This is a genomic window from Nocardia testacea NBRC 100365, from assembly GCF_000308775.1.
GTDB lineage: Bacteria > Actinomycetota > Actinomycetes > Mycobacteriales > Mycobacteriaceae > Nocardia > Nocardia testacea.
Genome location: NZ_BAGJ01000171.1, coordinates 1 through 56,498 on the forward strand (window position 1 = coordinate 1; position 56,498 = coordinate 56,498).

A 56,498-nucleotide genomic window follows, 5' to 3' on the forward strand; every position below is an offset into this window, starting at 1 on the left:
CGCGGTGTGTTCAGGAGCTCAGTGCGCCCGCCAGCAGTGGCCAGGAGCGGTGCAGATCGTCTTGCCAGTACCCCCACGAATGCGTGCCGGAAGGACGGAGATCGTAGACGATATCGGTCCGGCCGAGCTCCTGGGTGCGGCGTTGGAGCGCCCGGGTGCAGTAGTCGGCCGCGGCCTCGATTCCGCCGCCGACGAGCAGCTGGTTCCACAGCATCCGCTGGTCACCGTCGAGCCGCGGATCGCCGGCGCTGTCGTATCGCCCGGCCAGCCCGGTGCCGCTGGTGATGTACATCGGGATATCGGGGAGCCGGTGGGCCTGCAGGTAGGGGTCGTGTTCACGCCACCCCGGGCCGTCGCCCGGGCCCCACATGTTCTCGGGGTCGCCGCCGCCCAGACTCACCACCAGGGTCACGAACGCTTGCCCCAGCGGGTCACTGGTCATGGCGCATCCGCTGTAGGCGGCCGCGGCACGGTAGAGGTGAGGGGCGCGGATGGTGAGGTCGAGCACCGAGGTCGCGGCCATCGAGATTCCCGCGATCGCGTTGCGGCCCGTGGTCCCGAAAGCGGAATCGAGTACGGGCGGTAGTTCTTCGGTGAGGAAGGTCGCCCACATGTTCCGGCCGTTGTTGCCCAGTTTCGCGGCCAGGCCGGCGTCCTCCTGCTGCCAGTCGGTGTAGTAGCTGAAGGCCCCTTCCGCGGGGATCACCACATTGACGTGTTCGCCGGCAAAGAAATCGGACACGTCGGTCTGCGCGGACCAGGTCGCGGCGTCTTCGCCACCGCCGGCGCCGTTGAGCAGGTAGAGCGTCGGCGCGGGGGTATCGGTATCGGCCGGGCGCAGCACCTGCAGCGGGATATCACGCCGCATAGCGGGTGAGTACACCGTGACCTCGACCGATCGTCCGGCGCCGGGCGCGAGCGAGACGATATGCGCTTCCGGTGTAGCGGCGGCACGCGGTGCCGCACCGAGGACGAGAACGAACAGTATTGCCAGCAGATATACCGGCGACGTCCTGCTTCGTGGAATCATGAATTCGTACACGTGGCTTTCGAGCACGGGGTCCACCCGTCGCGATCGGGTGGACCCCCTTTTCCGACCGGCGATCTATTTGCCGGGGGCGGGTGTGCCCCCGCTCAGGGTGATCAGCGCGTTGACGATACTCGTGCCGATACCGCCGGCGCTGGCGGTGCCCATGCCCAAGATTTCCATGAGAGATCCCATGTCGTGCTCCTTGCGGTGTTGAATTATCGGAATTCCGAACGGAATTTCGGTAAAAGTGGGTGTATCGTTTGCTGAATCAGGCAACGCTTCCCTGTAGGGAACCGATGAAAACATCGAGGAGGCCGTCACCTGCGACGGCCGAACCGAGTGCCGGAATCAACGCCATGAGCAGATCGCTCAACGAACCCATAGTGAACTCCTCGAGAGGGTTGAGACGTCCTCACGGATACGACTTACGCCGGGAAGGACGGCCACGGCCGCGGTGTCCGGCAGTGACCCAGGCAACATAACAAGCGACCAGTTTTCCCGCAACGAATTCCTCTGAATTCGAGTTACAGAAGGCTGGCAATCAATTGGCAATCACTCGCGATGCGCTGCGAACCCCACCGGGCACCCGACGAGTGATACGCGACGGGGCCGGCCGCCCGGTGAGGGGGTTGCCGAATGCGCGGTGCGGACACGAGGAACCGGCATCGCCGAGCACAGGAGTCCGCGGGTGTCTGGGCCGGATACCCCACCGGAATCACCGACACCGCGCCCTCCTATCGCCCGACCCGGCTCACCCACCGGCTGCGCGCTCCGGCTGCGCGCTCCGGTTGCGGCACGCGAGGCGGATCGGATCACGAGCCCCCGCCGGGTATCGACGGGAACGCCACCCGCACGCGAGGAGGCCCGGCACACCGGCAGACGACGGGATGCCCGGCGCGAAAGCCCATCCACGACGCGGCGGCCGGCCGCACCGGGGAGCGAGAGCCGGGAAACGAAAAGGCGCTGATATGGCGATGGCTCGGACCCTATCGGTCCGAGCCATCGACGTATCAGCGCACTGTGTGCGCGGGGCTCAGGCGAACACCTCGGTGAGATCACCGTAGAGCCGCTGCTCGGTGCACTGGGTGTCCGCGTCGAAGCTGGCGTACACGGCGCCGGGAATATCGAGTTCCTTACCGTTCTTCAGCCAGTAGTGGATGCGGATCTCGAAGGTGACCTCGGCCGTGCCGTCCGCGGCGGTCTGCGGCTCCATCCAGTGGAAGATGGTGTGCCGGATCTTGGTGGTCTGGTCGAGCACGTACTGGATGGACGCGGCGGCGGCTTCCCGGCCGGTCACGGGTTCGGCATTGGCGAAGGTCAGCTTCACGTCGTCGGTCATCAACTGCACGGCGTCGGCCAACCGGCCGGAGTCGATGTGCTCGTAGTAGTCCTCCACGGCCTTCCGGACGGACGTCATCAACGCACTCCTTGCTGAGTTTCCCGAAAAGGGAACGGTTTTCGATTGCTGCGAGCACACAGTAGTGGAAGTTCACGCCCTCCGCCGGGGATCGCGAGGAGCGGTAGTTCACGGTCCGGCAACGGTTTTCGGGGTCGGCGGCGTGGAGTCCGCCAGCCCCTGGGATCACTGCGCCTCGGCCGGTGCCCGCAGCGAGCCGGGTACGGCGGCCCGGATCGCCGCGGCTTCGTGATCCAGCAGGACATCGCCACCCTGCGTGCCGACGATCGGACTGTACGGGTCCGGCTCGTAGGGATCGCCGAGCAGTTCGCGCAGTACCGCCAGCCCGCAGAACGGCACATAGTGCGGGCTGTAACCACCCTCCTGGACGAAGGCGATCCGCCCCGCGCAGAGTTCGGCCGCCACATCGAGTACGCGCCGGGTGAGCTGGGCGAATCCGGCGCTGGTGACCATCTGGCGGGCCAGCGGATCCATCATGCTCGCGTCGAAACCGGAAGCCACGAGGATCAGCTCGGGCCGGAACTCCCGCAATGCCGGCAGTACGACCTGGTCCATCGCGTGTACATAGGCGGCGTCACCGCTTGCCGGCGGGAGCGGGATATTGATCGAGAAGCCCTCGCCCGCGCCCGTGCCCCGTTCCTCCAGGTAGCCGGAATTCGGCGGGAAGCACAGGTGCTGATGCAGCGAAATGGTGAGCACCGACGGATCGCTGTACCAGATCTCCTGGGTGCCGTTGCCGTGGTGCACATCCCAGTCCACCACCGCCACCCGCTCCAGGCCGAGGACGTCCTTGGCGTAGGCGGCGGCTATGGAGATATTGTTGAAAATACAGAACCCCATCCCACCGGCCCGGTACGCATGATGTCCCGGCGGGTTGACCAGCGCATATCCGGTATCGATGGTCCGGGAGACCACCTGATCCACGAGCTGGATCGCACCACCGGCGGACAGCGCCGCGATCTCGTAACCACCGCGGCCGAACGGCGAACAGCCGTCGCCGGCGTCGCCGCCCTTCGGCTGGAGGCTCTCTTCCTTGATCCGGGCCAGATGTTCGGCGGTATGGACGCGGAGGATATCCGCTTCGGTGGCCGGGACGGCCCGCACCGGCTGCAACCGGTCGAGCAACCCGGAGACGGCGACCAGTTCATGGAACCGCCGTTTGGTATCGGGGTGGGCCAGATGGTGACCTATCGGCTGGAGTCCGGTGGTCGCATCGGCGGGGAACAGACTCCCCGAACCGGTGTCGGCCCATCCGTAGACCGTGTTCCAGACATATCCGATTGTCATGGTCGAGCTCCTTGGTGTCCCACTACCCGTTCCCACGGGCGCCGGACGGCAAAACCGCGCGCAATCGATCGACAGCGCCAGCTCATCGAGCCACAACCGGTCTCCGGCCGCAACCGGAACGCGATACCCGCGGCCGCCGGACCCTGCCGCGGGCGGTCCACCCGCGCGACCCGCGAGCACGAATCCGATCGGTACCCACCACTACGCAGTCGAGGCCGGCCGACGACGGCGGCCTGCACGTTCCCATACTCGGGATGATTCGGGACAACCGCGGGCGGCGACGCTGCTATCTTGTGGCTCCTATGCGTCGCGATCAATCGAGAGGGCCGTCTCGGCCGCCGATCCGACATCGACTCCGTAGCAGGCTGTAGACGGTGGGTTCGCTTCCCGCATCCCTACAGGCCGCAGGCCGCGCAATCGACATCGCGTTGCGCGAGGCTGCTCGGAAGAGTCGGGCAACGTATCGCACGACCGGTGTGGGGTTGCGATCCGCGGCCGGTCGGCTACGAGATGTCAATGGCCGGTCGGCACTGAAGATCGGCGCCCTGGCTGCCGCGACCGGCACAGGTCTTGTCGTCCTTCACGGTGATGAGAAGCAGGAGTACGCAGTACCGCCTCGTAAAGGAACCGCCGAGGACGCGAAACGGATCAACAAGTGGTGGAACTCGCTCTCTGCCGCTGAGCAGGAGGAGCTTCTGGACAAGGAACCCGGGCGAATCGGCAATCTGAACGGCATCCCGGTAGCGGTCCGCAGCGAGGCGAACAAACGGGTCATGAATGCCGATATCCAGCGGGTGGAACGAATTGCCGAGGCCGAGGGCGTATCGGCCGAAGCGATCGAGAAGGATCCGGAGAAGTACGGCCTGACAGCCGACGGCATCACGCGCTACCACAACGCGAAGAACGTCAGATCGGGACTGCGGGCCTACGAAGGCCCGAACGAGGCCGACGGCGGCGGGTATCCCACCGCCCCGTACGAGACCTACCTGTACGCGTACCAGCCGCTCGCATTCGGCGGAAAAGGCAGGGCCGCGATCAGTATCGGCAATCCGGACACGGCAGCCAATACTGCGGTGGTCGTGCCGGGGGCGAGCCAGAGCGTGCGAGCCAGCGACGCATCGGACAAGGGCTACTTCGACGTCCAGCGCGACCAAGCACTGAACCTTTATACCCAGTCCAACAGTGCCGACCCGGACAATCCCACGGCGGTGGTCGCCTGGATGGGCTACGACGACCCGGCCGACGGATTGCGGGCGGTGCTGGAGGGCGACCCGACCGCCGAACGCGAGGGCGGCAATCTGCTGGCCGAAGATGTCGATGGACTACGCGCGACACATCAGGGACCCCGTGCCCATCTGACCGCGGTGGGATACTCGGCCGGCGCCATGGTCGTGTCGGACTCAGCGGCAGCGAGTCGATTGCAGGCCGACGATGTTGTGCTGCTCGGGCCGATCAATGCCGATCAGGCGCGGAGTGTATCCGATTTCCACCTGGGTGATCGCGGAAACGTGTACGTCGGGCAAGCGTCCAACGACCTGAATTCCTATGGGGGGCATTTGATTTCGAATGCCGTTTCGGGTGGTTCCAATCCCCTCGACCCTGATTTCGGAGCGACGCGCATCAAAGCGGAAGCACCGGAGACCGCGCTGTACTCCTCGCCGATCGGCTACAGCGGCCAAGCCCACCTGCACTACTTCACCGCCGGCAGTGAGTCGCTGTATGCCACGGCGTTGATCGCGTCCGGTAATGCCGACCGCCTGGGACCCGAGGGAATGAAGGCCGATCGGATCGATGAGCGCCCATTCTGGCCGGACGACGATCCCGAAGCAGACCGGTCGGGCGTGCGAGACGATCACTATCACTCGCCCGAGTAGCCGCGCGCCCGCCTGGACCCGCCGCGAAACCATCCCATCCACACGGAACGACGGATCGGCGCCTGGGCGAACCACCGGGTTCTCGGTCCGTGCCGGTCGTCGCCCCGGCGCGGCCGAACCGCACTGTCTTCGTACGTCCGACAGCGGGGCGGCGGCCGAGTATCTCGGATTTACCGGCCGCCGCCCCGGTAGCTATCGACGAGACGGGCGGCGCAAACTCATCGGTACCGCCAGAATTCTTTCGAAAAGGCCCGGTGGCCGCGCCCGAGCCCCGCGTACAGCGTCGCCGAAGCGGGTATCGCACGTCGCGAAACACCGGACGAGCGTCCTCGGCACGCGGGTATCGGCGAGTAGGCACGGCCTCTTCGGACGCACTCGCCGACCCGACCGGCCTGCCACGGACCGCCCGCGGCTCCCCGTAGGGTCCGGAGTGCTCGATCCGCACGCGTACCACTTCCCACCCGTTCACCGAGAGAGAAGGGGTTACACATGTCGATCCGCACCACCGCCGCCGCTGCGCTCGCCGCATTGGCCGTCCCCACCGCGGTCGCTCTCGCGGCTCCGGCGGCCACGGCCCAGCCCGCCGAGGGAGCCGTGGACCAGCAGGACAGTCAACCGGGACTCTTGGGTCTGCCGGGCCTGGTCGACCTCCTGGCCGGCCTCGGCCTGCAACTCCCGGGAGGCGAGGAAGGCGAGCAGGAACCCGGCGACGACCGACAGCTCCCGGGCGGTATCGACCAACAGGCACCCGGCGACACCGATCAACAGAGCCCCGGCGGCGCCGACCAGCAGACACCCGGCGGCGTCGACCAACAGGCACCCGGCGACACCGATCAACAGGCACCCGGCGGAATCGACCAGCAGCAGGCGCCCGCCATCGATCAGCAGGGCGCCGCGCAGTACTACGGCCCCGCGGCGTAGCGCCGGAAGCGGGATCGGTTCATCAGCCGCCGCCGGGCGGGCGCGGGGCCTCGCCCGGCGGGCAGTACTCGCCCCGACGAACCCGCGCGAGCGTGAACGATATCGACGAGGAAAGGGCCTCGCTCGTCTGTGCATACGGAATACGGGCTCGCCCGTCCGTGCCGCGCCACACCGACTACTCGGCCACGACCGCCGACGAGCCGCGCGCCGGATCAACCGACCGGCGCCGACCTTCCGCGATCAGGTCGGTGAACCCGCTGCCGCACCCGTCGCCAGGTCCGCGCCCCAACGCTCCACGGCCGCATCGAGGTCCAGGCGGCGGGGCCGCATATCCTCGGTATCGGGCCAGTCGGCGCGGGGGACCCGCCACATCACCTCGAACTCGTTGCCGTCCGGATCTTTCGCGTAGAACGATTTGGACATCAGGTGGTCCGAGGCGCCGACCAGCGCGTCCCGGGAGCGCAGGCGGCGCCCGGCCTCGGCGAGTTCGCCGAGGGTGCCCACCTCCCAGGCGAGGTGATAGAGGCCGACGCTGCCGGACTGCGGGCCCAGGGCACGGTCACCGAGCGCGAAGAGCCCCAGGTCGTGGTCGTTCTCGGTATCCGGTGCCCGCAGGAAGGCGGCCCGGCCGGGGATGAGGTGGGCGACGACGAATTGCAGGGTGGCGGTGTAGAAATCGACGGCGCGGTCCACATCGCGGATGTAGAGGACGGCGTGGTTGAGCCTGCGTACGGGCATGGCGGACCCTTCTGTGCTTATCGCCGGAGTCAGAGCGCGGCGACGACGGCGTCGTGCAGGGATGTGGCGGGCCGGCCCAGTAGCCGGGCCAGATCGGGCGTGACGGTGGCGAGCGCGCCCTCGGCGATCCGCGTATCGGCGTCGACGAGTAGTTCGACCAGGAAGCCGGGGAGGCCCGCACCGGTCAGGATTTCAGCGTACTGCGTGGCGGGGAGGTCGGTGTAGGACACGGTTTTACCGGATACGGCCGTGGCTTCGGTAGCGAGATCGGCCAGTGTCCAGGCCGCGTCGCCGGTCAGCTCGTAGGTCCTACCCGCCTGGTTCTCGGGCGCGGTCAGGACGATCGCGGCGGCCTCGGCCAGATCGGCGCGGGTGGCCCCGGCGATGGCGCCCCGGCCGGCGGCGCCGACGAGGGTGCCGCGCTCCACCGCATCGGCGAGAGTGGCGGTGTAGTTCTCGGTGTACCAGCCGTTGCGCAGCAGGACGGTGGGCACGCCGGCAGCGGCGAGCCGGGCCTCGGTGTCGCGGTGGACCCGGGCCAGGGACAGCGGATTGGTATCTGCCCCGACGATCGAGGTGTAGGCCACGAGCCCGACCCCGGCCCGGGCCCCGGCATCCACCACGGCGGCGTGCTGGACGAGCCGGAGGTCGTCGGGACCGTTCGCGGAGACGAACAGCAGCTTATCCGCGTCGGCGAACGCGGGAGCGAGGGTTTCGGGCCGGTCGTAGTCGGCGATGCGCACCGTCACGCCCCGGGCGGCGAGATCGCCCGCCCTGGTCTCGTCGCGGACCGCCACCGCGAGTTGATCGGCCGGTACGCCACGCCGCAGCAGGGCGTCCACCGCGAGGCGGCCGAACTTTCCGGTGGCACCGGTGACGACGAACATGACGAGCTCCTTCTGGATGGCTACACGGATCCGCCCACCAAAGTACACGGTGAAATAGTTAGCGCAAACTATTGGTAAGTGCTCTCCGGTGGTTACCATGGCGGCATGGACGTAGCGGACCACTCCCCCTCGGAAACCTCGACCGCGGCGTTGCCCTTCGATGTCTTCGCCCGGGCGTGCCCGTCGCGGCCGGTGCTCGAGCACCTCACCGGACGGTGGGGCACCCTGGTCCTGGCCGGGCTGGCCGACGGCCCACTCCGCTTCGGTGACCTGCGCCGCCGGATCGACGGCGTGAGCGAGAAAATGCTCGCCCAGACGCTGCAACAGCTGGAACGCGACGGTTTCGTCCACCGCGAGGTACGACGCGCCATCCCACCCCATGTGGAATACAGCCTCACCGGGCTGGGCGCCGAGACCGCGCCGCGGTTGCTCGACCTCATCGGTTTCCTCGAAGCACGCATGCCCGAGGTACTCGAGGCGCAACGACGCCACACCGAGTCGCGCACCGACCCCGCTCCCTGATCGGCGTCACCACGGCGCCACCGCCGGACCGGTCACGGCCGGAAGACCTTGCACCGAGCGGACTGCGGTCTTCGAATGCCCGCCCGTGCGCGGGGCACATACGGTGAAGCACCTTCTGGAGTCGGGCGCGCCGCGCGACACGCTGCCTCGCGGTCCCCGGCCGGACCAGTTCGGGTAGATGGTGCCATCCCCGCAGGCCCCGGCAGGCTGTTCGCAGTACAAACCGGCAGTACCGCGAACCCTCCCGTTTCCGGGCTACCGCAGCGGCGGACTCACGGAGCGACAGACGCGCGCAGCGTTCCTCGTGGCGGAGGCTTCAGGACCGTGGTGATGGCATCCAGCCCCACCGGCTCGGCGATCAGATCCCGCCAGGGCAGGGCATCCACGGTGGCAGTGAGGAATTCGACCGCGCGGGTGAGGTGCCGGGGTTCGTAGTTGTGCACACCGGTGACGGTGAGCCAGCCGCGGACCACGGCTTCGGGGTCGAGGGGCACGCTCGAACACGTACTCACCACCGACGGCATCCGGCTCGGCCTGGAAACCACCCGCCTGCCCGCCCACCGCTATCCCGGGCTGCTCGAAACCTTCGACTACAGGCAGTCGCTGTACGCCGAAATCGCTTCTCGCGGAATCGCTTTCGCCGACGCGGTCGACAGTATCGAGACCACCCTCCCCGACGCCCGCGAGGCGGCCCTGCTCGGCGTGGACACCCGCACCCCGATGTTCCTGCTCAAACGCGTCTCCTACGACCCCGGCCGGGTCCCCATCGAACATCGCCGCTCCCTGTACCGCGGCGACCGGATGACCTTCACCGCCATCCAGACTCCCTGAAAAGCCTCCGCGCGCCATCGATGCACACCGATGAAGCGTTGATAGCTTTCGCGCATGAAATCGAGAAGAGCATGTGGTGGCGCACTGTCACTCGTCGCCCTGATCGCCGGGCTGCTCGTCACGACCCACGCGACGGCAGCGCCGGATATCGAGCCGACCGCCGGTGACCCGATGAAACGCAGCCCGGTACCCGTGATCGCCAACGGATTTCCCGGCGGGAGGTTCGCGCTGCGCAACGAAGAGGCCCGGCTGTGCCTGGCCAGCGAGCCCGGCCGGTACTACGAATTCGACGGCACCTGGCAGCAGCGGGAGCATCCCCGGCGCAACGACCGGGCGAGTGTCACCACCGATCCCGGCCTCACCATGCGCGGCTGCGACGGATCGGTGCGGCAGAGCTGGTTCTTCGACTCCAGCGGCACGAACCCGTTGTTCGGCCCGCACAACCAGCTCGTCAACCTCGTCGCCGAGCAATCGCGCGGATATTTCGCACTCTCCTACGGCAGCACGCCGTTGCGCGGGGGAACCGATGCGCGGCTGGTCGCCGCCGCGTCGACTCTCGCGGTGAAATGGCAGGTCGAGGACGGCTACCTTTTCGAGCAGGGTTATCCGAAGTCGGTCCTCACCTATCTGCCCGATACCGGGGCACTGAAGATGACTCCGCGCGGCGGCCCGTACCAGCGCTGGCGCCTACAGGCGACGCCGTAGCCCGGACTTCCGGAGCTCAGGACCGCAGGCCGGCCAGGACTATCTCCAGCCCGCCGCGGAATTCGGTTTCCGGGTCGGCCGTGCCGGCCGCTTCCGCGATCTCGATCAGCTTCGGGAACCGATCCGCCGGCAGAGCAGCGATCCGGTCGGCGACCACCGCCCGGTCCTGCCCCGCACGGGTCACCAGTGGACCGGCGAGTTCGGCCTGCGCGAATCCGGTGACATATCCGGAAACCACGCGGAAGGCCACCAGCAGCTCCACTCCCGACCTACCGGAGCGGGCCAGCGCCCGCAGCAGCGCCTCCGCGGGCGCGAGAGTGGCGATATCGGAGCTACGGCGGGTCAAGATCAACGGAATGGCGTGCGGATGTGCGCGAACGGCCCGCCACATCCCTTCGGCGACCGACACCACCTGCGCCGGCCAGTCATCCGGCGTTTCGACCCAGCGCGTCTCGCCCATGACGGCTTCGGTCACCAGCTCCTCGAGCCCTTCCCGGCCGTCGACGTAGTTGTAGATCGTCATCGCGCCGGTACCGAGCCCGGCGGCGAGATTGCGCATGGTGAGGCCGGCGAGACCGTGCTCGTCGACCAGCGCCAGCGCAGCCTCCCGGAGTTGTTCCCGAGTGAATTTCCGGGGCGCGGGCATAGTCCTCCCTTGTTCAAGTACGCCGTACGTGATTAACTCACCTCGTTCACGTACAACGTACCTAAATCGAGGTGTCATGACGATCCGTACTGATTTCCCCTCCGGCCGCGACCGCTGCGCGGCCTGGCTGACGCTGCCCGACGGCCCGGGCCCGCACCCCGCCGTCGTCCTCGTCCACGGCGGCGGCGCCACCCACGAGATGATGCTCGGACAATACGAACAATGGTTCGCACAGGCGGGGCTGGCCGTAGTGGCGTTCGACTTCCGCCACCTCGGCGAATCCGGAGGCGAGCCGCGACAACTGGTCGACCAGCGCCGCTACGCCGAAGATGTCGATGCCGCACTGGACTTCGCCCGCTCCCGCCCGGAACTGGACGCCGGCCGGATCGCCCTGTGGGGTACCTCCTTCGGTGCCAGCCATGTCCTGGCCGCCGCTGCCCGCCACCGGGATCTGCGTGCGGCGGTCGTGCAATGCCCGGTTTTCAGTGGACGTGCCGTCGTCGCCCGAGCGGGGGTGGGCCACCTGCTGCGGTTCACGCTCCCGATCGTCTCGGACCTGGTCCGCGCGGCACTGGGACTTTCCCGGCGCTACGTTCCGCTGGTCGGCGAACCCGGAGAGCGTGCCTTCGTCACACAGCCGGGAGCGCTCGCGGGCTGGCAGTCCGTGACACCGCCGGGCTATCACTTCGACAACCGGATCACGGCGGCCTCCGGCCTGGGCATGCTGTTCTACAACGCGGCGTCGGCCGCACCACGGTTGTGGTGCCCGCTGATGGTCTGCGCCTGCGAACGCGAGAATCTCATCGATCCGGCGATAGCGGCCCGAGTAGCCGCCCGCGCGCCTCGAGCAGTGCTGAAGAGCTACGACGCCGACCATTTCACCGTCTACCATCCACCGGCGGTGCAACAGATCGTCGCAGACCAGATCGCCTTCCTCACCGAACATCTCGTAGCCCCACGCACGGGGGACGACCCCCGAACCGGAAGCCGGCACTTCGGTTAGAGTGCCGGACGAGGCCGGCGGGCCGTGGTGGAAATGCAGAGGGTGGCGTCGTGCTGATCCGGTCGTACGAGATCACGCAAGCCGTTCTCCGAGCCGGCCGGGACATGAGCAGTTGGTTCCTGAGATTGGAAGGGCCCGATGCCACCCACGGCATCAGGCCCTTCGCCCGGAAATTCGAGCAGACGGCCGCGGAATTCGCCGATGCCGACAAAGGATTTCCGCATGACTCCGGCGGCGGTTCCGGTGGCGCGGCACTGCCGGGTCGCGGATCCGCCGACCCGTATCCGAAGATCGAACTGCATGTCCATCTCGAGGGCACGATCCGGCCGGAGAAGCTGCTGGATATGGCCCGGCGCAACGGTGTGGCACTGCCCGCGGACAATGTCGAGGCGCTGTCGGCGCTGTATCGGTACCGGGACTTCGGCCACTTCCTGGAGATGTGGCGCACAACCACCGGCACGATGCGCACCGAAGACGATTTCCGGCGAGCCGTCCTCGACTACGCCCTGGAGGCGAAAACGCACGGCGTGCAGTACATCGAAACAACCTTTTCCCCCATCAATCGCAACAAATGGGACGGTATCCCCTACCCGGCGATGTTCGACGGTGTCACGGACGGCATCACCGCGGCCGCCGAACACTACGGTGTCACAGTGCGTGCCATGCCCAGCCTGATCTGGGGAGTCGACCGCGACCTCGCCGAAGAATGCGCGCGATGGGCCGTGCGCTACCGGGACCGGGGCATTGTCGGCCTGGACGTCGGCGGCAACGAATTGGCGCGCGGCGATGTCTCGGAATTCGACCGGGCGGTGGCCCTCGCCCGGGACGGCGGGCTGGGGATCGTGCCGCACGCGGGAGAAGCCGGGGGTGTGCGCGCTATCCGAGATGTCCTGCGCTGGAACCCCGACGGGCTACAGCACGGGATCGCCGCGGCCGGCGATCCCGCACTCATGGCCGAACTCGTGGATCGAGGAACCGTACTTCGCGTGACCCCGACCTCCAACGTCGCCACCCGTGTCGTGGCCGATATCTCGGAACATCCCCTCCCCCGGCTGCGGGAGGCCGGCGTTCGATGCAGTATCGGCACCGACGACCCGGCTCTGTTCGGCACCACGCTCGGCCAGGAATACGAGCTGGCCGAGCGACTCGGTATCAGCCCCGCCTCGGCCTATCGGGCCGGCGTCGACGGGTCCCTGTGCGACGACACCGTGCGGCGGCAACTGCGCGAAGTCGGCGACAGCGCGTTCGGTCCTCCACACAGCTGACCGCGAACCCCCGATCAGATACTTACCGACATCCGCCCGTACACGATCAGTAGCAGCACATCGAGCGCGGAGATCGCGAGCAGCGCCAGCCACTGCCGGGGCCAGTCCCTGCGCATCACCACGAACGTCGCCGTCACGCCGAGCAGGCCGGCGACGCAGTACCCGAATTTCCAGCCGAGTCCGTCGGAACTGAGCCCCATCACGGCAATGATCGAGGACAGCACGAGAGCGGCGACCATCAGTTCATTGCGCAGAAATCCCTCGTCGAGCTGTGCGACGGCCCGCTCGATCGCGGCGCCCATCCCGCCCGAACGACGTGCGCGAGGTGTATCCCCCATTGCGAGACCCCTTCCGCCTGCTGCCGCGCTTCACGCGACAGGTCTGTGTCTACCTCTCCTGCCGGATTCCGAGCAGATCCCGTGCCCGCCGGGCACGGCGCCCACGCCGCCGGTCACAACACCGGGCAGGCCGAGCCCAGGTTCAGGCCGGAGCCGACCTCCACCTCGACTGACTGTTCACCGGCGATATTCACGGCGTGCAGGGTGTGCGTGCCGGGAACATCCGGGGTCCATTCCGCGGTCGCGGTGCCGGATTTCCCGACGAGAACCGCACCGGGCGGATCGAACGAACCCTTCCGGCTGTCGTAGAAACTCACGTACTCGCCCGGCTCCGCGGTGGCGGTCGCGAGGTAGGTGCAGTGGGTCCCGTACGGCGCCACGGCACTTCCTCCGCCGGCCCCCGGCGCCAGGTCGAAATCGGTGATCGCCGCGGGTGCGGCGGGAGCGGTGACCACGAGCGCCGGCGCCAGTGCGCCCAGCAGCACAGTCACGGTCGGAACGATCCTGCGTGAACGGAGCATCAGCGACCCTTTCAGCGACAACGGATGGAACGGAACTGCCGGTACCACCTGGTCGAGAACGCCCGACCACAGTCGAGCGGAAAGCCGGAGCCGGGGCCTCGGTCACGGGCGACCGGCCTCGGGAACACGGACGTCACGCTACTCGGCGAGCTGCGCGTTGTTCGGTGCTTCCGCTCTTTTCTTCGCCGGCGGGCGAGTTCGTGTTATCGGCGTAATCGCAGTACCCTCCTGGTTTCCGGCGAGTCCGCACCCGGTGCGGTCTCCGGCGTTACCGTCTGGGCATGAGTTCTTCGCACTGGACCGCGGCCGATCTACCCGACTTCGACGGCCGCACTGTGATCGTCACCGGCGCCAACAGTGGCGTCGGCTTCGGCACCGCCACACTGTTGGCCCGCGCCGGTGCGCATGTGGTGCTCGCGGTGCGTGATATCGGCCGCGGTAACGAGGCCGCACGCCGCATCGGCGGCAGCAACGAGGTGCGGCGGCTCGATCTCGCCGACCAGGAATCGATCCGCGAGTTCGCCGACGAGTGGGCGGGTGAGATCTCGATCCTGGTGAACAACGCCGGGGTGGCGATGGTGCCCGAGAGCCGGACGAAGGACGGCTTCGAAATGCAGTTCGGCACGAACCATCTCGGCCATTTCGCGCTCACCAATCGGCTCCTGCCCCATATCACCGACCGCGTGGTCACCCTGGCCTCCGGCGCGCACAGGGTGGGCACCCTCGACTTCGACGACCTGGACTACGGCACGAGCGGCTACGGCCCGGTGAAGGCCTACGGCCGTTCCAAACTCGCCAACCTGCTGTTCACCCTCGAACTCGAACGCCGGCTGCGGCAGGCGGGGTCCGCGGTCCGCGCGATGGCGTCGCATCCCGGGTACGCGGCCACCGAACTCGGCACCGCCAACCGCAACAAGATCCTGGTCGGCATCGTGCACCTGGCCGGTCGTTTTCTCGCCCAGCCCCCGGAAAAGGCCGCCCTGCCCACGCTCTTCGCCGCCACCCAGGACCTGCCGGGCGCGAGTTACGTCGGGCCCGACGGCCGCGGGGAGATGCACGGCTACCCGACACTCGTCGGACGATCGGCGGCGGCCAGCGATGTGCACACGGCGCGGCGGCTCTGGGAGGTCTCCGAAGAGCTCACCGGCGTCCGGTTCGGCCTGTCCTGAGCAGCTCGGGAGCTTTCCGCGCCCGGTGCGTGGCGGCCCGGTGCGTGGCCGCCCTCCGGTAGATAATCGGGGCCTCGACGATCGCCGTGCGGGATCGATCAGCACGGGATCTCCGGACTCGTCACAAGGAGGTTCCCGATGTCGTTCACCGAGGAAGAGGTCGCCTATCTGCGGTCCCAACCGCTCGCGCGGGTGGCGACGGTAGGCCCGGACGGGCAGCCCGATGTGGCGCCGGTGGGTTACGAGTTCGACGGCACCCACCTCTACATCGGCGGTCACGATCCGGTACGGACAAGAAAGTTCCGCAATGTCGAGCGCGGTAACACGAAGGTCGCGGTGGTGATCGACGACCTCGTGTCCACCGACCCCTGGACCCCGCGCTACCTGCGTGTCTACGGGACCGCCGAACTCGTGGAGTGGGCCGGGCAGTTCGGGACCGCACCGTATATGCGGATCACCCCCACCGTTTCCTGGAGTTTCAATCTGGCCGGGCACGCGTTCTCGCCCGGCGATGTCCAGGTGCGGCGCACTGTGCACACGCCGGCCTGAGTACCACCGCCGAACCTCCGGCGGACCGGTCGCCCGGGGCCGGGCGGGTCACCGATGCTGCGGGACGATTCGTGTTCGCCGACGCCCCCGGCTGTCCGTCGGCGGCCGGAGGCACGGTGCGGATTCATCGCTGCCGGGGTGTCCGGCGCAGCACCGCGAGGTAGGCTGCCGCGGCCGCCCGCTGCGCCGACACCGCCAGCGGGCCGCCCAGCCGCATGTACCAGCTCGCGGGCCGGGAGAAGGCCGTGACCACGCCGTACACGACACCACTGCCCTCGTCGTATTCGACGGCGAACAGCTCTTCCCCGCTCATCGGATGTCCGGGCAGGGTGCCGTAGGCGAACCCGATCCGATCCGGCCCGTCCAGGACATACACCACCCGGCACGGCGCCCGCAGACCGAACCGACCGATCCCGAGCCGGACGGTGACCGCCGTACCCGGCTCGGCCACCGGCGTTCCGGCTTCCCGGAGAATGCCCAGCCCCCGCTGTATCCGGTAGCGCAGCAGTGCCGCGCCGAGCCGCCGGAACTCCGCCTCGCCGGCAGCTATCCGACGACGCACCCGCAGGTGCCGATATCCCGGCGGCAGCTCACCACGAGTCGCGCCGATCTCGGAGTAGGTGAACGCGGGACCCTCCGGCGAATCGCTCATACCCCCATCCTCGTCGCCGCAAGCCGTCGACGCGAGACCGGCCGGCCGCGCCAGGTACGGGCCCAGCGATCATCGGGAGCCGTCGCGATCGCCTGGAGGTGGTTCCGGAAGTATTTTCAGGTTTTCGTAATCGATGGGTTCGTAGTCGACAGTGTCGTCGAGTGGCCCCGGGCGCTGCTCCCAGCGCGCGATCTCGGCGTCCCAGTCACGGTAGGCGGGATCCTCGGGGCCGATGGTCACCGAGCCGTCGACAATATCGCCGTCGAGTTCTTCTCCGAAGTAGCGCAGGAGAATACGACCATCGTCGAGACGCCGGGCCAGCGGGTGTTCTTCACTCATAGCGTAATTCCACTTCTCTCTCCAGAGCCTTGTAGAAGGAAGTCAGATGACGACCCGCGGCGACCGAGCCGTAGAACTCGGGTGGCGCGGCACTGTCGACGCCGACGGGTAGATCCCGCATGGTTTTATTGCGCCAAGCGATGCCTTCCGCGAACAGCTCCCGTTTCCCGGCCTCGCCGGGCCGGGCGAAATATTCGGCGATATTCGGACTCGTCTGTTCGATATGGCGCAGAACTTTGGAGTGAAACTGAGAAAATACGAGCTGTTCACTCACCCTGCCGAGAGCGTCGTCCAGGGCATGGCCGAATTCGTGCGGCGGGGTATCTTTTCTGGAATGTCGTGCGTCGCCTACCAGCATCGCCCGAAACCTGTCGCTGTACATGCCGCCGACATCGTCCCAGGTCGATCCATCGGGCCAACCGTGCGGCCTCTGGTCCCGAGGTCTCGTCGCCGGCCAGGCCGGATGGCCGAGGTCGTGCAACCGACCGGCGCCGAGCCAGATGCCCCCCTCGGGGAATTCCTTCATATGTTTCGCGACAACGCGATGATATCGTTCCGGAAACGAGGCCAATGAACGAGCGTACTCGTGGGCCCGGGGCGAGCCGTCCATATGATACCGATCCCCATATATTCCCCTGAGGTATTCGTCGACCGAAGTCTCTGTTACATCCGGCCCCGCGCCGGAAGCGTCATCAGAACCTCGGTTGCCGAACGGATGACTGCTGTAGATATCGGCCTCGGTCTCCAGATCAGCTCCTCGCGTGATACCGCGAGAGAAGGTATCTCTATACACTCGGTTCGCGAGGTGGTCGGACCACTCTGTCAGATTGCCGACCAGCCCTTCGGTGACCCGCAAGGTAGCCCCGGAAATTCTGTTGCTCAATTCGACCTCGCTACCACGACGGGCCGGACCGACCCTCGGAACCACAGGCGCTCGCACCTGTGTCTCGGTTCGAGGCAGCCGTCCCGACCCAGAGCCCCGGGACCGATGAGTTCGGCCCCGGTATCTCCAGGCTTCGATGATGCCTGATGCGGGTGGGTTTCCTGTAGCGAATGAGGGCTCCGGATGGTCGCACATCACGGCATCCGCGAGCCTGCTCATCGGGTCGGCGATGCCGGTGGCGCTCCCGGCGCCCGCTCCTACCCGAGGCGATGCCGGTGCGGGGGTCGACGCATGTACGGGCTGCGCGCGGGACCGATTCCGGTCAGCCGGACGCGGGAGCGACGGGCGCGCTGCTCCGCTCATGACCTCGACCGCTGAGTTCCGCGTCGAGGGTCTCCTGCGCCACCCGCATGACCTCGGCGTACACGGGTTCCTGCAACCGCCGCCACATCTCGTCCTCGGTGACCTGCTCGACCGGCGCGATCACCCACCAGATGTTGCCGAACGGATCCACGACCCGCCCGCCCCGCTGCCCGAACGCATCGTTCGCAAGCGGGGTGACGATCCGTCCCCCGGCTGCCGTGGCCTTCGCGATCGCCGCGTCCGCGTCGGGCACGAACACGCGCAGCAGGCTCGGCAGCACCGGCCAGTCGTCGTGCCGGTCGAAGGCGAGGACGACGGTGTCGCCGATACGTATCTCCCCGTGCCCTATCTTCCCGTCTTCGGTCGGCACCCGGCCGAGTTCGACGCCGTCGAACACCTGGGCGACGTAGTCGAGGAAAGCCCCGGTGTCGTCGGTAACGACCCACGGCGCGACGGTGGTATAGCCCGGGGGCTGGGAGTGTTGCGGCATCTCGATCCTCTCGCTCACTTGTGGTACGAAGGTGACGGTAGGGGCGATAGCGGTCGGAAACCGTCCTCAATCCGCCCAGGCCCGGTGAGCGATTCATCGACCGTGTGACCCCGGAATCACGCTACGACGATGTCTCAGGAAGCGATTTCGGTACGCAGCGCGGCCAGGACGCGGTTCAGTCGACGGATAGCGGGGGCTTCGATCGGGTAATGACCGGCACCGGCCAGCACGGTGAGCTTCTTCGGAGCAGCGATACGTTCGAAGAACTGTTCGCTCAACGACAGTGGCGTCCAGGTATCGGCGCCGGGATGGACCAGCCACACCGGGCAGCCGGTGAAATCCTCCGGCTCGATATACGGCGCCGAGGTGAGATAGGTCCGCAGGAAACCCAGCGGCATACGGACACCCCCGCCCAGCGGATCGGTGGAGACCATTCGGGTCAGCGCCGAGTTGCCGGACATGCCCGACATATTCGCCGACCACCGGATCGGGACCCGCAGGTTGTCGACGGTGGGGAAGAGCAGCCGCGCGCCGTAGCGGCCGAGCCATGTCCCATCGGCCGCCAGTACTCCGCTCACAGTCTATGACGCGCTCCAGAGCACAGCGGTTCCACCGAACGCCATCGGAAGATGCAGCGTGCACGGTTGCGACCGTGCGCGCGTGACGGAATCATCGGTAGCCTTCGACGGCCTCGCGGGAACCGCCGTCGAATATCTCAGTGATGGCGCGTCATGAGCGAGAGACGAATCCACCCGCAAGGAGTTCGGTTGCGAAGGCATCCCACGCTCCGGGTGCGAACACCAGGGCGGGTCCGAGGGTGTTCTTCGAATCCCTCACTCCCACCTGACCATCCGTCAACCACGCAACCTCGACACAATCGGTCTGCCCACTACTATGACTGCTCTTAAACCACTTCGCTCCGGATAGATCCGTCTTCACGCTTCATACTCCTTCGCAATGTGCCTGAGCAGTTCTCGCGATCGCACTTGATCGTGTGCTGCGCTTCGGATTACCGAAGCAAGCTCATCGTAACGCCGCACATCATCACCGCTCTCGAGATAGAGATCGGGCTTGCCTACACCTTCGAAGTAGACCAGCGGCGGCTCGACTGACCGCCCTCGAGCATCATTGCCGAACGCGAGGATCACGAACGGTCCATGCAACAAACCCTGCGCGCACCCGGCACTGTACGGATGAATCCTGATGTCCACGTTCGGACGTTTGCCGACCTCCGCCAGGTAGCGGAGCTGCTCCGCCATCACCTTCGGACCGCCGACCATACGATGTAGCGCCGACTCGTGCAGCAGCAGTTCGAGGCGCACCGGGTCGGCCTTACGAGTCACGATGGACTGGCGCTTCATTCGCAACTCCACCCGGCGTTCGATGTCGTCCGGGCTTTCTTCCCGGTAGAAGCTGCTGATCAGCGCACGCGCGTAATCGGGTGTCTGCACCAGGCCGAACACGATTTCCTGATACGAGACGAGTTGTCGCGCTGACGCGGACAGTTCCACGTACATGTTGAAGGTGGGATCACTGTAGAGCCCCGCGAACGCCGTGTACCACGATGTCACCTTCGCCTGTTCCGCCAGGTCCAGCGCCCGCACCACCTCTTCGCGCGGCACCTCGTACAGCTCGCACAGCGCCCGCACATCCACCGCGCGAACCTTTTTCGTCTTGGCGGCCTCGATGCGCTGTAGCGCCGCCTGACTCAACTCCACCAGAGCGGCCGCTTTCGCCAGGCTCAACCCGATGGCCTCCCGGTGTTCCCGTAGGAACCGACCCAGCTGCCGACGCGGCAGGGTCGATGGTTCCGCCCCCTCGTCACTGGTCATACCGCTACCTCCGCTCGAAAAAACGAATCATTGGGCACCCCGAAATCGAATCATCGCCGGAATCGGATTCGAATCACGTTCTGGGACTACACATCACTTTGGTCCGGGCCTGCCGATTCGGCTTGGACCAGCGTATATCCCGTGGTGTGCTGGGGTCCGGAGAACAGGTGACACCGCGGACGGACCCACCGTCACCCGATCCTCGCGAGCTTCACCGAGTTCGGCCGCGACCACCTCCGCGCTCCGCTCGTTCCGTCCGGATGGTCGCGTACGAACACGTACCCAATCGCCCACGTCTCGAAATACCCGGGAGGACCCGTGCCGTATCCGCATGTCCCAGGCTCATCGGAGCGCCGACCCACCGCCATCGGATTCGTCCGCGTCGATATCTCCGCCCACCACGCCCCGCGCCACGCCGACGAAATCCGGCGGCACGCTCGGGCATCCGGCTATCGGTACCTGTACACCGTTCGCCCACCGGTCGATGAACCGAACCCGCTCACCTATGTTCGCGCGCTCGCCACCGAACTCGGGGCCGAGGTGATCATCGCCTTCGATCTCGGTCAGGTGGATGACCGGCCCGCCTTGATCTGCGATCTCGGATACCGGCTGGAAACCGTCTGCCCGCCCACCGTGTGGGCGGCCGGTACGCCTGTCGCGAGAGCAGAAGGCGGGCGCGTATGAGTGCGTGGGATGCGTTGATCACCGCCGCGACCGTGGTGGTCGTGTGCTTTGCGGTGGCGTCCGCGGTGGGCTGCGTATGGCCCGCCGAACCGCCGCGCCCCGCCAACCGTCCCGCACGACGCGTGCGGCACCGGATCTCCATCACCCCCGAGACGGTGGCGTGGACGTGCGCGCTGCCCGGAACACCGCTGAGCGTCGACGACGCCCACAACGCCATGCGCCACCACCGTGCACACGACTGTCTCCGGAAACGTGCCGCATTCGCGACCCTCATCGTGCACGGCTGCGTGACCCCCGACCCCGCCCGCCGGCCGTATCGGCAGAAAGCACTCTCGTGAAACACGTAATCGTCACCGGGGGAGCCGGTTTCCTCGGTTCACAGCTGTGCCGCCGTCTCCTCGCCCGCGGCGACCGCGTCACCGCAATCGACAATTTCGGCACCGGGCGGACCGCGAATGTCGCCGATATGACCGGCCACCCGCGTTTCACCCTGCGGCCCACCGACACCACGGCCTTCGGCGCATTCACCGGCCTCGACGAGGCCACCCATATCGCGCACCTCGCCTATTCCGGCAGCCCCGTCGCCGTCGCCCCCGACCCCGCGGCAGTCCTGCGCGCGGCCTGCACCGGAACCCTCGCCGCACTCGACCTCGCCGCGGCCCACAATGCCCGGATCGTTCTCGCTTCCGGCCCCGACCCCGCCAGCGAACCGGTGCGCACCCGCCGGGCCGCGGCATTCGCAGCCCACCGGACCGGCCACCACCTCATCGAAACCGCCGCGCACCACGACCGGCGCGCCGATATCGGCATCGTCCGGTTGTTCGAGGTCTACGGGCCGGGCCTGCCGCCGGGCGACGGGCGCGTCACCGCGACGATCTGCGCCGCCGCGCTACGCGCCCAGACCCTGTACCTTCCCGACAACCCGATACTGTCGTTCGTCTACATCACCGATGCGGTCGAGGCTCTCGTCACGATGCTCGACACCGATATCCGGGGCCCGATCGATATCGCCGGCCCCATGCTGGAAGTTCGCGAATTCGCCCGCATCGCCATCACGCTCGCGGGTACCGGCTGGCTGGAATGCACCTCGTCTGTTGCCGGGCCCGGCACCCCCATCCCACACCTCGACCGCACCCGCGACAGCCTCGGCTGGCAACCCACCACTGATCCGGCCACCGGCATACACCACACACTCGACTGGATGCGCACCTTCGTCGGTAAGTGATGTGGCTATCGCGCTGCTGCCGCCCGCGGCGCCGGACAGCCGCCTCGCCCCGGTAGCCGGCCACAAAGCTGTGGATTTCATCGGGCGGGTCACTACAACCAAGGCCGGGTGGCCGACGCTCATGAGGTCGGTGAAGCCAGGGCGGAATTCCTTCGCCCGAGCCCGGCCGAAACGGTGGCCAGCGCTACCACCGCGGCGGCGGCGACCGCGACACTTCCCACCACGGCCGATTCCGGAGCCTCGGCGAAACGGGCGACCCCGAGCCAGGCGAGTCCCCAGATCATGGCGAGCGCGAACGCGACCCGCCCGCCGCTGAGGAAAGCCAATGCGGTCCCGACCGCGGCCGCGATCATCAGCACCACCACCGCCCATGGCTCCGCGCCGAGACCGAGGCCACCCACGCCCCCGGCTTTCAGCGCCGCGGCGATATTCGCCACCGTCGCGACGATGACCCACCCGAGATACAGGCCCATCACGCCGTCGAGCAGCACGGCTTCGACGCGGCTCGCGGGACGCGATCGCAGGCAGCGGGCGAAAATCACCGCCAGCGTCGCGAGCAGCGCGAGGATCACCACGACACTGACGTAGATCCAGCCGAACTGCACGGTAGCGATCCACAGCGCGTTCAGCAGCAGCGACAGGGCGATCAGCCACCACAGGTCCCGTACCCGCGGATTCCCGCGCTGCGCCGGTAGCGCCTGCCAGACCGCGAGCGCCAGGAACCCGATATACAACAGCGACCAGATGGCGAAGGCCGGCCCGGCGGGAGCGACGAAGGTGGCGTCGGCCGCGAGCGCCCCGTCGGCGGCCTCGGCGATCGGCGTACCGCCCAGCGCACCCGAACCGATCACCGCGGCGACCGCCGCGATCACGGCAGCCGCCAGGAGCAGTAGCTGCCTGGAAATATCGGATGTCCGGTCGGTCATGGGGCCCGTGTGCCCGTTCGCCGCGTAACCAATCACCGGTGTCGGGCATCTGCCGACTGCTGCGAGGACATCGCCGCCGAACAGCGGCCGCGGGCAGTGAAGGTGACCTTCACTCGAGATCTTCCGTGGGGCGTTCCATGTTCACCTCGACAGGATCACCGGCTCCGAGTTGGGCGATACCCTCGGCAAGGCGGGCGGCATTGGCGGGGGAACGCATCAGGTAGAGGGTTTCGCGTAGTGAGTTGTACTCGTCTTCGGAGATGAGTACCGCATTACCCTTACGGCTGGTGATGTGGACCTCGACGGCGTCGTTGTTGACCTGTTCGATGAGTAGATACAGGTTGGCGCGCGCTTTACTCGCGGACATACTGGTCATCTCTGCGGTTCCCTTCCCTGCAGGTCGCATCGGCCGCGGTACCGGAATGTGGTACGAGTAGTCGAGTGATGCCAGGTCCAGCCACCTGGGCAAGCCCCGTCGAGCGTTGGACCGACGCAGGTCTCCGCCTGCTGCATCCCACCCCCGGTTCGCGTCACCCACGACGCTTCGGCGGCCTACGCCCCGCCGACCGAGGCACGGCGCCTTCACGATCTCGCCGCCTATGTCCCTTTTCCCGACCACACAGCCAGTTCGCCGCCCGGCATGCAGACCACTCTGAAGCCATCGGCCCCGACCACGCTCCACGCCTCGTAATCCGGATCCGCGAATACTCGAATCGAACTTCCGGACTCGAACTCCAAGTGGAGTGTGCCGTTCTCTATCGCGTGCGCCTCCCGAAGTACCCCAGTAATCTGCGGGCCGACCTCTGCCGGTATTTCCCCGACCGAGTAGCGATTACTGGCACCCCCGCTTATTCCGATTTCTACCACACTTTCTATTTGGACTTCGAATTCATTTCCGGCACGGAGTACGAGCACGGGAGCGAGCTGGGCCAGTTCTACAGGGAGCTCAGGAGTTGGAACGATCATTCTTGCCATCCTTTTGGAAGCGGATAGGTGCCGTCGGATTCTATAGCGATGTGCGTTTCCGAATTAGGTCCTGGCTTACCATCCAGATTAATCGGCTGACCACCGGAGTTATAGAACCGAACATAGCCGTTCGGATATCTGTTCGTCGGCTCCATGACCCGGACACAATCAGCGTTGCCGCTCGCGCCGGGCTTCTGCCATACCACCCCTTTACCGTTGTCCGCTGTTCGCGCCACCCAATCACCAGGCACGCCCGGCGGTCGGACATTCGGGTCCCACGGTTCTGGCTTTTCCAAGGTCTCGACTGAGTCTTCGATTGTTTCGATGAGGTCGTGGATGCGCTCCAATTTGGCGCGTGTGTCGCCGGTGGAACGGGTCACGGCGACCACCGTCCGCAACCCGGCCGCGGCGACGATGCCGCGCAGCGCTTTGACCAGATCGTTGACCAAATCTACGGCTTTGCCGGCGCGGATTGCCGCCACGGCGCTGCCGCCGATTCCGAAACTGACCACCGAGGCGGCGACCGCGAGTACGAGGGTGATGGCGATCTGCTTCTTCAGTTCGTCGGCGAACTGGGCGAGCATGTCGCGCAACTGCGCCTTCATGTTGTCGTGCGCAATTTTCTGGGCCGCGCACGAGGCGGCGATATCGGCGAAAGTGGCCAGCAGGTCTTCGGCGGCGGTTTTGATCTCTCGGAGATCCTCGTCGATCGACGCCACCTCCAGCGCTGTGACCTGCTGGAACATCGCCGCTGCCCGTTCCAGTTCCACGGGCAGGTTGGTGGCGCCCGGTGCATGGGCCAGGCTGTTCCAGACGGTGGCGGCAGTGTTGAGTTTGTCGGTGTCGCCGTCGGGAACAGTTAGGTCGACACCGATCTTCTTCGCCAGTTCGAGACCGTCGTCGACCAGACCGCTACCCGGACCTCCTGCCGACGGCGGTGGTTGGGCACAACTGACATAGGCGAGGTGCGGATCAGCCGGTTTCTGCGGCGCGGGGGTTCCGGATTTGGGGTCGTGATCGCTACTCGCGTAGACGAACCCGGCCTGATTCAGCACCCGGGGATATTTGTCCAGCGCCAGCATCAGCGTGCTGACGAGATTGTTGGTTTCGCGGACCTGATTGTCGTATGAGGTCGCCCACTCCTTGCCCGGTCCGGCGCTGCCTGCCATCGCGTCGGTACCTTTCAACGCCTGCAGGTGCTGGTCATAGGCGGTGAAGAAGGCACTCGCCGCCCTGTTCACGATGGTGGCCGCCTCGTAGTAGACGGCCGGGTCCACATTGATGAAGTTCATCTACCGGGCTCGGGCTACCGGGTGCCGAACATCCGCTGCACGGTTTGGATGGCGGTCGTATAGCGGGTATGGGCGTCGACCGCGGCCTGACGCATGGCGTCGACGCCCTCACGGACGTCGGTGGCTCCGGCCGCCCACTGCCGGAAGGCATCGGCCTGCGCCAGCGCCGCGTCACCGGACCAGGTCTGGTGCAGGGTGGCCATCCGTTGTTCGAGGCCGGTGAGGCTGTCGTTGAGGAAGCCGATGAAGTTCGCGGCGCGCACGGTGAGGTTGTCGAGTTCGTCGAGATCGACCTGGAAAGCCTCGGACGGCTCGGGCATGCTGTTCCCCCTTGGTAGTTCAGAGATTGAGCGACGGGTAGCTCTGTGAATTGCTGTCGTCCTGCTCCACGAATGTCTGTGTGGTGACACCCAGCAATTCGGCGATGGTGGCCAGCGCCTCGAGGACCTGCACCGCACCCTGTTTGGTCTCGTCCCAGCCCGCGCGATAGGCGTTGGCGGAATTGCCCTTCCACACCTCGAGCACGGCGTCTATATCGGTATCGAGATCCTGCAGGGCTTTCACCAGGTTGTCGGCGGTCAGTTGGACGAACTTTCCGGCGTCGAGAACATGGTCCGGTACCACCTGGATCGACGGTGTCGATTCTGCCGAGCCGGCCACAGCGTCCCCCTCGATGATCGAACCGCAGCTGTCCCGAGAGTACCGGCGGACGGCCACGTGTCAACCGGATCGGTCTGCCGGCCTGCGTCTTTCCGATACAGGACTGCGCGGGCCGGTCGACTGCCGTCCATTGGTACGGTCGGCGGCCGCTGTGCCGATCTTGCGCGCGAGCCACGCCACGTACTCGCCGGCTCGCCCGGTCTGTGAACTCGCACGCGCCCGGCACAACACGTCCGCCCCAGCGGTATCGGGGCGGAATTCGATTGACACGCCCGGCCCGCGGGTGGATTCTGCGCCGCATGAATGAGGCGCGACTGCTCCCGCTGACCGAGAACAACCTGCACCTGCTGCTCGAGCGGGCGGTAGCGGATGCCGACCCCCTCGAAGTGATGCCACCGGTTCCCGGTACGACCGGCTGGGATCCCACGGCCAGGGCCGCGTTCCTGGAGTTCCACCGCTCCCGGTCCGTCGCCACGCCGCGGCCGGTGGAGAGCACCTATGTCATCGTCGTCGACGAACAGATCGTGGGTGCGGCGCGGCTCGAACCGCTCGACGAGGGCCGGGTCGAAGTCGGCGCCTGGATCGGACGGTCGCGCCGTGGGGGTGGGATCGGCGCCGCGATCATGGATCAATTGCTGACGCTGGCCCGCGATTCGGGTGCCCGGCAACTCGTGGCCTGCACCACCGCCGCCAACAGGGCAGCCTGCCGCCTACTGGACCGTGCCGGTGCCGATCTCACTGTCACCGGGCCCGAGGTCGGTGCCGTAGCCGAGCTCTGAGCATCCCCACGCAGCTGTGAGACCGCGATTCCGCACGAACTCGGAAGTCCGTGAGGGCGATCGGGTGATGCACTGGCCGCTTGCCGGTGGCGTCCGGACCGGGTGCCGAACATCGTTACGAACCCGTGCGGTCCGGACTCACTCGGCGGGAAGCCGGGTCACCGCACTGTCGGCGAACGCCGGTACGTTCGGTGCGACCTTGTCGAAATGGATGATGCCGAACTGCGCGAAAACGGCTGTGCCGGAATCCACCTGCTGCTGTATCAATTCCGCCGCGTGGGCGTCGCGGCGCATATTGCATGCCAGAGCGACCTTCTGCACAGGAGTCTCGGCGATTCCGGTAACCCCGGGGTCGTTGGTTTCCTTCATGAGCCAGTCCTCATCGGTCTTCCGGAACACTCCGGAGAAACCGGTATGAGCGTAGTCGCGGGCCATCAGATCGGTGAGTGCCTGCCGGGCATCGGCACCGGGAGGAAGGATGTGGGCGAACATATCGAGCGCCTCGTTCAGATGCGCCGTCATATCGAGGCCGGTCCGCTCCTGAGCTGCCAGTCCTTGCGGCATCTGCCGGAGGACGTAATACCCGAAGACATCCTCGGGCCGGTGCTCGGCGAGTAGGCCACGGACCTGGTCGGCCAGATCTTCCTCCATCGAAATAGGCTCCACTCCTTTTTCTCGCGCTTTGAAAGCGATGGCGCCGATTTCGCCTCGATCGGACTCGAACGCTGATCTGGCATCGCTCGCCCGGGGTGGCACCCGGCCCTCGACGATGACGACGCGTTTCTTACCTTCGGTCGCCGCGAGCCAGTCCGTCAGTCGCTCGAGCAACGCCCGGCTCTGCGGCAGGTCGTAGATCTTGTAGTGCACCGTCCCGACGAATACGGAATCCCCGGCGGACACCATCAGGTGCGGGCGCTCGTTCGCCGAATTATCGGCGAGCCGGAGCTGGGTTTTTCCGGCGAGCTCGTCGGTGACCTCGAGTCTTTTCTTCTGGGACGCGTCGAAAGTGTCCGCCCCCGTCCGCGCCACGGTCCCGTGGTCTTCGGAGTGGCGGGACAGCGTCCGGCCGATCTGGAGTCCCGCCTCCTTGAGCCGATCCCGCACCCGCCCGAGACTGCGGGCCATCTCGCCGAAACCTGGCACACTCACCCTTCTCACGTCGGCCGCGCACCATGCGCCGTCGTACCGGAATCGGCCGGGCCCGGTCAGTTCAGCGACGAGGGCATCCGCGCTACTACCCGTTCCCGAGCTTCCGATGCCGTTCGACAACTGTAGAAAATCACCGTCACCCTCGCAGCCAGGGGTCCGTGAGCAGCGATCTCGAATGATTTGCGACGGTGGGGGTTCTGAGGCTTTCGCCCCGAGCTCGCTCCGCCCACGGTAATCGGGCCTCACTCGGGCGGCGCGCTACGCGTTCGCGCAAGCCTCCTACCGACGCCGGTGGCCCGGTCCGCGCGACTCCAGCGCTTCAGCCGCGCCGGGCTTCCAGTGCCTCGTGCAGCGTGACCGCCCACTGGTGCACGATCTGTTTACGCCGGGCCGAATCATCGGTGAGGACATCGGCCAGACCCAGACCGCGGGCGAGGTCGAGGGTGGCCTGAACGAGATGGTGGGCGACCGGATCGGTGTCGTCGACGCCCAGTGCCCGGACGGCGCGCCGGTGGGCGCCGCGGCCGAAGCGGGCTTCCAGCGGGACGATGCGTTCGCGGAGCGCCGGGTCGGCGGCGGCGTGGGTCCAGACCTGGAGGGCGGCTTTGAACAACGTGCTGGTGTAGGACTCGACCAGCCCGGCGACCACGGCTTCGGTGCGGGCCAGGCCGGGTTCGGTGACCACCGTGGATACCGCCTGGTCGGTGCGGGTGTCGAACATGTAGGTGAGGGCGGCGGTGATGAGATCTTCGCGGGTCGGGAAATGGTGCTGGGCCGCGCCCCGGGACACCCCGGCCCGTTCGGCGACCACCGCCACGGTCGCCGCTGCCCAGCCCTTCTCGGCCAGGCAGTCGATGGTCGCCTCGAGGAGCCGCTGCCGGGTCGCCCGGCTGCGGTCCTGTTTGGGTTCGTGCGGTGTCGCCATAGCGGCCTATTCTGCCGAGGGCGTCTCGGCGGCCTGGACGGCCCAGCGGGGCGGGCGGCGTTGCAGGAACGCGGTCATACCCTCGATCACTTCCTCGGTGCCGAAGAAACTGCCCGAGCGGGCGGCCAATTCGTCGGCGGAGCGGTCGAATTCGGCCAGGATCGGCGCGGTGGTGAGCCGTTTGCTCTCCGCGAGGCCCTGTGGGGAGGCTTTGCGCAGTTCGTCCAGTAGTTCGGTGGTCCGGGCGGCCGGGTCGTTCGTCGCCAGGGTGATCAGGCCGATCCGCTCGGCGGTATCTGCGTCGAACTTCTCGCCGGTCAGGAAATACCGGTCGGCGGCGCGGGGGGTCAGCCGGGGCAGCAGGGTGAGCGAGATGACGAAGGGGGCCAGGCCGAGCCGCGCCTCGGTGAGCGCGAAACTGCTGGACAGGCCGGCCACGGCGATATCGCAGGCCGCGAGCAGTCCCATACCTCCGGCCCGCACATTGCCGTCCACCCGCGCGATCACGGGTTTCGGAAGTTCCAGGATGGCGCGCAGCAGCCGCACCATCCACTGGGTGCGGATATCGGAGGCGGCGGCGGGGTCGGCGTCCACCGCTTCCTTCAGGTCCGCTCCCGCGCAGAACGTGTTGCCGGTATGGGTGAGGACCACGGCGCGGACCTGCGGGTCGGCGGCGGCGCGTGCCAGGCCCGCCAGGAGTTCGGTCACCAGGCGCGAGGAGATGGCGTTGCGATTGTGCGGGGAGTCGAGGGTGAGGGTGGCGAACCCGTCCTCGACGGCGTAGTCGACAACTCGGGTCTCGGTTCCGGTCACGGTGGCCCTGCCTTTCTGGGTGGGCCGGCGCCTGCGCCCCGGCCCGCCGGTGTTCAGTAGGACTTCGGCAGGCCCAGCGAATGCTGGGCGACGAAGTTGAGGATCATTTCCCGGCTCACCGGGGCCACCCGCGCGATCCGGGCCGCGCCGAGCATGGCGGCCAGGCCGTATTCCGAGGTCAGGCCGGAACCGCCGTGGGTCTGGATGGCCTGGTCGAGCGCCTTGATACTGGCCTCGGCGGCCGCGTATTTGGCCATGTTGGCGGCCTCGGCGGCACCCATCTCGTCCCCGGCGTCGTAGAGGGTGGCGGCCTTGAGCATCATCAGCCGGGCCAGTTCCAGTTCGATCTTCACCTGGGCCAGCGGATGCGCGATGCCCTGGTGCGCGCCGATCGGGGTTTTCCAGACGGCGCGTTCGTTGGCGTATTCCACCGCCCGGTCGAGGGCGTAGCGGCCCACGCCGACCGCCATGGCGGCGCCCATGATCCGCTCCGGGTTCAAACCCGCGAACAGCTGCATGAGTGCGGCGTCCTCTTTACCGACCAGGGCGGTGGAGGGCAGCCGGACATCGTCGAGGAACAGGGTGAACTGGTGGTCCGGTTCGATGATGTCCATTTCCTGCGGGGTCTTCTCGAACCCGGGCGCGTCGGTGGGGACGATGAACAGGGCGGGCTTGAGTTTGCCGGTCTTGTGGTCCTCGGTGCGCGCCACGATCAGCACCGCCTCGGCCTGGTCGACGCCGGAGATGAAGATCTTGCGGCCGGTGAGCAGCCAGTCGTCACCGTCGCGGCGGGCGGTGGTGGTGATCTGGTGCGAATTGGAACCGGCGTCGGGTTCGGTGATACCGAAGACCATTTTGGCCGAACCGTCGGAGAGCTTGGGCAGCCATTCGGCCTTCTGCTCGTCGGTGCCGTACTTGGTGATGATGGTGCCGCAGATGGCGGGCGAGACCACCATGAGCAGCAGACCGGCACCCTGCGCGGACAGTTCCTCCATCACCAGCGCCAGTTCGTACATACCGGCGCCGCCGCCCCCGTACTCCTCCGGCAGGTTCACGCCGAGGAAGCCCAGCTTCCCGGCCTCGGACCACAGTTCGTCCAGCGGCTGGTTCTTCCGCGCCCGGGGCAGCACGTAATCGCGATAGTTGTACTTGGCGGCCAGCGCGGCCACGGCCGCGCGCAGTTCTTTGCGTTCGTCGGATTCGATGAAGCTCATTGCCTACTCCTGGTTTTCGGTGGCGGGATCCACCACGGCGAGAACGGCACCCACATCGACCTGTTGGCCGACTTCGACATTCACGGCACTGAGCACACCGTCGGCGGGCGCGGCAATGGTGTGCTCCATCTTCATGGCCTCCAGCCACAGGATCGGCTGACCGGCGGTCACCGAACTGCCGACCTCCGCGCCGAGCCGGATCACGCTGCCCGGCATGGGCGCCAGCAGGGATCCGGTGGCCACCTGGTCGGCGGGGTCGGTGAACCGCGGCAGGCGGCGCGCCGACACCGGACCGAGCGCGGAATCCACGCAGACCAGGTCGGCGTAGCGGGCGACGGCGAACTGCCGCCGGACCGGGCCGTGCGCACCGGGTACCGCCAGTACGACCTGATCGGGCGTGGCGGAGATCAATTCCAGGCCGTCGTGCCCGGCGACCTCCACCCCGCCCCGGGTGAACCGGTAGTCGATATCGTACGTACCGGTGGCGCGGCTTTCGTAGGACTTGCGTTGCGCCTGCGACGGCAGATTGCGCCAGCCGCTCGGCACGCCCGCGACCACACCCGCCCGGGCCCGGTTGGCGGCCGCTTCGGCGAGCGCGGCCGCGACGATCGACAGTTCCTCCTCGTCCGGGCCGGCCAGCGGCGCGGCCAAGGCATCCAGACCGTGCGTGGCGAAGAACGCGGTATCGGTATCGCCGGCCAGGAAGGCGGGATGGCGCAGGACCCGGACGAGCAGGTCGCGGTTGGTGACCAGGCCGTGGATCCGGGCCCGGTGCAGGGCGCCGGCCAGCAGCCGGGCCGCCTCCGCCCGGGTGCGGCCGTAGGAGATGACCTTGGCGAGCATGGGGTCGTAGTGCACCCCGACCACCGAACCGTCGACCACCCCGGAATCCAGCCGGACCCCGGGGCGGTCGAGCAGGTCGAACTCCGCCGCTACCTGCGGGACCTCGATGCGGTGCACGGTTCCGCTCTGCGGCTGCCAGTCCTGCGCGGGGTCTTCGGCGTAGAGCCGGACCTCGATCGAATGGCCCTGCGGAGCGGGAGGTTTCGGGGCCAGCCGAGCGCCCTGGGCGACCTCCAGCTGCAACTGGACCAGGTCCAGCCCGGTGGTGCATTCGGTGACCGGATGCTCCACCTGGAGGCGGGTGTTCATCTCCAGGAAGAAGAAGTCACCGGATTCGTCGGCCAGGAATTCGACCGTTCCGGCGCCGGTGTAGCCGATGGCGGCGGCGGCCTGGCGGGCCGCCTCGAACAGACGGTCCCGCATACCGGGGCCCGAATCCGCTCCCCTACCGCCATCGATACGCTCCACCAGGGGAGACGGCGCCTCTTCGACTGCCTTCTGGTGCCGGCGCTGGATCGAGCACTCACGTTCGCCGACGGCCCAGATGGCGCCGTGTGTATCGGCCAGCACCTGGACCTCGATATGGCGGCCGGTCTCGAGATAGCGCTCGCAGAAGACGGTGGGGTCGCCGAACGCCGATTCGGCCTCCCGGCGGGCGCCTTCCAGCTGCCCGGGGAGTTCGGCCAGGTCGCGCACCACCCGCATACCGCGACCGCCGCCACCGGCGGACGCCTTGATCAGTACCGGGAGCTGCGCTTCGGTGACCTCCGCCGGGTCGAGTTCGGCCAGCACCGGCACCCCGGCGGCGTCCATCATCTTCTTGGCCGCGACCTTGGACCCCATCTCCTCGATGGCGGCGGCGGGCGGCCCGATCCAGACCAGTCCCGCCGCTTCCACCGCGCGCGCGAATTCCGCGTTCTCGGAAAGGAACCCGTAGCCGGGGTGGACGGCGTCGGCACCCGTGGCCTGAGCGGCCGCGATGATCAGGTCGGCGCGCAGGTAGGTCTGCGCGGGTGTGTTCCCGGGCAGCCGGACCGCGGCGTCGGCCTCGGCGATATGCGGAGATCCGGCGTCGGCGTCGGAATAGACCGCCACCGTGCCCACGCCCATCCGGCGGCAGGTGGCGAAGATCCGGCGGGCGATCTCACCGCGATTGGCGACCAGAACGCTGGTGATGAGCTGCTGCGAATTCGTCACGACCGGCCTCACATTCGGAAGACGCCGAAGGATTCGGCGCCCTGGACAGGTGCAGTGTGGATGGCCGAGAGGGCCATACCGAGCACGGTGCGGGTATCGCGCGGGTCGATGACCCCGTCGTCGTAGAGCCGCCCGGACATGAACATGGCCAGCGATTCGGCCTCGATCTGCGCTTCCACCATGGCACGCATCCCGGAATCGGCCTCTTCGTCGAACGCCTGCCCGCGGGCCTCGGCGGCGGCCCGGCCGACGATGGAGATCACCCCGGCCAATTGCGCCCCGCCCATGACCGCGGATTTGGCACTGGGCCAGGCGAAGACGAAGCGGGGGTCGTAGGCGCGGCCGCACATGCCGTAGTGGCCGGCACCGTAGGAGGCGCCCATGAGCACGGAGATGTGCGGGACCTTGGAATTGGAGACCGCGTTGATCATCTGGGCGCCGTGTTTGATGATGCCCTTCTGCTCGTACTCCTTGCCGACCATGTAGCCGGTGGTGTTGTGCAGGAACAGCAGCGGAGTGTTGGTCTTGTTGGCCAGCTGGATGAACTGGGTGGCCTTCTGCGATTCCTCGGAGAACAGCACACCGCGGGCATTGGCGAGGATGCCGACCGGATACCCGTGCAGTTCGGCCCACCCGGTGACCAGGCTGGACCCGTAGCGGATCTTGAACTCGTCGAAATCGGAGCCGTCGACGATCCGGGCGATCACCTCGCGCGGATCGAAGGGGATCTTCAGGTCGGGCGGCACGATCCCCAGTAGTTCGTCCGGGTCGTACAGCGGTTCGAGCACCGAGGTGCGGGCCGCCGGTCCCCGCTTCTTCCAGTTCAGCCGTTTGACGATGCGCCGGCCGATGCGGATGGCGTCCTGCTCGTCGAGGGCGTAGTAATCGGCCAGACCCGAGACCCGGGCGTGCATATCCGCGCCGCCCAGGGATTCGTCGTCGGACTCCTCACCGGTGGCCATCTTCACCAGCGGTGGTCCGCCCAGGAACACCTTGGAGCGTTCCTTGATCATCACCACGTGATCGGACATCCCGGGGATGTAGGCGCCACCCGCGGTGGAGTTGCCGAAGACCAGGGCGATGGTGGGGATACCCGCCGCCGACGCCTGGGTGAGATCGCGGAACATCCGGCCGCCGGGGACGAAAACCTCTTTCTGCGTGGGCAGATCGGCGCCGCCGGATTCCACCAGCGAGATCACCGGCAACCGGTTCTCCCGGATGATGTCGTTGACCCGCAATGTCTTGCGCAACGTCCAGGGATTGGACGTGCCGCCGCGCACAGTGGGGTCGGGCGCGACGATCATGCATTCCACGCCCTCCACCACGCCGATACCGGCGACGGTGCTGGCGCCGACCTGGAATTCGCTGCCCCAGGCCGCGAGCGGGCACAGCTCGAGGAACGGGGAATCCTCGTCGATGAGCAGTTCGATCCGTTCGCGGGCGGTCAGCTTCCCGCGTTTGCGGTGGCGGGCGAGTTTCTCGGGACCGCCGCCCGCGATGACCTTCTCGAATTCCGCCTCGACCTCGGCGAGTTTGGCGGTCATGGCCGCGGCCGCCGCGGTGTAGTCGGCACTCGTGGTGTCGAGGGTGCTGCGCAGTGTCGTCAAGACTGATACCCCAATCGTTTCGCGGCCAGGCCGGTGAGGATTTCGGTGGTACCGCCGCCGATACCCAGGATCCGCATATCGCGGTACTGGCGTTCCACCTCGGATTCGCGCATATAGCCGAGTCCGCCGAAGAGCTGCACCGCCTGGTTCGCCACCCATTCACCGGATTCGACGGCCGTGTTCTTGGCGAAGCAGACCTCGGCGATCAGATCGGTCTCCCCGGCCGCGGCGCGGGCGGCCACGTCCCGGGTGTAGACGCGGGCGATATCGACCCGGCGGGCCATCTCGGTGACGGTGTTCTGCACGGCCTGCCTGCTGATCAGCGGGCGGCCGAAGGTTTCCCGGTTGCGTACCCAGTCCAGGGTGAGGTCCAGGCAGCGCTGCGCGCTCGAATACGCCTGCACGGCCAGTCCGACCCGCTCGCTGACGAACGCCGCGGCGATCTGCAGGAAACCGGAATTCTCCGGCCCCACCAGGTTCGACACCGGCACCCGGACATCCTGGTAGGACAGTTCCGCGGTATCGGAAGCGCGCCAGCCCATCTTGTCCAGTTTGCGGCCCACCGTGAAACCGGGGGTGTCCTTTTCCACCACCAGCAGCGAAACCCCCGACGCGCCCGGACCGCCGGTACGGACGGCGGTCACCACGAAATCGGCGCGGCAGCCGGAGGTGATGTAGGTCTTGGCGCCGTTGACGATGTAGTGATCGCCGTCGCGGCGGGCCGAGGTGGTCAGATGACCCACATCGGAGCCGCCGCCGGGTTCGGTGATCGCCAGCGAACCGATCTTGTCACCGGCGAGCGTCGGCCGTACCCAGCGGTCGAGCTGGGCGGGATCGCCCGCGGCGATGAGGTGCGGTACCGCGATACCGCAGGTGAACAGCGAGGCGAACACGCCACCCGAGACCCCGGCGTAGTGCAGTTCCTCGCAGACGACGGCGCCGTCGATACCGCTTCCGCCCGCTCCACCCGCGGCTTCCGGGAACTGGATGCCGAGCAGGCCCAGTTCCCCGGCCTTCTTGTGCAGTTCCCGCGGGATCTCCCCGTCGCGTTCCCAATCATCCTGGTAGGGCAGGATCTCGCGCTCGGCGAAAGCGCGCACGGTGGCGCGGAGTTCGCGGCGCTCGGCGGTGTTCCAGACAGTGCTCACGGCAGCAGCTCCAACGGTATGTCGAGATGACGGGACCGCAGCCATTCGCCGAGTCCCTTGGCCTGCGGATCGAACCGGGCCTGGTAGGCCACGCCTTCGCCGAGCAGGCCGGAGATGAGGAAGTTGAGTGCCCGCAGGTTCGGCAGCACATGCCGGGTGATCTCCAGCGGGGCGGTCTCGGGCAGTAGCTCGCGTAGCCGCTCGATGGTGAGGGTGTGCGCCAGCCAGCGCCACTGGTCCTCGGTGCGCACCCAGACACCGATATTCGCGTCACCGCCCTTGTCACCGCTGCGGGCCAGCGCGATCTCGCCCAGCGGTGCCCGTTTCGTGGGGGTGGGTGGAAGCGGTGCGGGGAGTTCGGGTTCCGGGACCTCGGTCAGATCGCGGGTCTCCGACGGTGCCCCCACCAGGACCTTGCCTCCGGCCGGCCGGTGAGCGGTATGCGGGACCTCGGCGGCGTCGACGAACCCCGGGCGATAGACGCCGTAGGGCGAACCGTTCCCGGGCGGGGCGGTGAAACTACAGCCCGGATAGCTGGCCAGCGCCAGTTCGACGGCGACGCCGGAGAACGCGCGTCCCACCTTGTTCGGATCGGGGTCGCGGACCACACAGCGCAGCAGCGCGCTGGCCTGTTCCTCGGTTTCGGCATCGGGGCGGTCCAGCCGGGTCAGGGTCCAGTCCAGTTCCGCCGGACGTTCGGGCAGCCAGGACTCCAGCTGCCGCCGCGCCAGCTCGGCCTTCGCTTCGATATCGAGACCGGTGAGGATGAACTCCATTTCGTTGCGGAATCCACCGAGGGTGTTCAGCGAGACCTTCAGCGTCGGCGGCGGCGGTTCCCCCACGACGCCCCGGATCGACACCCGGTCCGGGCCGTCGGCGGCGAGTTCGACCGTATCGAGCCGGGCGGTGACATCGGGACCGGCGTAGCGCGCGCCCTGGATCTCGTACATGAGCTGGGCCGCGACGGTGTCCACGGTGACCGCGCCGCCGGTCCCCGCATGCTTGGTGATGACGCTGCTACCGTCCGCGCGGATCTCCGCGAGCGGGAATCCGGGGCGGCCGAGATCGGGCAGTTCGCGGAAGAACGCGAAGTTGCCGCCGGTGGCCTGAGTGCCGCATTCGATCACATGACCGGCCACCACCGCACCGGCCAGCCGGTCGTAATCCGTGCGTTGCCAGCCGAAATGGGCGGCGGCCGGACCCACCACCACCGACGCGTCGGTGACCCGGCCGGTGACCACCACATCCGAGCCCGCGGCCAGGCATTCGGTGATACCCCAGGCCCCCAGATAGGCGTTGGCGGTGAGCGGGGAGCCGAGGCCGAGTTCGGCAGCGCGGCCGGTGAGATCGTCGCCGTCCACATATCCGACCCGGACCTCGAGGCCGAGCCGGGCCGCCAGCTCCCCCACCTTCTCCGCCAGTGCGGCCGGATTCAGGCCCCCGGCATTGGTCACGATCTGAACGTTGCGTTCCAGCGCGAGACCGAGGCATTCCTCGAGCTGACGCAGGAAGGTTTTGGCATAGCCGAGGCCGGCATCCTTCATCCGGTCGCGGCCCAGGATCAGCATGGTGAGTTCGGCGAGATAGTCACCGGTGAGCACATCGAGCTGCCCGCCCTCGAGCATCTCACGCATCGCGCCGAACCGGTCGCCGTAGAACCCCGAGCAGTTGCCGATCCGGATCAGGTCGGGATCGGCCGCCAGACCACTCATGAGCGGTTTCGCCTCCTACCGCGGCACCGGGCGGGGTCGCCGATATGCGCCCGTGGCTGTCCGCGTACCGCCCCAGCATCACAGGCCCCCCGCAAAAAATCAAGCACGCGTGCTTGTTAATTTCCGCAGGGCGGGGCGCGGCCCTGATCAGCGCCGGGAGCAGGCACAATGGGTCCCTGTGTCCACCGATGTCGCCGTAGTTCTGCTGTTCACGCTCGCCGGATTCCTCATCGGCGGCGCCTACACCACCTGGAAGACCACCCGGCCGCTCTCGATCGCCCTGGGCGTCTGCGCCGTGCTCGCGGCGCTGGGCGCGGTGCTCTGGCTGGTCTGACGCCGGAAACGAACGCCGGACCCGGCCCCGCCGCCCCTGACCACCCGTTACGGGACGCAGCGGCCGGGTATGTTTCCGAAGCGCCGCCGGGGTCAACACTCAGGGCACGGCGCGCTGCGCGACAGGCGGGAAGCCCCGGTGAACCAGAGCCCAGGGATGCGACCGGGCTCCACCGGGCACCCCCTGGCACCGCCGGAACACGCGTCGGCCCTGCCCCTCTGCGCCGGGCACGGCCGGCGCGCTTTCCCCCACCCGAGGCCCAGGTGGACCCGCCGGACAACGTCGGCCAATTCTGTCGGGGCGCGCCGATACGGTCGGCGGGTGCGAGCTGAAGCAACATTCACTGTCGAAACATTCGTCCCGCTCGAAGCGGAACCGGACGCGGCCGGGTCGACCGGTCTTCCGGTAGGAGTCACGACCATGGAGAAGCGCTTCGAGGGCGAGGTCGCCGGACGCTCGGCGAAGCGGGGCCGGGGGCCGGCGGCGCGCAGGACATGAGAGCGGTCGGTCTGCGGATGTACGAGGCGTTCAACAACCGGGATCTGGCCGCTCTGGAAATGATTCTCGCGCCGGAATTCATCAGCCATCCGCTGGGCACGACCGGCGTACGGGCCGTCGCGCAAGCGTGGTCGAAGATGTTCGCGGCCTCCCCCGGTATTCAGGTGCGCGTCGAGGACCTGCTCGTAGACGGCGACCGGATCGCCGTCCGTTCGACGCTGTCCACACCGGACAGTGCCGAGCGTGTGCCCATGATGGAGACATTCCGAGTTCGGCACGGCCGGATCGCCGAATTGTGGGGTCTGTCCGGCCGCGGCCGCCCTGCCGACTGACGCGGAAAAGCGCGGCTCAGGCCTCCAGCAGGGCGGTCTTCAGCTCACGCGCGGCGGCCTCCGGGTCCGGGGCGGCGGTGATCGCCCGCACCACGACCACCCGTTCGGCGCCCGCCGCCAGGACCTCGGTGAGGGTCTCGGCGTCGATACCGCCGATGGCGAACCACGGCCGGGTCGGCGCCGCTTCCGCGGTCGCGCGCACCAGATCCAATCCGGCGGGCGTACGCCCCGGTTTGGTCGGGGTCGCCCACACCGGGCCCGTGCAGAAATAGTCGAGGTTCTCCTCACCCGCCGCCAGCCGGGCCTGCTCCCGATCGTGGGTGGACCGCCCGAGCACCACCTCGGGGCCGAGGATCTTGCGGGCGTACCAGGGCGGCAGATCCTGCTGACCCAGGTGCAGTACATCGGCGCCCGCCGCCAACGCGATATCGGCACGATCGTTGACCGCGAGCAGCGCGCCGTGCCGGCGGGTCGCGGCCTTCAGCTCGGCCAGCGCCGCGAGTTCACCCCTGGCCTCGAGCGGACCGAACTGCTGTTCCCCGGGCGAACCCTTGTCCCGGAGCTGGATGATGTCCACGCCACCGGCGAGGGCCGCTTCCGCGAACTCGGCGAGATCCCCCTTCTCCCGGCGGGCGTCGGTGCACAGGTACAGCCGGGCGGTGGTGAGGCGGTCACGCGGGGGCAGCGGCCGGCGAGCGGAGGACGGTTGCACAACTGCCACGGTAGCCGCGCTAACGTGGAGAAGTTGCAGGAGGTGGAACGTAGTGCGAACATCCGCGCGCGCGGCGCGGGCGGCGAGCCGGACCCGACCGGCGCCATGTAGCCCGGCGTCGATCCATCGATCCGGCAGTACCGCCGCCGTGATCCACCGTGCCCCCCGGAGGAGGTGGCGCAGGTGAGCGAACCGGCCACCGATACGACCCTCGCCGTGGTCGGCGGTGGGGTGATCGGACTGGCTGTGGCCTGGCGGGCCGCGGAGGCGGGCTGGACGGTCACTCTGTTCGATCCGGCGGTGGGCAGCGGCGCCTCGTGGGTGGCCGGGGGCATGCTCGCGCCGCTCTCGGAGGGCTGGCCCGGCGAAGACGCGGTTCTGGAGTTCGGTGCCGCGGCGCTGGCCCGCTGGCCCGGCTTCGCGGCGCGTCTCGAGGCCGTCACCGGCGTGGACGTCTTCGTCGCCACCGAAACCCTGACCATCGCCCAGGACGCCGCCGATGCCGCCGACCTGCGCACGGTCGCCGAATGGGTCGGCGAGCGCGGCCACGAACTCCGGTTGCTGGACCGGGCCGGGGTCCGGGAACTGGAACCGGCGCTGGCCCGTACGGTGCGGGCCGGGCTGCTGGCGCCCACCGAACCGGCCATCGACAACCGCCGGCTGCTGGCCGCGTTGCGCAAGGCCGCGGCCGAAGCGGGGGTGACCGTGCACGCCGACCGGGTCCGCGATCTCTCCGAACTGCGTCAACGGCAGGTGGTCCTGGCCGCGGGCGCCGCCTCGGCCGAACTGTGGCCCGGGCTGGCAGTCCGCCCGGTGAAGGGCGAGATCCTGCGCCTGCGCCACCGTCCCGGCGCGCAACCGCCGCCCACCCGGGTGGTCCGGGCGCGTGTGCACGGGCGGCCCGTGTACTTCGTGCCGCGCGCCGACGGCCTGGTGCTCGGCGCCACCCAGTACGAGGCCGGTTTCGATACCGCGGTCACGGTCGCCGGGGTCCGCGACCTGATCGGGGACGCCGAAACCGCGCTGCCCGGTATCGGCGAATACGAACTGCTCGAAGCCGCCGCGGGCGCGCGCCCCGGCAGCCCCGACAACCTCCCCTTCATCGGGCGGTTGTCCGACCGCGTGATCGCGGCCACCGGGCACGGCCGCAACGGCATGCTGACCAGCGCGCTCACCGCCGATGCGGTGGTCGCCGAGCTGAGCGGGCAACCGCTGGCCGCGGCCGCGGCGGCCGATCCGCACCGGTTCACGGCATCCACATCCTCAGGAGGTAGTCGATGACACAGTCGTCCACACCAGGCGCACCGGCGCACGGAGCGTCCGTGCCGATCGGGGTCACGGTGAACGGGGTCGACCACGAGTTCACCGAACAGCTCACGGTGCGCCAACTACTGGAACGCCTCGAGCTGCCGTGTCAGGGGGTGGCGCTGGCGGTCGACGGCGCCGTGTTCCCGCGCTCCCGCTGGGACGAGCCGGTGGGTCGCGGCTGGGAGATCGATGTGCTCACGGCGGTCCAGGGTGGCTGACGAAGCGCTGCGCATTGCCGACCGCACCTTCGGTTCGCGGCTGATCATGGGCACCGGCGGCGCGGAGAACCTCACCGTGCTGGAGGAGGCCCTGCTCGCCTCGGGTACCGAACTGACGACGGTCGCCATGCGGCGGGTCGACGCCGCGGGCGGTACCGGTGTGCTCGACCTGCTGAAACGGCTCGATATCGCGCCGCTGCCCAATACCGCGGGCTGCCGCACCGCCGCCGAGGCAGTGCTCACCGCCCGGCTGGCGGCCGAGGCGCTGGATACGAACTGGGTCAAACTCGAGGTGATCGCCGACGACCGAACCCTGCTGCCCGATCCGATCGAGCTGATCGACGCCGCCGAACAGCTGGTGGACGCCGGTTTCACCGTGCTGCCCTACACCAACGACGATCCCGCGCTGGCGCGGCGGCTCGAGGACGCCGGGTGCGCCGCGGTGATGCCGCTGGGCTCCCCGATCGGCACCGGTCTGGGTATCGGCAATCCGCACAATATCGAGATGATCGTGAGCCGGGCCCAGGTGCCGGTGATCCTGGATGCCGGTATCGGCACGGCCAGCGACGCCGCGCTCGCCATGGAACTCGGCTGCTCCGCGGTGCTGCTGGCCACCGCGGTGACCCGGGCCAAACATCCGGCGCTGATGGCCGCCGCCATGGCCGACGCGGTGCGGGCCGGCTACCGGGCGCGGGAAGCGGGGCGGATTCCCAAGCGGTTCTGGGCCCAGGCGTCCTCGCCCGGACGGTAGATCCCCGAGCCCGGCGCCTTCGCGAGTGAGTGCCGGGCCGGGCCTCGGTTGCGCGAACGAGGCCACGGCCTTATCACCTCTGCGCGCGATCCGGCGCCGATTGGGTCGCCCTCATCGTTCCGTAGATCCGGAGCGCGTCGCGTCCGCGGCGAGTGGTGGGCCTGCGCTGTGCGCATCGTCAGGTTGCGATCCACCCAGTAGGCAGAGCCGCGGTGCCCCCGTCGACAGGGGCACCGTTGATGTCGCCGGGCCAGGCCCGGCCGGTAATCATCCCGTGGTCGCGGATTTCCTGTAGGCGCTCCAGCGCTCCGGTGATGGCCTTGTCACCGATCCCGGCGTCGGCCCAGGCCGCCCGCAGCATCTCGGGGTCCACCGCCCGCACACGATCCACCACCTCCGGACTCAATGCGACACCGCGGAACTCGGCCACGAAGTCCGAACGGATCCCGAAAATCGGATCAGGGAATTCCGGGAAGGACAATGTGTTGTCGATAGCGACGATCCCGCCGTGCCGGTCGGTACGGAAATTGTTCCAGTGCCGGTCGGTGTTGCCGATCACGTAATCCAGAACCGCCATCTGCTCCCGCTGGATCCGGGGATACTGCTGCAATGCTGCGCGAATCGCAAGCCGGGTGCGCTCGGGGTTTTCCAAGCGCTGATATTCCGTAGCGTATGGCGGGACCGGGCCACGGTTTTCCATCTCGGCATCGTGCCGACGGAGACGAGCCAATTCCAGCATCGGGTAGGACCGTGTAGAGAAAATCCAGTGCTGGTTCGATCCGCGTCCGAACGGGCCGTCGAGCAGACCAGTGGGCGGAACACGCCCGAACCCGAGTGCTTCATCGAGGCGATAGGTGCCGACATCACGGGCGGCCAGATGGCCATGTCCGTGCGGGATCCCGAGCCGGAAAGCCCGGCCCGGGAAGGGACCTCTGCTCGGGATGCACTCCAAGGGGCTCGGCTTGTACACCGAACGCGCCCCCGCGCCGGTCGGGGCGAGGAAAGTCGTACTGGCTCCGGTATTCAGCGATCGCGGTTTTCCGGTGCCCATGACGCCCATGGCCTGCTCGAAGGCGGACGGCCGGAACGTCCCACCCGCATCTTCGATCACGCGGGCCGCCAGCCGCAGGTCCGTGGCGCTACCTCGGCCGTCTTGTCTCAGCACCCGCCCCATGAGCAGAACGGCATCTTCGATCCGTCCACAGATCAGCTTCCCCAACCCACCCCGACATGGATCCGGCAAGCCCGCCCTTCCTGTCCACGGCGCACGGCCCGTGCAGACCGCCCTGCTTCCAGCCCTACCCAGCGAGGCGACAAGCCGGGCACGCGTCGGTGAAGAGCCCGCAGCAACTTCGATCCCGACCGCGGGCCCCTCGACCGAACCGACCCAGCGCCTGCGGACTACCCTAATCACTCTCTGACGCACTACTTCTCATTGCCGGTGGTACGCCGACCAGGGCGAAACCGGACACCTCGGGGCCGATTGGAGAGGTTTGGCGTGACGGAGATCAACCCCGGCTCATGCACCTACCCGTACGGACTTGTACCCACCCGGACAGTCGCGCCCTCATCCTCCAGGATGAGGGCGGATGGCGACCATCGGGCGACGCGAGCACACCGCGGATAGGGCATGCTGGTCGGCATGATCGAAGTCCGGGGCTTGACCAAGCATTACGGGCAGACCGTCGCGGTCCAGGACCTGACCTTCACCGTGCAACCCGGTCAGGTCACCGGGTTCCTGGGACCGAACGGCGCCGGTAAATCCACCACCATGCGCATGATCCTCGGTTTGGATCGCCCGACCTCGGGCACCGCGCTCATCGACGGCAGACCGTACGGGCAATTGAAACACCCGTTACGCGAAGTCGGCGCGCTGCTGGACGCGAAATGGGTGCATCCCAACCGTTCGGCGCGCGCCCATCTGGAATGGATGGCGGCCTCCAACGGTCTGCCGAAGTCCCGGGTGGAAGAGGTACTGCGGCTGGTGGGCCTGTCGGAGGTGGCCGGTAAATCGGCCGGCGGATTCTCCCTGGGCATGTCGCAGCGGCTCGGCCTGGCGGGCGCCCTGCTCGGCGATCCGAAAGTCCTGCTCTTCGACGAGCCGGTCAACGGCCTGGATCCGGAGGGCATCCTCTGGATCCGGCGGTTCATGCAGCGGCTGGCCGCCGAGGGCCGCACCGTCCTCGTGTCGAGCCATCTGCTCTCGGAGATGTCGCAGACCGCCGAGCACCTGGTGGTCATCGGCCGCGGGCGGCTCATCTCCGATTCCACGACCGCGGAGTTCATCGAACGCGCGTCGGAGTCGTCGGTGCGGGTGCGCAGCCCGCAGCTCGACGAACTGCGCAGCCTGCTCACCTCGAACGGGATGACCGTGAAACAGAACGAAGGCAACGCCGACGGCGCGGCACTCGTGGTCAACGGGGTCACCAGCGACGCGGTCGGCGCCCTGGCGGGGGAACACAACATCACCCTCTACGAACTCGCCCCGCAGCGGGGCTCGCTGGAGGAGGCGTTCATGCGGATGACCGGCGGGGATGTCCAGTATCACGGGGAGGTCGGGCCGCAGGGCGATGTCGCGGCGGCCCCGCCGGCGGCCGTCCCGGCCCAGCCGGTCGAGACCAAGGTTCTCGGAGGTACCAAGTAATGGGTGTGATCGCCGCGGAACGCATCAAACTCACCTCGACCCGCTCGCCGTGGTGGTGCTCGCTGATCGTGGTGGCCCTCGCGGTCGGTTTCGCCGCGCTGTTCGGGCTGATCGGGCGGATCGCCGCCGACGACCCGCAGGCCTCGGGCGCCCCCGCGCTGACCGTGGACACCGCCTTCCTCGGAATCAGCGGGTTCGGGGTGATGGTGCTGGCCATCATGGCCACACTCACCGTGACCAGCGAATATCGGTTCGGGATCATCCGGACGACCTTCCAGGCCGTGCCCAATCGCATCCTGGTGATCGGTACCAAGGCGGGCCTGGTCGGGCTCTACGCGGCCGTGCTGACCACGGTGCTCGCCTTCGCCGCGTACGCGGTGGCCAAGGCGGTCGCCGGGGACGCAGGGTCCACGCTGATTCTCGAGGGCAACTGGCGTGCCCTGTACTCGATACCGGTGCTGGCCTTCCTCAACGTGGTGCTGGCCATCGCCATCGGGGTGCTGGTCCGGCAGTCGGCGGCGGCGATCTCGTTGATCGTGCTCTGGCAGCTGATCATCGAACCGCTGGTCGGGGCACTGGGTAAAGTAGGACGTGAGATCAGCGCGTTCCTGCCGTTCCAGAATGCGAGCCGCTTCGCGCTGATGGACGAGTCGATGGCGTCGGGCAACTGGCACTGGGGCGTATGGGGCAGCCTCGTCTACTTCATCGCCTTCGTCGCACTCGTCACCGGTGTCGCTCTGGTGGTGGTCAACCAGCGCGACGCCTGACCGAACCGCCCGAGCCGCTTCCCTCGCCGCTCGGGTAGTGGGTAGCGCGGCCTTGTCGGGAGGATCGCGCGCCCCGCACGCCGGCGGCCACTGCCCGGTCGTCGGAGTGCACTTATCACCGGCCCGGTGCGTTACGCACCGGGCCGGTGGTCGTGATCACACAATGTGGTTGTTCACCCTGGTCGCCGGCACGCTCCGGCGGACTCTTCACGAGTTGCCAAATATCTGTAACCAAGCGTTCACCGGCTACCCGCCGGTCGTCGCTACGATCGGGGTCAGGCACCGAACGTTTTCCATCGGCGGACCCAACGGCGTGCCGCACTCCTCCGATAGAGAGGCGACAGGTGACGATTCTCAGCGTTCCCCTCACGTCCGATTCCCTGAGATACCCTCGGGGCGTGAACGAAAAGCCCTCCGGCCGTGCCGTACCGGAGCCGGAGGTCGACAGCGCCCCCGCGCCGGGCGCCGATCACGCGACCCCCGATGAACTGACTGTGGGGGCCACCCCCGAGAACGGCGCGGCCGTCGGCGCGGCGCGCCGGGTCCATCCGCTGTCGGCCCTGATGAACGCGGCCAACCAGCGACCGGATGTCATCGAGGTCCTGCGGCGGGCCCGGCAACAACTGCCCGGCGACCCCGCCTTCGGGGACCCGCTCTCGGTCACCGGCCCCGGTGGCGCGCGCGCCGTGGCCCGCGCCGCGGACCGGCTGGTGGGCGACAACCCCAGCGCGGCCCGCGAGATCGGCTTCGGCGCGTTGCAGGTCTGGCAGGCGATGCTGGAGCGCCTCGGCCGGGGTAAGGGCACCGAGGAGATGACGGTGATGTTCACCGATCTGGTGGCGTTCTCCTCCTGGTCGCTCACCGCGGGTGACGAGGCCACCCTGGAGCTGCTACGCAAGGTGGCCAAGGCCATCGAGCCGCCCATCGCCGAACGCGGCGGCCAGGTGGTGAAACGGATGGGCGACGGCGTCATGGCGGTGTTCCCCTCCGCCGACCGGGCCGTACAGGCCGCGATCGCCGCGAAACGCAATCTGGCCGACGTGACCGCGGGCGACTACCGGCCCCGGATGCGGATCGGCCTGCACACCGGCTCACCACGGGAGATAGGCGGCGACTGGCTGGGTGTGGACGTCACCATCGCCGCCCGGGTGATGGAGGCCGGCGGCAACGGCAAGATGATGGTCTCCCACACCACGCTGTCCGCGCTGCAACCCGAGACCCTGGCCGAGCTCGGGCAGATGGCCCGCCCCTACCGCCGTAGCTTCTTCGCCGCGCCGCTGAGCGGGGTACCGGAGGACCTGCGCATCTACCGGATCAGCTCGGCCTGAGCACTCGGTTTCCCCCGCGGCCACCGACGGGCGCGCCGGTTCGGAGGGCGGTGAATCGAGCGGCGCATCGTGCACCCGGGCGGGGTTGTTGCCCGACCCGGCGCGGACGACGCGGGCAATACACGGGGCGGCCGAGCGCGTCTCCGAAAGCAGGACCGACCGGCTGTGCGATTCGGTAGCCGTGGCTCGAACGTTCGAGCGAGTGCCCGATAGGGCACAGTGACGATGTGGACCGTGGTCTGGATGAGGTGTGGCGAAGTGTGCGCGAGATGCTCGGTACGGCTGCCAGGGACAGCGGCCCCGCGATCGCCGCGTTCCCGGAGCGGGCCAGCGGTCACCTCACCGAGGCCGTCCGCAAGTTCGAGAAAGCCTCCGAGGCACCCGTACCGAATCAGACCCTCATATCCGCCGGCGAGGTCGGCCGCATCGCACGGTCTTCCACCTACGTACCGGGCCGCGATCTGATCGATGAAGTGGACTACGCCGCCCTGCGGAATCCGCAGGCATCCCGGTCCTCGGGTTCTTCTCCAGTATTCGAGGAGATCCAGCGGCTGCAAGGATTCAACGGCCGTTTCACGTTCGCCACCCGGGAAGAGATCGACGCGGTGATCTCCGAGGACAGGCCGAAACTGTTCCGCGGTTTCGAGGCGGACAGCTATATGGAAGCCTTCCTCGCCGGCTCGCTGCGATCCGGCGGCGGCACCACCGGAAACGGCTTCTATGTCACCTCGCTGGAAAAAGTCGCGCTGTCGTACACACACCCCAACCGCATAACGGTGGAACCCAGCCGTCTGATGCGGATGGCTCTGCATCCCGAGGCCAGAGTAGTCAAGTATCGCGACATCAAATCCGAACTCACCAGCACCCTCGAGCAGGTCGAGCGGGAAACACGGGCCGTGGGTGAGATAGCGAACCCCACGGACGAGGACAGGGCTCGCTACTTCGCGCTGCTGGACAAACGGCTGACATTCGGTGATATCGGCCAATACGGTGCCCTGCGCGGCTATGACGCGATCGAGTCCGATGTCATGTCGAACGGCGAGTGGAACATACTCAACCCGACTGCCCTCTTGATCCAGCGCTGAGCGCCGCCGGACCTGCTCTCCAGGGCTGTGAACGGCGTGGAGAACGGGACGTGTGCCCGTCCACTACCCGGATACGAACAGCGGCCGGTCGGCCTCGGGGATCCAGCAGTCGCGCGCGATATCGCGGTTGTAGTTGGCGCGGAAGTAGGCGACCAGATCCGCGATACCCGGATGCGGGTCGGTCCGGTCCCACAGAAGCGCGTGCGGATAGGCGGGGGTCGGGTCGACGATCGGGACCCGGCGGATATGGGGATGCCACGGGGATTCGAAACCTTCGGCGCTGAAGGTCGCAAGGGTGTCCGAATCGGCGATGTGCTCGATCACCATCGCGATCGGCGCCGGCCCCCGGCCGGGGCCGACCTCGGGGAACAGTTCGGACCGGCGACTGCTGTCGATCACGACTCCGCTGTAGCGGCTCAATTCGCGGTAGTAGTCGGTCCACTCCGATTCCACCGAGGTGCCCGGCACCCACACCGTCACCCCGGCCAGGTCGGCGAGCGAGACCGCCGCGCGTCCGGCGAGCGGATGATCCTTGCCGACCAGCAGATGCAGCGGATCCAGCAGGAACGGGACGGCCGCGATCCGCGCGGGCAGCGGCCGGGGACCGCCCACCGCGCGGGCCACGGCCGCGTCCACCCGGCCCGCGACCAGAGCGTCCCGGGAGGTGACGAATGCGTTGGTCAGCACGATCTCGGTATCCCGGTCGGGGTGGCGGCCGAGGTAGTAGCGCATGGCCCGCATCTCGGTCGCGTGCTCGCCCAGCACCGCCACCCGCAGCGGCCGCGGGCGCCGCACCACCGTGGCCACGGCTTCGTCGGCGACAGCGAGCAGTGAGCGCGCGTGCGGCAGGAACCGGGCGGCGGACGCGGTGAGGGCCGCGCCGGTGCGGATCCGGTCGAAGAGGTCCAGGCCGAGCCGGGTCTCCAGCCGGGCGATCCGTTTGGACACCGCCTGCTGGCTGATCCCGAGCAGCGCCGCGGCCGCACTGAACTGGCCTTCGTCGGCGACGGCGACGAAAGCCCGCACCGTCGCCAGATCGAGCTCCCCCACCCCACCTTCTGATACATCCACTGGTTGTCCCCGCTGTCGTGTCGATTGTTCGACTCAGCACCTTTGAGCTGGTCATATGTAGCCGAAAATGACCTTATCGGCTCGCCGTTCCGACAACCGAATCGGCCGCGCGCCGATTCGACGGCACGGGGTTCAACAATGACGGGCGCGTCTTTCGTACATCTGCACAACCACACCGAGTACTCGATGCTCGACGGTATGGCCAAGGTGGCTCCGCTGTTCGCGGAAGCCGAGCGGCTGGGTATGCCGGCGGTCGGGATGACCGATCACGGCAATATGTACGGGGCGGCGGAGTTCTTCCGGCAGTCCCGGGATTCGCCGGTGAAACCGATCATCGGGATCGAGGCGTACATCGCGCCGGAATCCAGGTTCTCCGGCAAACGGGTCTTCTGGGGCGAACCCGGGCAGAAATCCGATGACGTCTCGGGGTCGGGCGCGTATCTGCACATGACGCTGTTCGCCGCGAACGCGGTGGGTCTGCGCAACCTGTTCCGGTTGTCCTCGCGCGCGTCGTTCGAAGGTCAGCTGGGGAAATGGCCGCGGATGGACGCCGAACTCGTCGCCGAACACGCCGAGGGGGTGCTCGCGACCACGGGCTGTCCGTCCGGCGAGGTCCAGACCCGCCTGCGGCTGGGGCAGTTCGACGCCGCCTACACGGCCGCGGGCCGCTGGCGCGATATCTTCGGCCCGGACAACTTCTTCCTCGAAGTGATGGACCACGGACTCACGATCGAACGCCGCGTCCGCGACGATCTGCTCGCCGTCGGCCGCAAGGTCGGTCTCACCGCACTGGCCACCAACGACTGTCACTATGTGCTCCGGCAGCAGGCGGCGGCGCACGAGGCGATGCTGTGTGTGCAGACGGGCAGGACCCTCTCGGACCCGGCGCGGTTCCGGTTCGACGGTGACACTTTCTACCTCAGGTCCGCGGCGGAGATGCGCGCCCTGTGGGACGAGGAAGTGCCGGGCGCCTGCGATACCACTCTCGCGGTGGCCGAACGCGTCGAACCGTACGACGAGGTGTGGGAATTCCGCGACCGGATGCCGGTGTTCCCGGTGCCGGAAGGTCATACCGAGGACAGCTGGCTGCGCCGCGAGGTGGACGCGGGTCTGCGCTGGCGTTTCCCGGCCGGTGTACCCGGCGGCTACCGCGACCGCGCGCAGTTCGAGCTGGACATCATCCGCGACAAGGGCTTCCCCGCCTACTTCCTGGTGGTCGGTGATCTGGTGGCGCACGCCCGGCGGGTCGGTATCCGGGTCGGTCCCGGGCGGGGTTCGGCGGCGGGGTCGCTGGTGGCCTACGCGCTGGCCATCACCAATATCGACCCCATCGAGCACGGACTGCTGTTCGAACGGTTCCTCAACCCCGAACGCCCGTCGGCGCCCGATATCGATATCGATTTCGACGACCGCCGCCGCGGCGAGATGATCCGCTACGCCACCGAGCGCTGGGGCGCGGACAAGGTCGCCCAGGTGATCACCTTCGGCACCATCAAGACCAAGGCGGCCATCAAGGATGCCGCTCGCGTCCAGTTCGGCCAGCCCGGATTCGCGCTCGCCGACCGGCTCACCAAGGCACTGCCGCCCGCCGTGGCGGCCAAGGACATCCCGGTGGCCGGAATCACCGATCCCGGCCACGAACGCTATGGCGAGGCCGCCGAGGTCCGGGCGCTCATCGAGGCCGAACCGGATATGCGCCGCATCTACGACACCGCGGTCGGGCTCGAGGGGATGGTCCGCGGGGCCGGGGTGCACGCCTGCGCGGTGATCCTGTCCAGCGAACCGCTGCTGGATATCGTGCCACTGTGGAAGCGCCCGCAGGACGGGGCGATCATCACCGGCTGGGACTACCCGTCGTGTGAGGCCGTCGGCCTGCTCAAAATGGATTTCCTGGGTCTGCGCACCCTTACCGTGATCGGTGACTGCCTGGACAATATCCGCGGTAATCGCGGTATCGAGATCGACCTGGACACCCTCGCCCTCGACGACGGACCCACCTACGCCATGCTGGCCCGCGGCGACAATCTCGGAGTGTTCCAGATGGACTCGGCCGGGATGCGGGAGCTGCTGCTGCGGATGGCTCCCACCGAGTTCAACGATCTGGTGGCCTCCAACGCGCTCTACCGGCCGGGCCCGATGGGAGTGGGGGCGCACTGGTCCTACGCCGACCGCAAGAACGAGCGGGAAGCGGTGACGCCGATCCATCCCGAGCTCGACGAACCGCTGCGCGCGATCCTCGCCGAGACCTACGCGCTGATCGTCTACCAGGAGCAGATCATGCAGATCGCGCAGCAGGTCGCCGGATACTCCCTGGGCCAGGCCGACCTGCTGCGCCGGGCGATGGGTAAGAAGAAACCGGAAGTACTCGCCATGGAGTTCGAGAACTTCCGGGACGGTATGCGCGGCAACGGCTACAGCGACGCGGCGGTGACCGCGCTGTGGGAGGCGGTGCTGCCGTTCGCCGGCTACGCGTACAACAAATCGCACGCCGCCGGCTACAGCCTGGTGATGTACTGGACCGCCTATCTCAAGGCCAACTACCCGGCGGAGTTCATGGCCGCCCTGCTCACCTCCGTCGGGGACGACAAGGACAAATCGGCGATCTATCTGGCCGACTGCCGCAAACGCGGAATCCGGGTGCTACCACCGGATGTGAACCAGTCGGCGGCCACTTTCACCAGCGTCGGGCCCGATATCCGTTTCGGCCTGGGCGCGGTCCGAAATGTCGGCGAACCGGTGGTGCGGGCGGTGATCCGCGCGCGCGAATCGGCCGGCGCGTTCACCTGTTTCTCCGACTATCTGGCAAAGGCCGACGGTGTGGCCTGCACGAAGAAGGTGGTGGAATCACTGGTCAAAGCGGGTGCCTTCGAATCCCTCGGCCATCCCCGCAAAGGTCTGTACACGATCCACAGCGAAGCGATCGAGGCGGTGACGGTCACCAAGAAGGCCGCGGCGCGCGGGCAGTTCGACCTCTTCTCCCGTGATACCGCCGACCCCGGCACGCACGCCTCCGTTTTCGAGGTGCCCGTCCCCGATGAGGAATGGGAGACCCGCGAGCGGTTGAGCTACGAACGGGAGATGCTCGGGCTCTATGTCTCCGGACATCCGCTCGACGATATCGCCGTCGCGCTCGCCGCCGCCGGTGATACCCCACTGGCCGCCCTGCACGACGGCCGGATCCCACACGGCCGGCGGGTGCGGCTGGCCGGCATCATCGCCGCCGTCGACCGGCGCGTCACCCGCAAGGGCGAGCCCTGGGCGGTCGTACGCCTGGAGGATCTGGAGGCCGGCGCCGAAATACTGTTCTTCCCCGCCGCGCACGCCACCGCCGCCGGATATCTCACCGAGGACGCGGTAGTGGTGATCAGCGCGACGGTCAGCATCCGCGACGGGCGCCGCTCCCTGCTGGGCGATCAGGTGACCACACCGGATCTCGCCGCCGGTACCGCCGGACGGCCGCTCACCCTCACCCTCCCCGTGACGGCCTGCACCCCGCACACGGTCCGCGCCCTGCGCGAGACCCTGCAGCGGCATCCCGGTCCCACCGACCTGCGCATCGACCTGATCGGCGCCCGCGGTCCCCGGCTGCTCGCCCTGGACCCCCGCTTCCGGATCACCACCTCGCCCGCGCTGATGGGTGAGCTGAAAGCGCTGTTCGGACCGGCCTGCCTGCGGTGACGAGACGATCAGGACAGATCGAGGTGGCGGTTGACCGCCATGGCGGCATCGGCCAGTTCCCGGAGTTCGAGCACCCGCACCCCATGCTCGCGCAATCTCTCCACTCCCACACAGTTCTCGACGAATGTGGAGGGTTCCCGCCACGCGATCACCACCACCGGGATACCGGCCGCGAGCACGCGATCGGTACAGGGCAGCCGCGTTTTGGTCGCCCGTTCCGAACAGGGCTCCAGGGTGCTGTAGAGAGTGGCCTGCCGCAGCCGCGGATCGTGCGGATCCAATTTGTCCAGGGCGGATTCCTCGGCATGCACCTTCGGATCGGTTTCCCGTGAATAGCCGGTGGCTATCTCGGCGCCGTCGGCGACGATCACGGCGCCCACCGAGAAAGCGCCGGGCGCCTGCGGACTCCGCCGTGACAGATCGATCGCCCGGTTCATCCAGTAGTGGTGGTCGGGTTCGGGCACCGGGCCTCCTAGGGTCGATAGCGCAACACTGCCACATCCCCGAGCCGCTCCACCTCGACCAGCCCCATCCGGTGGGTGGAACCGCCGGGAAACCGCGCGGGATGCAGAAAACGCGGGGCGGCGGGATCGCCTACGAGCGCGGGCCCGACCGCGAGCAGCAGTTCGTCGGCCAATCCGCCGGCCAGGAACGCGGTGTGGATCCGGCCGCCGCCCTCCACCATCAAGCGCTCGATGCCCCGGGCACCGAGATCGTCGAGCAACGGCCCGAATTCGAGCTCCGGGCCCAGTGCCACGATCTCGGCCGGGGCGGTCAACCGGTCGCGCAGCCGCCGGGCGCCGGCGTCGGTGGTGTAGACGAGCGGGGGCTGCCCGGCGGTACCGAACCGCCAGAAACGCGCATCCGGATCCAGTTCACCGCGCGCGGTCACCGTCACCTTGCGGGGGTACTCCGGCCGGCCCGCGGCGACCCGCCGCGCGCGCCGCGATTCGTCGCGCACCAGCAACCGGGGATTATCGCGCCGCAGCGTCTCGGCGCCGACGAGAATCGCGTCCGACCAGGCGCGGATACCGTCCACTCGATCGAAATCGGCATCGTTGGACAGCAGCAGGCGTTCGGGCTCCGTATCGTCGATATAGCCGTCTACACTCATCGCGACCGACAGCAGCACATACGGCCGGGCCGGCCGCGCGTCTTCCTCCGCGCCGTTTCCCAACTCAGCCCTCCGGCCCCAGCACCGCGCTGCGCGGAATCCCCAGCACTCGGGCCTCCGTGTGCGCGACCGCCCCGAGCCCGGCCCCCGGATCGTCCCCCTCACCCGCCGGATTCGGGGACCCACTCGGCGCCGGATCCTCCGGCGGGTACGGCGGGTTCAGCAGAACGGCACGATCGCCGGGACCATCGGGTTCGGCGTGCAACCAGACGAACTCCGCACCCAGGTCGACCGTGCGCGGCAGGGTCGCGGCCAGTTCCGCCGCATCCGCCGCCGCGCACTCGCCCGGATCCATCCACGCGAACGTGGCCCGCAACCCGGGCCAGGCGTGCGCGAACCCGGCGTGCAGCGGGCGCCGATCCACCTCGTCCTCCGGCACCCAGGCCAGTTCCACACTCTCCATGTTCGGCCGCACCGGCAGCGGTTTGCCCGCGTCGGCGATCACCGTCGTATAGGTCCAGCCGCTCGGGGCGGTGGCGGTGACCCGTTCGGCGCGCACCCGGATATCCGCGGCCTTGATACCGGCCTCCTCGTCGGCTTCGCGGACCGCCGCGTGCACCGCCGACTCGTCGCTGTCACGGGCCCCGCCGGGCAGCGCCCAGGTCCCGCCCTCGTGACTCCACAGCGCGCGATGCTGCAGCAGCACCGCCGAACCACCGCTACCGATCGGGGCGCGCAGCAGCAAGCCGGCCGCGCCGAACAGGCCCCAATGCCGCACACCACCGGGGCTTATGGACCACCCGTCACCGTCACCACGCATCTCGCACCGCCCTCGTCGACCGTCGCCTCCATCCTGCCCCACCGATGGTGGTGGGTGGCGCGTTGTGGAGGTCGGGGCGCGCGCGTGGAGAATACCGAATACGCTCATGGCAGCGGTGTGAGCGATCTCGCGCGGCACCGGCGGAGCGATACAGCGCACACGGCGCCCAGAGTTGGAGGGTGGACATGACGCGGTTGGCGGTGGATCGGGTGGTATCCGAACCCGACCCGGCCCACCCGGAACCGGCGCCCGCCCCCGGGCGGGCTCGGCCCGTCCGACCCCGGCTCGCGCAGGCCTGGAAGTGGTTGAATCCTGCACGTTTACGCCTGTTCGCCCAGTCCTCACCCGGGCGCCTGCTCGGGATGGGGCTCCTGCTGATCGTGCTGTGCCTGGGTTCCGGGGTGATCACCGCGGGCGCCGTGCACGACCGCCAGAGCGACCTCGACGTGCTGCTGGCCCACACCGAACCCGATGCGAACGCGGCACATCGGCTCTACACCGCGCTGTCGGTGGCCGACGCCGCCGCGGCCACCGCGTTCATCTCCGGCGGCCTGGAACCCGAGCAGGTGCGCGACCGCTACAGCCAGGCGCTGGGCGAAGCCGGCGCCGATCTGGTGACGCTGTCCGGTGACGAACCCCAGGACGTGCTGCAGCGGATGGGTATCGGCTCGGGACTGCCCGTGTACTCCGGTCTGGTGGAAACCGCGCGGGCGAACAACCGGGAGGGTCACCCGGTCGGGGCGGCCTACCTGAGCGAGGCGTCGTCGCAGATGCAGACGGTGCTGCTGCCGACCGCCGAACAGCTGTACGTGCGGCGCGCGGCCGCGGTCGACACCGCCCAGGACCGGCACGTCCGGCCGCCGTGGGCGGCGATCGTGCTGCTCGTCGTCGCGGTGATCGCACTGGTGTGGGCGCAGCGACTGCTGGCCCGGCGGTGGCACCGCACCTTCAACCCGGGCCTGCTGCTCGCCTCCGGCGCACTGCTCACCCTGATGCTGTGGACGGTGATCGCCGGATCGGTTTCATCGGTGGCGATGTCCAGCGGCCGGGCCGACGGGACGGTGCCCGCCGCCCGGCTCACCGAGAGCCGGATCCTGGCCCAGCAGGCGCGCTCGGCGGAAACACTCAAACTGGTACGTCGCGATACCACCGGCGACTACGATCACGCCTTCGATGCCAACATCACCCGGCTCAACGAACTGCTCGCCGGGCACACCGACCGGGCGACCGTCGACGCGCGGGCCGCGCTGCTGCACTGGCTGGCGGCGCACCAGCGGATGAACGAGGCACTCAACCGTGGGGAATTCGCCCGCGCGGCCGCCATCGCCACCGCGCCGGGCGCCGAGAACGCCACCATTCATGTGGAAGCCCTGGACAAAGCGCTGGGCAGTGGGATCACCGAGACCCGGGAGACACTACGCAGCAATATTTTCCACAGCGCCCGGGTACTCGACTATCTGGCACCAGGTGCGCTGATCCTCGGTTTCGCCGCTGCGGCGTATATCGCCTTCGGCATCTGGCCAAGACTGCGGGAGTATCGATGAGGTTTGCGCGAAACGCGGTCCGACCGGCGGCCCCCCGGCCGTCGCGGCGATCATGGCCGCTGCGGGTCGGGGTGGCGTGTACCGCGCTGCTGCTGGCCGGTTGCGCCACCGGCCCGGGCCCCCACCACGAGGTGGCGCACAGCGATTACGCCGAGCCGCCGCTACCCGCCCAGGCGACGGCGATGGAGGCCGACGGTCCGCTGCCGCTGCCCGACGACACCGCCAACTGCGGTGATCCCACCGCGGGCCTGCGTCCGAGCGGGCCCGGAGCCACCGGCCCGGTACTGGATCGGATCCGGGCCCGCGGCCGGCTGGTCGTCGGATTGGATACCGGCAGCAATCTGTTCAGCTTCCGGGACCCCGAGAGCGGGGTGATCGTCGGCTTCGACGCCGATATCGCCCGTGAGGTGGCCCGGGACCTGTTCGGCGATCCCGACAAGATCGAATACCGCAGTCTCGGTTCCGAGGAGCGGGAAGCGGCACTGATCGAGCACCGGGTGGACATGGTGGTCAAAACCATGACCATCACCTGCGCCCGCCTGACCAGAGTGTCCTTCTCCACCGTGTATCTGAAGGCGCACCAGCGGGTGCTGGCCGTGCAGAATTCCGGGATCCAGAGCTTGCGGGATCTGGCGAACAAGCGGGTGTGCACGATCCGCGGCACCACCTCGCTCGAACAGATCAGCCGGATCCAGCCCCAGGCATCCATTCTCACCGTGCCCACCTGGGCCGACTGTCTGGTGGTACTGCAGCAGCGGCAGGTCGACGCGGTCAGTACCGACGACGCGATCCTGGCCGGGCTGGCCGAACAGGACCCGTATACCGAGCTGGTCGGTCCGAGTATCAGCGAAGAGCCCTACGGAATCGGCATTCCCAAGGGCGACGACGACCT

60 protein-coding genes and 1 pseudogene (1 of these 61 running past the window's edge) are annotated in these 56,498 nt (G+C 68.1%); 25 read left to right on the top strand and 36 right to left on the bottom strand.

Annotation, left to right across the window (positions count from 1 at the left end; translation table 11 throughout):
• Positions 1–10: 10 nt before the first annotated feature.
• From ON38_RS23360 to ON38_RS23370, 3 genes are all read right to left on the bottom strand, one after another.
• On the bottom strand, positions 11–1,030 hold the full coding sequence (locus ON38_RS23360; protein ID WP_039827151.1) for an alpha/beta hydrolase: 1,020 nt from the start codon (positions 1,028–1,030) through the stop codon (positions 11–13).
• A 1,033-nt stretch (positions 1,031–2,063) separates the two neighbouring features.
• Entirely contained in the window at positions 2,064–2,447 is a 384-nt protein-coding gene (locus tag ON38_RS23365; protein WP_039827088.1) for a nuclear transport factor 2 family protein, read from the bottom strand.
• Between the two features lie 165 nt (positions 2,448–2,612).
• Positions 2,613–3,734, bottom strand: coding sequence for a histone deacetylase-like amidohydrolase (locus ON38_RS23370; protein WP_039827089.1), 1,122 nt, complete (start codon positions 3,732–3,734; stop codon positions 2,613–2,615).
• 374 nt (positions 3,735–4,108) lie between these two features.
• Here ON38_RS23370 and ON38_RS23375 point away from each other — a divergent pair, with 374 nt between their 5' ends.
• Positions 4,109–5,608: an alpha/beta hydrolase gene (locus tag ON38_RS23375; RefSeq protein ID WP_157181853.1), complete on the top strand. Its 1,500-nt coding sequence runs from the start codon at positions 4,109–4,111 to the stop codon at positions 5,606–5,608.
• Between the two features lie 489 nt (positions 5,609–6,097).
• A complete protein-coding gene (locus ON38_RS23380) occupies positions 6,098–6,529 on the top strand; it encodes a hypothetical protein (RefSeq protein ID WP_039827090.1) in 432 nt (143 codons plus the stop codon).
• A 240-nt stretch (positions 6,530–6,769) separates the two neighbouring features.
• Here ON38_RS23380 and ON38_RS23385 read toward each other — a convergent pair whose 3' ends face one another.
• Together ON38_RS23385 and ON38_RS23390 are read right to left on the bottom strand one after the other, a co-directional pair.
• Entirely contained in the window at positions 6,770–7,267 is a 498-nt protein-coding gene (locus ON38_RS23385; protein ID WP_039827091.1) for a VOC family protein, read from the bottom strand.
• 29 nt (positions 7,268–7,296) lie between these two features.
• Positions 7,297–8,154, bottom strand: coding sequence for an SDR family oxidoreductase (locus ON38_RS23390; protein WP_039827092.1), 858 nt, complete (start codon positions 8,152–8,154; stop codon positions 7,297–7,299).
• A gap of 105 nt (positions 8,155–8,259) precedes the next feature.
• Here ON38_RS23390 and ON38_RS23395 point away from each other — a divergent pair, with 105 nt between their 5' ends.
• Positions 8,260–8,676, top strand: a complete 417-nt coding sequence (locus ON38_RS23395) for a winged helix-turn-helix transcriptional regulator (protein ID WP_051165092.1) — start codon at positions 8,260–8,262, stop codon at positions 8,674–8,676.
• A gap of 272 nt (positions 8,677–8,948) precedes the next feature.
• Here the strand turns inward: ON38_RS23395 and ON38_RS36210 are convergent, their stop codons facing one another.
• Positions 8,949–9,119 carry a hypothetical protein gene (locus ON38_RS36210; RefSeq protein ID WP_157181854.1) on the bottom strand — a complete coding sequence of 57 codons (171 nt, stop codon included), beginning with the start codon at positions 9,117–9,119 and terminating at the stop codon, positions 8,949–8,951.
• Between the two features lie 52 nt (positions 9,120–9,171).
• Here ON38_RS36210 and ON38_RS23405 point away from each other — a divergent pair.
• Positions 9,172–9,507: pseudogene (locus ON38_RS23405) on the top strand (UTRA domain-containing protein); the annotation flags it as partial.
• 54 nt (positions 9,508–9,561) lie between these two features.
• Positions 9,562–10,212, top strand: coding sequence for a hypothetical protein (locus ON38_RS23410; RefSeq protein WP_039827094.1), 651 nt, complete (start codon positions 9,562–9,564; stop codon positions 10,210–10,212).
• 16 nt (positions 10,213–10,228) lie between these two features.
• Here ON38_RS23410 and ON38_RS23415 read toward each other — a convergent pair whose 3' ends face one another.
• Positions 10,229–10,858: a TetR/AcrR family transcriptional regulator C-terminal domain-containing protein gene (locus ON38_RS23415; protein WP_039827095.1), complete on the bottom strand. Its 630-nt coding sequence runs from the start codon at positions 10,856–10,858 to the stop codon at positions 10,229–10,231.
• A gap of 76 nt (positions 10,859–10,934) precedes the next feature.
• On the opposite strand from ON38_RS23415, the gene ON38_RS23420 reads away from it, so the two are divergent.
• Both ON38_RS23420 and add read left to right on the top strand, forming a co-directional pair.
• Positions 10,935–11,861: an alpha/beta hydrolase gene (locus ON38_RS23420; RefSeq protein WP_051165093.1), complete on the top strand. Its 927-nt coding sequence runs from the start codon at positions 10,935–10,937 to the stop codon at positions 11,859–11,861.
• A gap of 50 nt (positions 11,862–11,911) precedes the next feature.
• Complete coding sequence (gene add / locus ON38_RS23425; protein ID WP_218000825.1) at positions 11,912–13,126, top strand: adenosine deaminase; 1,215 nt, start codon at positions 11,912–11,914, stop codon at positions 13,124–13,126.
• A 14-nt stretch (positions 13,127–13,140) separates the two neighbouring features.
• On the opposite strand, the gene ON38_RS23430 is transcribed toward add, so the two are convergent.
• A complete protein-coding gene (locus ON38_RS23430; protein WP_157181855.1) occupies positions 13,141–13,464 on the bottom strand; it encodes a hypothetical protein in 324 nt (107 codons plus the stop codon).
• 113 nt (positions 13,465–13,577) lie between these two features.
• Positions 13,578–13,955 carry a hypothetical protein gene (locus tag ON38_RS23435; RefSeq protein ID WP_157181856.1) on the bottom strand — a complete coding sequence of 126 codons (378 nt, stop codon included), beginning with the start codon at positions 13,953–13,955 and terminating at the stop codon, positions 13,578–13,580.
• A 305-nt stretch (positions 13,956–14,260) separates the two neighbouring features.
• Here ON38_RS23435 and ON38_RS23440 point away from each other — a divergent pair, with 305 nt between their 5' ends.
• Together ON38_RS23440 and ON38_RS23445 are read left to right on the top strand one after the other, a co-directional pair.
• The gene (locus tag ON38_RS23440) at positions 14,261–15,154 is read left to right on the top strand and encodes an oxidoreductase (RefSeq protein WP_218000826.1); all 894 of its coding nucleotides are present in this window, start codon (positions 14,261–14,263) and stop codon (positions 15,152–15,154) included.
• A gap of 138 nt (positions 15,155–15,292) precedes the next feature.
• On the top strand, positions 15,293–15,703 hold the full coding sequence (locus ON38_RS23445) for a PPOX class F420-dependent oxidoreductase (RefSeq protein WP_039827099.1): 411 nt from the start codon (positions 15,293–15,295) through the stop codon (positions 15,701–15,703).
• A 124-nt stretch (positions 15,704–15,827) separates the two neighbouring features.
• On the opposite strand, the gene ON38_RS23450 is transcribed toward ON38_RS23445, so the two are convergent.
• The 7 genes from ON38_RS23450 to ON38_RS23475 form a co-directional block, all read right to left on the bottom strand.
• A complete protein-coding gene (locus ON38_RS23450) occupies positions 15,828–16,355 on the bottom strand; it encodes a DUF1990 domain-containing protein (RefSeq protein WP_039827100.1) in 528 nt (175 codons plus the stop codon).
• 69 nt (positions 16,356–16,424) lie between these two features.
• Complete coding sequence (locus ON38_RS23455; RefSeq protein WP_039827101.1) at positions 16,425–16,694, bottom strand: hypothetical protein; 270 nt, start codon at positions 16,692–16,694, stop codon at positions 16,425–16,427.
• Positions 16,687–17,577: a hypothetical protein gene (locus ON38_RS36215; RefSeq protein ID WP_157181857.1), complete on the bottom strand. Its 891-nt coding sequence runs from the start codon at positions 17,575–17,577 to the stop codon at positions 16,687–16,689. The genes ON38_RS23455 and ON38_RS36215 overlap by 8 nt, the downstream gene beginning before the upstream one ends.
• A 322-nt stretch (positions 17,578–17,899) precedes the next feature.
• Positions 17,900–18,430, bottom strand: coding sequence for a VOC family protein (locus ON38_RS23465; protein ID WP_039827157.1), 531 nt, complete (start codon positions 18,428–18,430; stop codon positions 17,900–17,902).
• Between the two features lie 134 nt (positions 18,431–18,564).
• Entirely contained in the window at positions 18,565–19,008 is a 444-nt protein-coding gene (locus tag ON38_RS23470; RefSeq protein ID WP_051165094.1) for an alpha/beta fold hydrolase domain-containing protein, read from the bottom strand.
• A gap of 151 nt (positions 19,009–19,159) precedes the next feature.
• Positions 19,160–19,369, bottom strand: coding sequence for a DUF397 domain-containing protein (locus tag ON38_RS35080; RefSeq protein ID WP_083873034.1), 210 nt, complete (start codon positions 19,367–19,369; stop codon positions 19,160–19,162).
• A complete protein-coding gene (locus ON38_RS23475) occupies positions 19,366–20,262 on the bottom strand; it encodes a helix-turn-helix domain-containing protein (RefSeq protein ID WP_039827103.1) in 897 nt (298 codons plus the stop codon). Before ON38_RS23475 ends, ON38_RS35080 begins: the two co-directional genes overlap by 4 nt.
• Positions 20,263–20,580: 318 nt before the next feature.
• On the opposite strand from ON38_RS23475, the gene ON38_RS23480 reads away from it, so the two are divergent.
• From ON38_RS23480 to ON38_RS23490, 3 genes are read left to right on the top strand one after another with little or no spacing between them, the layout of a single operon-like run.
• Positions 20,581–20,946 carry a hypothetical protein gene (locus ON38_RS23480; protein WP_039827104.1) on the top strand — a complete coding sequence of 122 codons (366 nt, stop codon included), beginning with the start codon at positions 20,581–20,583 and terminating at the stop codon, positions 20,944–20,946.
• Entirely contained in the window at positions 20,943–21,284 is a 342-nt protein-coding gene (locus ON38_RS36220) for a hypothetical protein (protein WP_039827105.1), read from the top strand. Before ON38_RS23480 ends, ON38_RS36220 begins: the two co-directional genes overlap by 4 nt.
• The gene (locus ON38_RS23490) at positions 21,281–22,171 is read left to right on the top strand and encodes an NAD-dependent epimerase/dehydratase family protein (protein ID WP_039827106.1); all 891 of its coding nucleotides are present in this window, start codon (positions 21,281–21,283) and stop codon (positions 22,169–22,171) included. The genes ON38_RS36220 and ON38_RS23490 overlap by 4 nt, the downstream gene beginning before the upstream one ends.
• A 119-nt stretch (positions 22,172–22,290) precedes the next feature.
• On the opposite strand, the gene ON38_RS23495 is transcribed toward ON38_RS23490, so the two are convergent.
• The 6 genes from ON38_RS23495 to ON38_RS23515 all read right to left on the bottom strand — a co-directional run bounded on the left by ON38_RS23495 (position 22,291) and on the right by ON38_RS23515 (position 26,015).
• Positions 22,291–23,097 (bottom strand): TspO/MBR family protein, encoded by an 807-nt coding sequence (locus tag ON38_RS23495; RefSeq protein WP_039827107.1) that lies wholly within the window; start codon positions 23,095–23,097, stop codon positions 22,291–22,293.
• A 109-nt stretch (positions 23,098–23,206) separates the two neighbouring features.
• A complete protein-coding gene (locus ON38_RS23500; protein ID WP_039827108.1) occupies positions 23,207–23,473 on the bottom strand; it encodes a type II toxin-antitoxin system Phd/YefM family antitoxin in 267 nt (88 codons plus the stop codon).
• Positions 23,474–23,694: 221 nt separating this feature from the next.
• Positions 23,695–24,063 (bottom strand): DUF6188 family protein, encoded by a 369-nt coding sequence (locus ON38_RS36225; protein WP_157181858.1) that lies wholly within the window; start codon positions 24,061–24,063, stop codon positions 23,695–23,697.
• The gene (locus ON38_RS23505; RefSeq protein ID WP_039827109.1) at positions 24,060–25,355 is read right to left on the bottom strand and encodes a hypothetical protein; all 1,296 of its coding nucleotides are present in this window, start codon (positions 25,353–25,355) and stop codon (positions 24,060–24,062) included. The genes ON38_RS36225 and ON38_RS23505 overlap by 4 nt, the downstream gene beginning before the upstream one ends.
• Positions 25,356–25,369: 14 nt before the next feature.
• Complete coding sequence (locus ON38_RS23510; RefSeq protein WP_039827110.1) at positions 25,370–25,675, bottom strand: WXG100 family type VII secretion target; 306 nt, start codon at positions 25,673–25,675, stop codon at positions 25,370–25,372.
• Positions 25,676–25,694: 19 nt separating this feature from the next.
• Positions 25,695–26,015, bottom strand: coding sequence for a WXG100 family type VII secretion target (locus tag ON38_RS23515; RefSeq protein WP_157181859.1), 321 nt, complete (start codon positions 26,013–26,015; stop codon positions 25,695–25,697).
• Positions 26,016–26,314: 299 nt separating this feature from the next.
• Here ON38_RS23515 and ON38_RS23520 point away from each other — a divergent pair, with 299 nt between their 5' ends.
• On the top strand, positions 26,315–26,794 hold the full coding sequence (locus ON38_RS23520) for a GNAT family N-acetyltransferase (protein ID WP_039827111.1): 480 nt from the start codon (positions 26,315–26,317) through the stop codon (positions 26,792–26,794).
• Between the two features lie 138 nt (positions 26,795–26,932).
• Here ON38_RS23520 and ON38_RS23525 read toward each other — a convergent pair whose 3' ends face one another.
• The 8 genes from ON38_RS23525 to ON38_RS23560 form a co-directional block, all read right to left on the bottom strand.
• Entirely contained in the window at positions 26,933–27,943 is a 1,011-nt protein-coding gene (locus ON38_RS23525) for a hypothetical protein (RefSeq protein ID WP_157181860.1), read from the bottom strand.
• A 319-nt stretch (positions 27,944–28,262) separates the two neighbouring features.
• On the bottom strand, positions 28,263–28,868 hold the full coding sequence (locus ON38_RS23530; RefSeq protein WP_039827113.1) for a TetR/AcrR family transcriptional regulator: 606 nt from the start codon (positions 28,866–28,868) through the stop codon (positions 28,263–28,265).
• A gap of 6 nt (positions 28,869–28,874) precedes the next feature.
• Positions 28,875–29,681: an enoyl-CoA hydratase family protein gene (locus ON38_RS23535; RefSeq protein WP_039827114.1), complete on the bottom strand. Its 807-nt coding sequence runs from the start codon at positions 29,679–29,681 to the stop codon at positions 28,875–28,877.
• A gap of 53 nt (positions 29,682–29,734) precedes the next feature.
• Entirely contained in the window at positions 29,735–30,895 is a 1,161-nt protein-coding gene (locus ON38_RS23540; RefSeq protein ID WP_039827115.1) for an acyl-CoA dehydrogenase family protein, read from the bottom strand.
• Between the two features lie 3 nt (positions 30,896–30,898).
• A complete protein-coding gene (locus ON38_RS23545; protein WP_039827116.1) occupies positions 30,899–32,935 on the bottom strand; it encodes an acetyl/propionyl/methylcrotonyl-CoA carboxylase subunit alpha in 2,037 nt (678 codons plus the stop codon).
• A gap of 8 nt (positions 32,936–32,943) precedes the next feature.
• Positions 32,944–34,542: an acyl-CoA carboxylase subunit beta gene (locus ON38_RS23550; protein ID WP_039827117.1), complete on the bottom strand. Its 1,599-nt coding sequence runs from the start codon at positions 34,540–34,542 to the stop codon at positions 32,944–32,946.
• Positions 34,539–35,690, bottom strand: coding sequence for an acyl-CoA dehydrogenase family protein (locus tag ON38_RS23555; protein WP_039827118.1), 1,152 nt, complete (start codon positions 35,688–35,690; stop codon positions 34,539–34,541). Before ON38_RS23555 ends, ON38_RS23550 begins: the two co-directional genes overlap by 4 nt.
• Positions 35,687–37,402 carry an acyclic terpene utilization AtuA family protein gene (locus ON38_RS23560; RefSeq protein WP_039827119.1) on the bottom strand — a complete coding sequence of 572 codons (1,716 nt, stop codon included), beginning with the start codon at positions 37,400–37,402 and terminating at the stop codon, positions 35,687–35,689. Before ON38_RS23560 ends, ON38_RS23555 begins: the two co-directional genes overlap by 4 nt.
• 178 nt (positions 37,403–37,580) lie before the next feature.
• Between ON38_RS23560 and ON38_RS36660 the strand changes: the two genes are divergently transcribed.
• A complete protein-coding gene (locus ON38_RS36660; protein ID WP_169333293.1) occupies positions 37,581–37,736 on the top strand; it encodes a CG2302 family histidine operon protein in 156 nt (51 codons plus the stop codon).
• Positions 37,737–38,230: 494 nt separating this feature from the next.
• The gene (locus ON38_RS23565) at positions 38,231–38,566 is read left to right on the top strand and encodes an ester cyclase (RefSeq protein ID WP_039827120.1); all 336 of its coding nucleotides are present in this window, start codon (positions 38,231–38,233) and stop codon (positions 38,564–38,566) included.
• 16 nt (positions 38,567–38,582) lie between these two features.
• Here the strand turns inward: ON38_RS23565 and thiE are convergent, their stop codons facing one another.
• Complete coding sequence (gene thiE, locus ON38_RS23570; RefSeq protein WP_051165097.1) at positions 38,583–39,278, bottom strand: thiamine phosphate synthase; 696 nt, start codon at positions 39,276–39,278, stop codon at positions 38,583–38,585.
• A 183-nt stretch (positions 39,279–39,461) separates the two neighbouring features.
• On the opposite strand from thiE, the gene thiO reads away from it, so the two are divergent.
• Genes thiO through ON38_RS23585 form a run of 3 tightly spaced genes read left to right on the top strand, consistent with a single transcriptional unit; the run spans position 39,462 to position 41,555 of the window.
• Positions 39,462–40,559, top strand: coding sequence for a glycine oxidase ThiO (thiO, locus tag ON38_RS23575; protein WP_039827161.1), 1,098 nt, complete (start codon positions 39,462–39,464; stop codon positions 40,557–40,559).
• Positions 40,556–40,804, top strand: a complete 249-nt coding sequence (gene thiS, locus ON38_RS23580) for a sulfur carrier protein ThiS (RefSeq protein WP_051165098.1) — start codon at positions 40,556–40,558, stop codon at positions 40,802–40,804. Before thiO ends, thiS begins: the two co-directional genes overlap by 4 nt.
• Positions 40,776–41,555 carry a thiazole synthase gene (locus ON38_RS23585; protein WP_281004626.1) on the top strand — a complete coding sequence of 260 codons (780 nt, stop codon included), beginning with the start codon at positions 40,776–40,778 and terminating at the stop codon, positions 41,553–41,555. Before thiS ends, ON38_RS23585 begins: the two co-directional genes overlap by 29 nt.
• Positions 41,556–41,733: 178 nt before the next feature.
• Here the strand turns inward: ON38_RS23585 and ON38_RS23590 are convergent, their stop codons facing one another.
• A complete protein-coding gene (locus tag ON38_RS23590) occupies positions 41,734–42,981 on the bottom strand; it encodes a protein kinase family protein (RefSeq protein WP_157181861.1) in 1,248 nt (415 codons plus the stop codon).
• A gap of 216 nt (positions 42,982–43,197) precedes the next feature.
• On the opposite strand from ON38_RS23590, the gene ON38_RS23595 reads away from it, so the two are divergent.
• The 4 genes from ON38_RS23595 (at position 43,198) to ON38_RS23610 (ending at position 47,379) form a co-directional block, all read left to right on the top strand.
• On the top strand, positions 43,198–44,199 hold the full coding sequence (locus tag ON38_RS23595) for an ABC transporter ATP-binding protein (RefSeq protein WP_039827162.1): 1,002 nt from the start codon (positions 43,198–43,200) through the stop codon (positions 44,197–44,199).
• Positions 44,199–44,966, top strand: coding sequence for an ABC transporter permease (locus ON38_RS23600; RefSeq protein ID WP_039827124.1), 768 nt, complete (start codon positions 44,199–44,201; stop codon positions 44,964–44,966). Before ON38_RS23595 ends, ON38_RS23600 begins: the two co-directional genes overlap by 1 nt.
• A 563-nt stretch (positions 44,967–45,529) precedes the next feature.
• Positions 45,530–46,294 (top strand): adenylate/guanylate cyclase domain-containing protein, encoded by a 765-nt coding sequence (locus ON38_RS23605; protein WP_083873042.1) that lies wholly within the window; start codon positions 45,530–45,532, stop codon positions 46,292–46,294.
• Positions 46,295–46,521: 227 nt separating this feature from the next.
• On the top strand, positions 46,522–47,379 hold the full coding sequence (locus tag ON38_RS23610) for a hypothetical protein (protein WP_039827125.1): 858 nt from the start codon (positions 46,522–46,524) through the stop codon (positions 47,377–47,379).
• 63 nt (positions 47,380–47,442) lie between these two features.
• On the opposite strand, the gene ON38_RS23615 is transcribed toward ON38_RS23610, so the two are convergent.
• On the bottom strand, positions 47,443–48,429 hold the full coding sequence (locus ON38_RS23615; RefSeq protein ID WP_039827164.1) for a LysR family transcriptional regulator: 987 nt from the start codon (positions 48,427–48,429) through the stop codon (positions 47,443–47,445).
• Positions 48,430–48,588: 159 nt separating this feature from the next.
• Here ON38_RS23615 and dnaE point away from each other — a divergent pair, with 159 nt between their 5' ends.
• Entirely contained in the window at positions 48,589–52,128 is a 3,540-nt protein-coding gene (gene dnaE / locus ON38_RS23620; RefSeq protein WP_039827126.1) for a DNA polymerase III subunit alpha, read from the top strand.
• An 8-nt stretch (positions 52,129–52,136) separates the two neighbouring features.
• Here dnaE and ON38_RS23625 read toward each other — a convergent pair whose 3' ends face one another.
• From ON38_RS23625 to ON38_RS35085, 3 genes are read right to left on the bottom strand one after another with little or no spacing between them, the layout of a single operon-like run.
• Positions 52,137–52,592 (bottom strand): cytidine/deoxycytidylate deaminase family protein, encoded by a 456-nt coding sequence (locus ON38_RS23625; RefSeq protein WP_039827127.1) that lies wholly within the window; start codon positions 52,590–52,592, stop codon positions 52,137–52,139.
• Between the two features lie 8 nt (positions 52,593–52,600).
• Positions 52,601–53,305, bottom strand: coding sequence for a RibD family protein (locus tag ON38_RS23630; RefSeq protein ID WP_039827128.1), 705 nt, complete (start codon positions 53,303–53,305; stop codon positions 52,601–52,603).
• A gap of 1 nt (position 53,306) precedes the next feature.
• Entirely contained in the window at positions 53,307–54,062 is a 756-nt protein-coding gene (locus ON38_RS35085) for an NUDIX hydrolase (protein ID WP_083873037.1), read from the bottom strand.
• Positions 54,063–54,247: 185 nt separating this feature from the next.
• On the opposite strand from ON38_RS35085, the gene ON38_RS23640 reads away from it, so the two are divergent.
• On the top strand, positions 54,248–55,606 hold the full coding sequence (locus ON38_RS23640) for a GlnX family signal transduction membrane protein (protein ID WP_039827129.1): 1,359 nt from the start codon (positions 54,248–54,250) through the stop codon (positions 55,604–55,606).
• Positions 55,603–56,498, top strand: partial view of a glutamate ABC transporter substrate-binding protein gene (locus ON38_RS23645; RefSeq protein WP_051165099.1) — the 5' portion only. Its footprint extends 127 nt past the window's final position; only the first 896 of its 1,023 coding nucleotides appear in the window; it begins with the start codon at positions 55,603–55,605; its stop codon lies off the right edge, out of view. The genes ON38_RS23640 and ON38_RS23645 overlap by 4 nt, the downstream gene beginning before the upstream one ends.

Bases quoted from the DNA above. Each gene is read 5' to 3' on its own strand.
- ON38_RS23360 (WP_039827151.1), bottom strand. From the start codon at position 1,030: ATGATTCCACGAAGCAGGACGTCGCCGGTATATCTGCTGGCAATACTG.
- ON38_RS23365 (WP_039827088.1), bottom strand. From the start codon at position 2,447: ATGACGTCCGTCCGGAAGGCCGTGGAGGACTACTACGAGCACATCGAC.
- ON38_RS23370 (WP_039827089.1), bottom strand. From the start codon at position 3,734: ATGACAATCGGATATGTCTGGAACACGGTCTACGGATGGGCCGACACC.
- ON38_RS23380 (WP_039827090.1), top strand. From the start codon at position 6,098: ATGTCGATCCGCACCACCGCCGCCGCTGCGCTCGCCGCATTGGCCGTC.
- ON38_RS23385 (WP_039827091.1), bottom strand. From the start codon at position 7,267: ATGCCCGTACGCAGGCTCAACCACGCCGTCCTCTACATCCGCGATGTG.
- ON38_RS23390 (WP_039827092.1), bottom strand. From the start codon at position 8,154: ATGTTCGTCGTCACCGGTGCCACCGGAAAGTTCGGCCGCCTCGCGGTG.
- ON38_RS23395 (WP_051165092.1), top strand. From the start codon at position 8,260: ATGGACGTAGCGGACCACTCCCCCTCGGAAACCTCGACCGCGGCGTTG.
- ON38_RS23410 (WP_039827094.1), top strand. From the start codon at position 9,562: ATGAAATCGAGAAGAGCATGTGGTGGCGCACTGTCACTCGTCGCCCTG.
- ON38_RS23415 (WP_039827095.1), bottom strand. From the start codon at position 10,858: ATGCCCGCGCCCCGGAAATTCACTCGGGAACAACTCCGGGAGGCTGCG.
- ON38_RS23420 (WP_051165093.1), top strand. From the start codon at position 10,935: ATGACGATCCGTACTGATTTCCCCTCCGGCCGCGACCGCTGCGCGGCC.
- ON38_RS23430 (WP_157181855.1), bottom strand. From the start codon at position 13,464: ATGGGGGATACACCTCGCGCACGTCGTTCGGGCGGGATGGGCGCCGCG.
- ON38_RS23445 (WP_039827099.1), top strand. From the start codon at position 15,293: ATGTCGTTCACCGAGGAAGAGGTCGCCTATCTGCGGTCCCAACCGCTC.
- ON38_RS23450 (WP_039827100.1), bottom strand. From the start codon at position 16,355: ATGAGCGATTCGCCGGAGGGTCCCGCGTTCACCTACTCCGAGATCGGC.
- ON38_RS23455 (WP_039827101.1), bottom strand. From the start codon at position 16,694: ATGAGTGAAGAACACCCGCTGGCCCGGCGTCTCGACGATGGTCGTATT.
- ON38_RS23465 (WP_039827157.1), bottom strand. From the start codon at position 18,430: ATGCCGCAACACTCCCAGCCCCCGGGCTATACCACCGTCGCGCCGTGG.
- ON38_RS23475 (WP_039827103.1), bottom strand. From the start codon at position 20,262: ATGACCAGTGACGAGGGGGCGGAACCATCGACCCTGCCGCGTCGGCAG.
- ON38_RS36220 (WP_039827105.1), top strand. From the start codon at position 20,943: ATGAGTGCGTGGGATGCGTTGATCACCGCCGCGACCGTGGTGGTCGTG.
- ON38_RS23495 (WP_039827107.1), bottom strand. From the start codon at position 23,097: ATGACCGACCGGACATCCGATATTTCCAGGCAGCTACTGCTCCTGGCG.
- ON38_RS23500 (WP_039827108.1), bottom strand. From the start codon at position 23,473: ATGACCAGTATGTCCGCGAGTAAAGCGCGCGCCAACCTGTATCTACTC.
- ON38_RS36225 (WP_157181858.1), bottom strand. From the start codon at position 24,063: ATGATCGTTCCAACTCCTGAGCTCCCTGTAGAACTGGCCCAGCTCGCT.
- ON38_RS23505 (WP_039827109.1), bottom strand. From the start codon at position 25,355: ATGAACTTCATCAATGTGGACCCGGCCGTCTACTACGAGGCGGCCACC.
- ON38_RS23510 (WP_039827110.1), bottom strand. From the start codon at position 25,675: ATGCCCGAGCCGTCCGAGGCTTTCCAGGTCGATCTCGACGAACTCGAC.
- ON38_RS23520 (WP_039827111.1), top strand. From the start codon at position 26,315: ATGAATGAGGCGCGACTGCTCCCGCTGACCGAGAACAACCTGCACCTG.
- ON38_RS23530 (WP_039827113.1), bottom strand. From the start codon at position 28,868: ATGGCGACACCGCACGAACCCAAACAGGACCGCAGCCGGGCGACCCGG.
- ON38_RS23540 (WP_039827115.1), bottom strand. From the start codon at position 30,895: ATGAGCTTCATCGAATCCGACGAACGCAAAGAACTGCGCGCGGCCGTG.
- ON38_RS23560 (WP_039827119.1), bottom strand. From the start codon at position 37,402: ATGAGTGGTCTGGCGGCCGATCCCGACCTGATCCGGATCGGCAACTGC.
- ON38_RS23565 (WP_039827120.1), top strand. From the start codon at position 38,231: ATGAGAGCGGTCGGTCTGCGGATGTACGAGGCGTTCAACAACCGGGAT.
- thiS (WP_051165098.1), top strand. From the start codon at position 40,556: ATGACACAGTCGTCCACACCAGGCGCACCGGCGCACGGAGCGTCCGTG.
- ON38_RS23585 (WP_281004626.1), top strand. From the start codon at position 40,776: ATGTGCTCACGGCGGTCCAGGGTGGCTGACGAAGCGCTGCGCATTGCC.
- ON38_RS23595 (WP_039827162.1), top strand. From the start codon at position 43,198: ATGATCGAAGTCCGGGGCTTGACCAAGCATTACGGGCAGACCGTCGCG.
- ON38_RS23600 (WP_039827124.1), top strand. From the start codon at position 44,199: ATGGGTGTGATCGCCGCGGAACGCATCAAACTCACCTCGACCCGCTCG.
- ON38_RS23605 (WP_083873042.1), top strand. From the start codon at position 45,530: ATGAACGCGGCCAACCAGCGACCGGATGTCATCGAGGTCCTGCGGCGG.
- dnaE (WP_039827126.1), top strand. From the start codon at position 48,589: ATGACGGGCGCGTCTTTCGTACATCTGCACAACCACACCGAGTACTCG.
- ON38_RS35085 (WP_083873037.1), bottom strand. From the start codon at position 54,062: ATGCGTGGTGACGGTGACGGGTGGTCCATAAGCCCCGGTGGTGTGCGG.
- ON38_RS23640 (WP_039827129.1), top strand. From the start codon at position 54,248: ATGACGCGGTTGGCGGTGGATCGGGTGGTATCCGAACCCGACCCGGCC.